The sequence below is a fragment of the Actinomycetota bacterium genome, from assembly GCA_014360655.1.
Taxonomy (GTDB): domain Bacteria; phylum Actinomycetota; class Geothermincolia; order Geothermincolales; family RBG-13-55-18; genus JACIXC01.
The window spans coordinates 57,672-105,636 of sequence record JACIXC010000011.1 but is presented as its reverse complement, the minus strand read 5'-3'; the positions used below and the strand labels follow the sequence as shown (position 1 = coordinate 105,636).

Below are 47,965 nucleotides of genomic sequence, written 5' to 3'. Positions count from 1 at the left end.
GCTCAACGAGATCCTTTGCAGATGGAATTACGTGTACAATTACGTGAGACCACACCAGAGCCTGGGTTATCTCACCCCCATGGAGTTCCTGAAGGCGTGGATGGAGGAGAGCAAGGATAGGGATGGAGTGTTCACCATGTAGTGAACCAGCACAACAAGTTGACAATATTAACAATAGTATGATTTAATAACAATAAATCGCAAGTTCAACAAGCAGGCGCCGGTGATGAGGAGCCCGGAGGCCCGGGTTTCTCATCAGTCATGGTGTTGTGGTTAAATGATACTGCAAGGGGGTCTCGCGGAACGTGAGGCGGGATCATAGAACAGGAAGGCACAGGAGGGCGGGAGAGAACATGCGTCGCTCGCAGTCCGCAGGAGAGAAACGCCGCGGGGTCAGGCCGGCGGCCCGCGGGGCCGTCGCCTTGGCCGCGTTAACCGCTCTCTTGCTTCTCCTGCCCGCTCCCCTTTCCCCCTCCGCCACCCTGCAGGAGAAGCAGGCCGAAGCGGAAAGGGTGCGAAGAGAGATGGAGGCCATGAAGGCGGAATCCCAGCGACTGGCCCAGGAATACAACGCCGCCAAGGACGCTTACGAGCTCATACGGGGCGAGGTGGAGCGCAACAGGGAAGAACTGGAAAAGGCACATCGCGACTACAAGCGTGCCCGCACCATCCTCAACGAGAGGTTGCGATCGATATACAAGTCAGGCGAGGTGAGCTCCATGGAACTGCTCCTGGAATCCACCAGCCTTGACGACTTCCTCACCCGTTATGACTTCTTTTCCTACATCGGGAACCGCGACTTCCAGGTCTACAGCGAGGTGAAGCGGCTGCGCGAGGAGATCAGCGAGAAACAGAGGATGCTCGAGGAGAAGGAGAATCAGCAGATGCAGACCCTCGCCAACGTGAACGCCAAGCGCCAGGCCCTGGAGGCCTCCCTGCAGGAGCAGCAGAAGCTCCTCGACAGCCTGAACAAGGAGATCCTCGAGTTGCTGACCCAGGGGATGTACTACGGCACGCCGCGCAGCACCCCCATCGGGAACTTCGTCTTCCCGGTACAGGGACCGTGTTCCTTCTCCAACGACTGGCACGCGCCCCGCACCGGCCACCTCCACCAGGGCAACGACATCTTCGCCGCCATGGGCACGCCCTGCGTTGCCTGCGTGTCCGGCACGGTTTACCAGGGGGAGGGAAAGAACGCGGGCCTGTACGTGAGGCTGGTCGGCGATGACGGCAACGTATATTACTACATGCACCTGCAGCGCTTCGAGGCCACCGGACACGTGAGCGCCGGAACGGTCATCGGTTACGTGGGAGATACCGGAAACGCCGTCGGCGGCCCTCCCCACCTGCATTTCGAGTTCCACCCCGGCGGCGGGCCCGCCGTCAACCCCTACCCCATACTCCTCGCCGCCTACCGTTGAGGACGGCCGTGAAACACCGACCGCCGCACACCCGGGTGCGACCGGCACCGGGCCAAGGATCCCCCGAATCCTCGTACCTGCATGTTCGCCCGGAGAGGTTCCGGGGGCATCACGTGACCGGCACCAAGCCAAGGATCCCCCTTATCCCGTCGCGCTCGCAACTCCGTCCGCCGGGCCCCTTCCGCATGCCCACGCCGCGACCGTGAGATCCTTCGCGGGAAAGGGGATGATGCCGGGCGCGGGGCCATTTCACGAAAGTCGGTGGGGCGGACGGCGTTCAGCCCTGGAACCAGTGTCGCGGGGGCATGGCCAGCAGGACATCGCGGCGGCGCCGCAGGGCGGGCAGGAAGACGGAGGTGAGGATGAGGCCCAATGCCACGCCTCCCAGGTGAGCGAACCACGCGGTGCCGGCGGAGACGCCGCCCACGGCGGAGGTGACGCCCTCGACGAACTGCAGCGCTATCCAGAACCCGATGACAACGAAGGCTGGTATGGGCACGATGAAGAAGATGAAGAGCGTGTAAATGGTGGCCCTGGGGTAGAGGAGCAGGTATGCCCCCAGGACCCCGGAGATGGCCCCGCTCGCCCCCAGCAGGAAAGTGATGCTCTGCGGATAGACGGCGACGTGGGCGAGGGTCCCGCCCACCCCGCACACCAGGTAAAAGAAGAGGAATGGGACATGGCCCATGACGTCCTCCACGTTGTTGCCGAATATCCATAGGTAGAGCATGTTTCCAAGGATGTGCAGCCACCCGTCGTGGAGGAACATGGAGGTCAGGAGGGGCAGGTAGACCTGCTTGGAGGGGACGGCCGACACGGGGTAACCGAATACCTGCTGCAGCGCCCCCAGGGGCAGCCGGGCGCCGTGCACGATCTCCCAGGGCACAACGGAATAGCGGTAGAAGAAGAGGTCGAGGCGCGTTCCCGTGAGTACGAGCATGTAGAGGAAAACGGCCAGGTTGGCCAGTATGAGCCCCATGGTGACGACTGGTGCACGGCGGGTGGGGTTGCGGTCGTAAAGTGGGATCAATGCCGCCTCCTTCCCGCTCACGCGCGGCGTCCCGCCGCCACTATGAAGCCCCCGGCGGCGCGCCACCCGCGGCGCACGGCCGCCGCCTCGTAGGCCACCGCGATCAGTCCCGCCGTACGGCAGAAGGCGCTCACCAGGCAGTCCCCGTAGGTATCCAGGCAGAGCAACTCGTAGCCGGCATCCGCGAGCTCCCTGCGCACGCGACGCGGCGTGTTGCAGCGGTAATGGACGGGGTAGACCTCATCGCTGCCCCGTCCCGTCAACCTACCGACCAGGCCCATGCGCCACTCCTGGGGCAGCAAGCGCGAGAGGACGAGGTTTGCGGCGTAGGGATAGTAGAGGACGTTGGGGGTCATGATCACCAGGTGACCTCCCGGCCTGAGCACGCGACGCACCTCTCTCAGCAGGCGCCCGGGCTCTTGGATATGCTCGAGGAGGAACTTACAGGCAGCGAGGTCCACGCTCTCGTCCCCCAGGGGGATCCCACCCTCGAGGTCGGCGCGAAGGTAGGCATGGTAGGGCCCGGAGACCTCATCTCGATCGACGCCTATGATCTCGGCGCGGGGAAGGAGAAAGGAGAGGAAGGCCTCACTGCCGCAGCCGAGGTCGAGCACGCGTCCTCCCTCGGGGCAGAGTTCCGAAAGGAGCGCTGCGTACGCCGCATGTCCGTCCGGCGCCCCCGGAACCCACCGCCGGTGCAGTTCGCGCGTCCATTCCCTTGCCGCAACCACGTTCATAGCAGCTCCCCGAGGCTCTCCACCACCAGGTCGGGCTGGGGGCGGTAACCCTCCAGGTCCTCCCTTTTCGAGACGCCGGTGAGCACCAGGCAGGTATCGAGGCCGGCGCGCCATCCCCCCAGAACATCCGTCTCCAGCCGGTCTCCCACCATCAGGGTGCGGTCCGGGCGTCCTCCCGAGACGTGCAGCGCGGCCTGCATCATGTAGAGATTGGGCTTGCCCACCACCAGCGCTTCCCTGCCCGCCGCCTTCTCCAGCGCGGCCAGTATGGCCCCCGCCCCCGGCCACAACCCCTCCGGGGACGGGAAGGTCGCGTCGGCGTTGGTCCCGATGAAGGCAGCGCCCCGGTGCAACGCGAGACACGCGATGCGCAGCTTCTCGTAGGTTAGCTCCGTGTCCCAGCCGACGATGACGTAGTCGGCCGTGCTCCCCTCCTCGCCCGCCAGCAGGCGCAGGCCCGTCCTCCCCACCTCCTCGTACAGACCCTCGCCGCCGATAAGGAAGGCCGACCGTCCCTCCAGGTCGTGGTTCTCCACGAGATACTGCGCCGTCGCCCCCGCCGAGGTGAGGATTTCCTCCTCGCGGGATGGTATGCCCATGGCCTCGAGCTTCTTCCTGTACTCGCCGCGCGTGTACTTCGAGTTGTTGGTGAGAAAGAGTATCGCCTTCCCCATCCCGCGCACCGCGGACACGAAGCGCACCGCGTCCGCTATGGGCTCGTTGTGCAGGTATAGCACGCCGTCCATGTCCATGAGGAGCACGTCGTATCTCGCCAGGGGCGAGGTGCGGCTGCGGGGATTCATGTGCCTGTTCCTCCGCACGCCCCGAGCTCGCGCTGCAGGCGGCGCAGGGTCTCGCCGTACAGCTCCATCTCGGGAGCCATGGCCGCCGCCAGCTTAACCTGCCCTATCGCCTGCTGCAGGCGGCCGGCGCGATGCAGGCACCTTCCCAGCCCGAAACGCGCGTAATGGTTGGTGGGGTCTATCTCCAGGGCCTCCTCGAACTCGCGGCAGGCCTGCTCGTGCCGCCCGCTGTTGTAGTACGCTATGCCCAGTGCTTCCACTATGGATCCCCGCCGCGGCTCCAGGACCTTGGCCCTTTCAAGCAACAGGGCCGCCTGCGCCGCCTTGCGCTGGCCCAGCAGCCGGCGCGCCTCCTGCAGGAGCTCATAGGCGCTCTCTCCCTCGGTCATGCCTCACCCTCCTCCGCCCGCCTTCGCCCCCGCTTCCCTGCGCTCGGAGAGGCGCACAAGCCCGGAGAAGGCCATGAGCACCCCCATGAGGGCCATGAGGTACGCGGCGGCCATGGTCTCCCGCTGCACCAGCACCCCCTCGGGATATATGCCTCTCTGGTTCGCCAGGCGGTAGGCGATGTCGAATATCCTCTGGTTGGACGCGATGTCGGCGTAGAAGAGCACGATTATCAGTAATCCCGCCAGCAACAGCACCACTCCGAAGTCCAGGCCGCGCAACCACCGCTCAAGGCGCCAAGCCGCGGGGATGTAGAGCAGGGCTGCCACTGCCAGTACGATGATCAAATAGGTGAGGACCCCCAGGTCCACCCCCTCGATAGAGACAACGTATGCAGCCGGCCCATCCGCCGCGCCCCAGCTCACCCGCACCCATCCCGCGAAGGACAACGCGAGGATAAGGACGGCCGCCGCGGTCGCCAGCAGCAGCGCGGCATAATCCATCCTGTCCCACTTCCTCTCCCGTTTCGCTATCCAGCCCATGAACCCTTTCGCCACGGCCCTCCCGCCCCCTCCTCTACCGGTCCTCCCCTCCACAGCCTTCAGCGCCGGCCTGCCGTGCGGTCCCCTCCGTGCACTCGCCGACCTGCCCTTTGCGGGCGAGGCGGCCTTCCCGCCCTCTCCCGCCGCCGGCCCGTCAGCCCCCCCTCGCGCCTTCTTGCCGCGCCCGAGACGCGAGAGCATCTCGTAGGTCCTCTCGCTGAAGGTGATGGTGATGGTGAACCTCTTCCCGCTCTTGCCATGTTTTTCCTTGCGCTCCCTCTCCAGCTCCGGCCGCAGGGATACTACCTTCTTCTGGGAAGCCGGGGTGAGCGTGCCGCTGGCCCTTCTTGTCGCCGCTCCGCCGGCGGTGGCGGGCCCCTCGCGCGCCACGCCCCCGACCTCGGCGGTGGAGCCTCCCTCCGCGCCCCCCTCGACGCGGCGCAGCGGGCCCCGCCTTCCCTTCATCTTCGCGTAGCACTGCTCGCAGAAGAGGGTGCCCGGTTCTATCTCCCGTCCGCAGCTCACGCAGTTAGCCATGACGGCCTCCGTGCGACAGAAGACGCTCCCGCGCGCATGATCCGCGCACGCACGATCCCACCTTCCCGCGGGGCCATCACCCGTCCCCCCTCCCGCGGCGGGACACGCCCCGCACGCGATCGCGCACGAAGAGGTAAAGCCCCGGCGCCCGACGGCTTAGCTGCTCCTTGAGCCGGTTTCGCGTTCTCTCCAGGGAACGCGCCAGCCACACCAGGAAGGCATGGGGCAGATGCGGGCTGACGAAAAGCCGGTCCGTCATTCTTTCCAGCGGCGCGGCAACCCTTGCCGGCAGCTTCCCCATGGCGCGGTACAGGCGCACGAAGGGACGGAAATAATAGCGCGCGAAGTAAAGCTGGTCGCGCGGCAGGGTGGGTTGGTCGACGTAGCGGTCCTCGCGGTAGTCGTAAACGGGAGGCACCCATCCCTCCTTCACGGCCGTCTCGAAAAGCGCCGTGTCCGGGTAGGGATAGTAGATGGGGCTCAGGGAATGGTCCGCCCCTATCTCGGCGTTGAGCTTGATGGTGTCCAGGACCCGGGACTTGTCCTCGTAGGGCAGGCCGACCATGTTGTAGGCCACCGTCTTGATGCCCGCCTCGCGGCAGGCGGCAAATGCCGCCACTATCTTCTCCCGCGACATGTGCCGGTTCAGCACCTGGTTGCGGATGAAGTCGTTGCCGCTCTCGACGCCGAAGAACATCTGGTAGCAACCCGCCTCCCGCAGCATGCGCACGATCTCCGGGGTGACCAGGTTGGCGCGGTAATTGCATATGAAGGGCAGGTTTATCTCCCTGCGGTAAAGCGTGGTGAACCTCTCCAGCCAGCCGTCCTTCCAGGGGAGGATGTCGTCGCGGAAGTTCAGGTAGCGTATACCGGGGTAAACCGCGAGGAGCTTTTTCAGGTACTCGATGCTGTATTCCGGGCTGTGGAAGCGCGAGTAACGGTTCTTGTTGGGATAGATGTCGCGCATCTTCTTGTTGGAGCAATAGGTGCAGCTGTAGGGGCAGCCCCGGGAGAGGATTACCACCCCCGTGTTGATGCGGGTGGATAAGAGCCGGGAGAAATCGAAGACGGCGAAGTCCGGCAGGGGCAGGACGTCAATGTCCTCGATGAGGGGCCGCACCGGGTTGCGACGCACCTCCCCGCCATCTTTCACCCAGATGCTCGCGGTGTCGCGGTAATCCTCCCCGGCGTCCATCTTCTTCACCAGCTCGAGCAATGCCTCCTCACCCTCCCCGCGGCAGATCATGTCCACACCTTCCGTGGCGATGACCTCCTCGGGCAGGGTGGTGGGATGATAGCTCCCGCATATCACGGGGACGTCCAGGCAATCCTTGGCCCAGAGCACGTATTCCCTCACCTGGGGATATTCCCTGGTCATGGTGACGAAACCAAGCAGGTCGGGGCCCTCCCGTCGCAGGGTCTTCTGGAAGTCTCCCCTCTCCGCCGGGGAGGTAAGATGGTAGAGCGACACCTCGTGTCCCGCCTCCTTGAGCACGGCGGAAAGGCTCGCCACCCCCTCCATGTACCAGCCGCCCTCCTCCACGCCCAGCATGCGGCCGCTGCCCGGGTCCACGTTGATCTTGTAATCCGGGTAGACGAAAAGTACCTTCAAGTCATCCTTCCTCGCATGACGGTCGGCCCCGCAGGGCCTTGCCTTTCCTCGCTGCCATGCTCACGCGGCGCAGACCTCGCACTCCGCCCGCGGCGCGCCTCGCGCGCTTCGCGCCACGCCACGCGATGCGCGTCCGTGACCCCACGCTTAAAATATTACCCCATCCGCCGTTTCCGGCGCATGAGCGGCCGCCCTGCGCCTTGCCGGATGTTCACAAGAGAGGAAGCCGCGGTGCAACGCCACGACCGGGTTCACCTGCGCGCCGCCCCCCGACCCCGCGCCTCACTTGAAGCGGTAAAGGGAGAACGGCTCGATGTCCAGGCTCGTCTCTCCGTCCAGCACCAGTTCGCTCAGGAGCTTCCCGGTGATGGGAGCCAGGCATATCCCGTCCCCCGCGTGCCCGGTCGCCAGGTAGAAACCCCTCACCCCCTTCACCGTCCCCAGGATGGGCAGTCCGTCAGGAGAGCAGGGCCGCAGGCCGGCGAAGCTGCGTATGACGTCCAGGTCCTCCACCCAGGGCAGGAAGCGCATGGCGTTCCGCGCGATGGCGTTCATGGCCTCGGGAGTGGTGCTGTTGTCGAAACCGACGAACTCGCGCGTGCTCCCCAGGAGGATGTTGCCGCTCGCAGCCTGCTCCGCCGTAAAGCCCAGCCCCAGCCTGGCCGCCTCCTCGTCCTCCGGGAGCAACTCCGGGATGTTTGCCTTCGTGCCCAGGTATTCGGCTCCCGAGACAATGGTCTTGAGGACGGGGTCGCGCTGCTCGGTCACGAGTATCTGCCCCCTCTGGGGGAGCACGGGAACGTCCACGATGATCATCTTCCCTATCTGGTTGGAACCGATCCCCGCCGCGCAGACAACGCGCCGCGAGTGGATGTTTCCCGCCGTGGTGTGCACCTCCCTCACCCGGTTGTTGGTGACCACGATGTTCTCCACCCGGCAGCCCCGCAGTATGGTGGCACCCATCTCCTGCGCCTTCTGCGCCAACCCCAGGGTGAGCGATATTGGGTTCACCTGCGCGTCACCGGGACAGAACGAACCTCCCTTGACCGTCTTTCCCACCTCGGGGAGGTATTCCTTCAACTCCGCGGCGGAGAGCATCTCCACCTCGAGGCCCGCCGACTTCAGCGCCTTGGCCCTCGCGCGCAGCTCCTTCATCTGCTCCTGGGACGTGGCCAGCATGATGCCGCCGCAGGGGTTGTACTCGATGTCAACCTCCAGGTCCTCCGCCAGGGAGGGGAATAGCTGCGCGCTCTCCAGGGCCAGCTTGAGGTGGCTGCCCGGCATCTTGGTCTGCAGGGAAACGAAACCGTCGCACGCCCCGGAGGCCCCGGAAGCGAGGTCTTCCGCCTCGACCACCATGACCTCAGCGCCCTCCTTGCAAAGGAAGTACGCGGTGGCGGCCCCGATGACGCCTCCACCGATGATCACCACCTCGGAACTAAGTATCTCGGACATCTCCTCCCCCTAAACGACTCAATCTTACCGGGCGGAGCGGGGGTCTCGGGCTTCCGAAACCCAGCTCTTCCACCGTGCGCCCGCTCTTTTCCGCCAGCTCCCGGCGCAGCGGCTCCAGGCAGAACCTCCCCTGGCAGTAACCGAGCCCTACGCGTGACGCCCTGCGCAGCGCGGCGAGGGAACGAAATCCGTGACCAGCCGTCTCCTCTACTTCGGAGCGGACTATCTCCTCGCAGCGGCACACTATGCAATCCCCGGCGCCGCGGTAACCCTCCACCTCCTCGGCTTCTTCTATGAAGATTTCTCGGAGCCTCACTCCCCTTACCTTTAGGGCCCACTCTTCCGGGACCTCGAGCGTCACCAGCTTGGTTGCCGCCGTTCCTCCCGCCGCCGTCACCTTCAATATCTTCCCCTTCCCCAGCTCCTTTCCCTCCCCGTCCACCGCCCGGGCCTCCTCTCCGGCTCGCGGCTCCTCTCCCATCTCGTAAGGCACGGTCACTGCCGCCATCCCCCCGCCGGCACGACGGTCGAGCAGAAACACGGCCATCCCGGGGCATACAGCGACGCAGCGCCCGCAACCGTCACAGGCCTCCGGGTCGCTCACTGGTAGTGCACAGATGTCCTCCCCCACCCTGATGGCCCCCTTGCTGCATGCGGTCTCGCAGGGGTTGCAGGGGATCTCCTGGCGGCAGTCGATCACGGCCACCGCCTTGCGCCGCGAGACCTCCCAGGCCCTCGCCCAGTCCCCGTGGCCGCCCGCAAGGCTCTCCCCGCCCTCCCGGGGCCTTCCGCCGTCCGCACCCTTTCCCTTCCCGCTCGACCTTCCCATGTCCACCGTCCCGGTCTTCCTCAGCCGGAGCATAACCTGGCCTTCGCCGCCCTCTTGCTGCGGGCGGAGGGCCCCCCGCGCAAGCCCTCCAGTCGCGCGAGCAGGGCGCTCTTTATCGCCGCTGCCTCCGCTGCATCCAGGACGCCGAGGTCCTCCGCCGCCGAGACGGCGGCGAGCCTGCCTTCGTCCATGGCCACGGAGGCCTCCTCCACCCCCGCGGCGTCCCCGGCCACGTAAACCCCCGGCGCGCTGGTGCGCATGTCCCGGTCATGCCAGGGCAGGAAACCGCCCAGCTCGCCGGCGTAGGAGATGCGACACCCGCGCATGGCCGCCAGTTCCGCCTGTGGGGCGAGGCCCACCGCGAGGCAGAGGGCGTCAACGCGAAAGCGCTTCACGCCCCCGTCGTCCAGGGATTCCACCAGCGCCGCCTCGACTCCCTCGCCGCCCTCCGCCGCCAGGAGGCGGTGGCGCAGGTAGACGGGCACCCCCTCCCGCCGCACGCGCTGCAGGTGCACCTCGTAACCGGAGACCTCCCCCTCCGCCTCAACAACACCCACCACCTCCGCTCCCGCCTGGAGCAACTGGTAGGCCACGATAAGGCCGACGTTCCCCGCCCCCACCATGAGGACCCTTCTTCCCGGCAACACGCCGTGCAGGTTTACCAGGGTCTGCGCGGCCCCCGCCCCCATCACGCCCGGCAGCGTCCATCCCGGGAAGGGAAAGCTCTTCTCGGAGGCGCCGGTCGCGATAACGGTGGCCCGCGGCCTCAGTACGTAAACCCCCTGCGGCCCGTCCACCAGCAGCTCTCCCGTGCGAAAGCAGCCGAGCACCGCCGAGGAAAGCCTGACCTCCACCCCGGCCCTCGCGCAGTCCTCCATCAGCTCGCGCGCTATCTCGAAGCCGCGCTTTCCCGCACCGTGATGGCGGGAACCGAAAAAGCGGTGGATCTGCTTGTGGAGCTGCCCGCCGCCGCGTTCGTTCTCGTCCAGCACCAGCGCCCGCACGCCCGCCTGTGCCGCCTCCAGGGCGGCGCAGAGGCCGGCCGGCCCGGCTCCCACGACCACCATGGGGTGTTCATGCACCGGAAGGGCCATGCCTGCGACCTCCCGGCGTCTCCACCCTCATGCCGTCGCGCACCGGCGTCGTGCAGGTACGCACGTTCTCCACCCCGTCCACGGTCATCACGCACTCCGTGCAGCGGCCGACCATGCAGAAAGGCCCCCTTGCCTCGCCTCTTCGGCGCGAAAAGCGCGTTGTCCTTATGCCCGCGGCGTAAAGGGCCGCGGCCACGGGTTCCCCCGCCCGCGCGGTGACCCTCCTGCCGTCCACGAAGATGGTCACCTCCTCCCCCGCGACCATGTCGCCGAGGACGGGGTGCCGCTTGACCCTGAGGTCCAAGGCAACCTCCCTTTTCCCGTTTACGCTCGCCTACTCGTTCCCGCTCCGCTTCCTGCTGCGGTGCGCGCCTTTCCCCCGCCCGAATCCGCCCCCCCGGAAAGCGCCGCCTCCCCCCGCGCTTTCTGCACACGATGATACAGCAGGCGGCCGTCCTTTTCTCAAGTGCGCGCGGAAGCGGATGCCGTGGATATTCTCTCCGATTTAAAGCGCGGGGTGCGCCGGCGAAAGCGACGCGTCGGCGGAGGGCAGCGCTGCTCAGCCCTTTCGGCCCGCGGTGGAACGGGTCCCCCTTACCCTGTCGGGAGACAGGGAACGGGTGACCAGGTCCACGGCCTCCCTGGTTATCTCGTCGATGTTGCGCTTCAGCGGAGCTTCCATCCAGTAATTGGCCAGGCGCACCAGCTGGCCCACGATGGCATGGGCGGCGATCTCGGGGTTGACCTCGCGGATGGTGCCGTCCCGCACCCCCCGGGCGATGGTCCTTCTCAGGTCCTCGGCGATGGTCACCGTCATCTGCGAGAGCTTCTTCTCGAAGGAGGGCTCCCCCAGCACCGCCCCCTCGAGGTAGAGGTTGTAGATCTCCCTGTTTTCCACGATGAGCTTGAAGGCCACGGGGATGGCTATCCTGATACGCTCCAGCATGTCGTCCACGGAGGCTATCCTCTCGGCCACCCTGGACCGGAAGATGTTGACGCCTTCCTCCGCGAGGTCGAGGAGCAACTCCTCTTTCCCGGAATAGAGCTCGTAGAAGTCGGCGGCCGACACCTTTGCGGCCGCGATGATATCCCTCTCGGTGGTGTTGTGATACCCCTGGCGCGAGAAGAGGCGGATCCCCGCGGCCATGATCTTCTCCCTGGTCTCCGCCTTCTTCGCCCTGCCCGAGCGGGCGGCCCCCTGCGGCTTCTCCGCCGGGGCCTCGCTGTCCATCTGCCTCCAGATCTCGATCTTAGCCGCCATGATCTCCTTGATCTTCTCCAGGGGGAGGTGCTTCTGCAGCTGCAGTCTCCTTATGTAGTTGATCATCTGGATGTAGGAGGGGTCGTAATAGGCCATGTTGCGGTGGGTCTTCATCGGCGGCGGCAGGAGCCCTATGCGCACGTAGTAGTTGATGGCCGAAGTTGATACGCCGGTCGCGCGTGCCACCTGGGATACCTTCATCAGGTTCCGCGTGTCCGGCTCCCCGCGTTTCGCGCTTGGCGCTTTCTTCTTCCCGGATACCTTCTTTTTCGCCGGCATATGTTAAGTATAGATTATCATTTCAAAAAGGCAAGCCTCCCCCGCCGGATCTGCCGTCGCTTTGCACGGACCGCCTCCCCGAAAACCGAACCTCCCGCGGACGGCGACACTCCGAGCGCAGGAACCTCTTCCCGGTGCGACCCCCGTAACGGCGGTTCGCATCAGGAAAACGCCGACTCGTGGTCGTATATCACGAGGCCGGAGGGGAGCTTGGGATAGAAATAGGAGCTCTTGTGGGGCATCCTCTCTCCCGCCGAGGCGATCTCCCAGATGTCCTCCATGCGCGTGGGGCGCACCAGGAACGCGACGGAGGCCTTGGCCGAGGACACCTGGTCGAGGGCCTCGCTTTCCCAGGGGGTGAAGGAGAGCTCGCCGTTCTCCGCCAGCCTCTCCGGCTGCAACCCCATGACCTCCTTGAGGACGAGCGCGTGGAGGATGGATATGTCGAGCTCCTTCCACCTCCGGCTCTCCTTGCCCTCTATCTCCCGTGCGGGAACCACCCCCCTGCGCAGCACAAGGCGCATGATCTCCCTGCCGGTGACCATGATAAAGCGCGCCCTTCCCTCCCGCTGCAGGTCCGCCGCGAGCGATCCCCGCCTTTCGGCCGCGTTCCCCTGCACGACCTGGAGCTCGAAGTACCTTTCCAGCCTGCGGTATGTCTCCTCCAGGGGAAGGTGGAGCTTCTTCAGGACGCGGTGCACGGGAAGGATCACCAGGCCGGGGTCTTGCGAGCGCACCAGGGTCGCCGAGACGAACTTGCAGGGGTGGCCGGGATCCCTGATCGTGGGATCCTCCTTGCTGAACGCCAGCGCGGTCTCATAGCGGTGATGCCCGTCCGCTATGATGAGGTTCCCGGCCCGCAACGCTCCCGCTATCCTCACTATCTCCCCGGTATCCTCCACCCGCCACATCCGGTGTTCCACTCCCTCGTCGTCGACGAACTCGACGAAGGGGGGGCGGGTGGTGACGTCGTCGAGCGCCTGCCGGACATCCTCCTCGCCGTCGCGGAAGACCATGAAGACCTGGCTGAAATTGGCGCGGCATGACCTCAACAGGTAAAGTCTCTGCGAGCGCGTGCGGGGAAAGGTCATCTCGTGCGGGAGTACCCCGCGGGGCCCCAGCTCCATGCACCTGAGGGCGCCGATGATGCCCGTGCGGGTGATCCTTCCCTGGGGCGAGGCGAAGGTCTGGCAATGCAGGTAAAGGCAGGGCGCCTCGTCGCGCAACAGCACCTCGCCCCTTTTCCAGGCGCGGTAGACGGCCGCCGAGGTGTTCCAGAACGCCTTCTCCTCCTCGTCCCGGGGAAGTATGAGGCGGACGATGTTGTAAGGCGAGCGTTCCTGCAGCTTTTGTTTCTTCGCCTCGTCGATGATGTCGTAGGGAGGTGCGATGACCCGCGAGATATCGCCCACCACTTCCCTGTTGTAGAACAAGCCCCTGAAGGGCCTCAGTATGGCCAAGCCTTCACTCCCACAATTTACCATATTCTGCGTCGCTGACCCGGCTTTATCTGCAACATTATAACCAAAGCGCCCATCCTTGTATACGCGATGCAAGTTTTCTCACCCCGTTCCGTTACCTCTTCGGACGGTTATGCGGCCGGATGCCGCCCTCCCGCGCCGTGGCCTTTTCAACAACATTTCGCCGGCAACAGCGCCGACACCTTCCCGCGGAAGACACGTTGAGCCACGTTACCGGTCCTCAGCCGGGAAGGGGTGCGGTGAATTGAAAAAAGTTGCGCCGTTTTTCCTCTTTCCTATTGAACCCGCGGGTGCGTTGTAATAAAAATATGTTTGCCGATCTTTGCAGTTTCCATCCCGCAAGGCACAAGTCAGTCCAACCGATGCCGGGGAGCTCGAGATGATCTTCAACGCCGAACAGGCGGCATGTATCTGCGGTTGCACGGTGCGGCAGGTCCGCTACTGGAGCCGGACCGGCATCATACAGCCCTTCCGCGCGAGCGGGGACGAGCGCGGCGGCGAGGGGTACGACTTCCGCAACCTCGTCGAGCTGAGGACCGTGGCCCGCATGCTCGCGAGGGGCATCAGCCTCCAGAAGATCCGCAAGACCCTTGCATACCTGCGCGAGAGCACGGATTACTCCCGCCCTCTCTCCGAGTGCAAGCTGGTCACCGACGGCTCCACCATCTTCGAGATCTGCGACGGTCCCGAGAGGCTCCTCGACACCCTGCGCCGGGGGCAGGTGGCCTTCTGCATAGCCCTGGACGACATCAGCGAGGAGGTCTCCACGCGCGTGGTGGAACTGACACGCGAGCGGCAGGACTTCCTGCAGAGGTTGCAGGCCTGAACGTTAACGGGCCTGGACCGGGCTCGCGCCGACAAGGCCGGCAAGATCACCCGTCGCCGACGGCCGTCATCACCGAGGCTCGTGCCCGTGCGTGCGCAAGCGTTCGGGTTGCCCGCGCCTGGTTTTGCCTCTATATTGTTGTTTACGTCCAGTGACCAGACCCGTGACACAACGGGAAGATGGATAAGAGGCGAGGGACGGCGGTCATTTCCTCCGAGGTGGGACGATGGTCTTCGCGCAACCGGACCTGGTGCTCCTGCATCCGCCCAGCGTCTACGACTTCCGCACCATCACCACCGTGCCCAGTCCCTTGAGCGACCTGTCGCCCTCCACCACCGCGTTCGAGAATTACCCCATCGGTTTCGCCTTCCTGGGTGAATACCTGGAGCGCAACGGCATAAACACCAGGATCGTCAACCTCGCCCAGCGCATGCTCGAGGACGACGGCTTCGACGTGCCCCGTTTCCTGTCCCGCCTGCGACCGCGGGCTTTCGGCGTCGACTTTCACTGGCTGACGCACGCCCAGGGGGTCATCGAGGTCTCGCGCTTGCTGAAGGAGGCGCACCCCGACATACCCGTCATCCTGGGTGGGTACACGGCCTCCTTTTACCATCACGAGCTCATGCAGTACCCGCAGGTAGACTTCGTCATCAGGGGTGATTCCGCGGAGGAGCCGCTGCGCAGGCTCATGGAGTCGCTCATGCACGGCGGCTCCCTCGACGACATACCCAACCTCACCTACAGGGACAGCCGCGGCGAGGTGGTGGAAAACCCTCTCACCTACGTACCGGCGAATCTCGAATACCTCGGTGACGGCTACCGTTACATGATACGCTCCGCCCTAAAGTACCGTGACCGGAAGAGCCTCGGCTTCTTCTGGAACTGGTGGCGATATCCCATGACCATGGTGTTGACCTGCAGGGGATGTTCGTACGATTGCGTTTTCTGCGGCGGTTCCGAGAGCGCGCATGCCCGCCTCTGCGGACGCGGGCAGGTCGCCTTCCGACCCCCGGAAAAAGTGGCCTCCGACGTGGGCTTCATCTGCAAGTTCACCACCGCCCCCATCTTTCTCGTGGGCGACCTCCTGCAGGGAGGGCGGGAATACGCCATGGAGACCATAGAGCTGCTCAGCCAGTTGAACCCCAGGAACCAGCTCGTCTTCGAGCTCTTCGCCCCCGCACCGCGTGAATACTTCGACCGCGTGGCCTCGAGCTTCGACAACTTCAACTTCCAGATCTCGCCCGCCACCCACGACGAAACCCTGCGCGAGGCCATTGGCAAGCCATACGGGAACGAGGAGCTGGAGCGCAACATCGCCTGGGTGATCGAGTCGGGGTGCGGCAAGTGCGACCTATTCTTCATGATCGGCCTTCCCGGACAGAGCAGGGATTCCGTCATGGAGACGGTGGAGTACTGCGCGTACCTGTTGCGCCAGTTCGGGCCCCGCCTCAACCCATCCATAGGCCCCGTGGCCCCTTTCATCGACCCCGGCTGCACCCTGCATCGGGAAGCGCAGCGCTATGGCCTGCGCATCATCCATAGGAGCATCGACGATTACGCGCGGGCGTCCCTATCGCCGCACTGGCGGGACATGCTGGGATACGAAACGGATTTGCTGAGCCGCCAGGACATCGTCGACGTCACCTACGAGGCGCTGATCGCGCTCAACGCCATCAAGGGCAAGAACGGGATCATCTCTGCGCAGCGCGCTTCGCTGAACGACCGGCGGCTGCGGGACACCGTGTCCCTTCTCAAGCTGGTCGACGACATCCTGGCCTTGCCCGATCCCATGCTGCAGCTCGGCGAGCTGGCGAAGGTGCGCGAAGAGGCCCTCAAGCTGCAGCGCCAGCTCTACATGCCCAAGGAGGAGTTGACGTGGCCTCTCATGGGGAGCCGCTTCAAGCGCCTCAACCTGCTGCGCATCATGGCGGGCTGGATCTGAGGATGGCTGTTCGAAACGCCTTCTGCCCGCGGGGCATGGATCAGGGAGAGAAATCCTCCTCCACCAGCTGGTCCGCTTTCTCCCTCAGCTGCTTGAAGTCCCTCTTCACGCGGCTGCTCTCCGGCAGCAGCTTGTCCGTGGCGTTGAAGCCCCATCCCTCGTAGCGTATGGCGATGCGGGGACTGAAAACCCGCTTGGCTTCCGCCCCGCACTCCTCGCATTCCGCGACCCTCTCCGCGTCCATGGGCTGCAGCAGATCGAAGCGGTGGCCGCATGCCGGGCACTTGTATTCGTAAATGGGCAATCCTTTCACCTCCAGGTGGATATTATAGCAGGTCTTTCGGCTTCCCTCGCCAGACCTCGATCAGCGGCAGCAAGGCGGGCTCGAGAAGCCGTGCGCTCGCGCCACGGCACAGAGAGCGTCCGCCGGCGGTGAGGCTTATGCGCGCGGCTCCGCAGGACGCGCCGCGCCCTCGCGGTGAAGTATGGTGGATGGCGCAAAATCTCTGTAGAATCGCCTTATACGATATCCGGCAATGCGCGGGAGGAGGGAGAAGATGCCATCGTACGAGACGTTGTGCGTAGAGAAAAGGGAGGGAGTGGCGATCCTGACCCTGAACCGTCCCGAGGTCCACAACGCCATGAACTCCACCATGTTCCTTGAGCTCGCCGCCGCCGCCAACGAGCTGCAGCACGATGCCGAGGTGAGGGCGGTTGTGATCACCGGCGCCGGCAAGTCCTTCTCCAGCGGACTGGACCTGGGCAGCTTCGCGGGACTGGGCCAGTTGACCGCCCTGCAGATACACACCTTTCTCAAGGACGTGCAGGGGACCTACCTGGCCTACGAGATGATGGACAAGCCGGTCATCGCCGCCGTGAACGGACTGGCCTTCGGGGGAGCCCTGGAGCTGGTCCTGGCCTGCGATATCCGCGTGGCTTCCGACGACGCCAGGTTCAACCTCATGGAGATCAAGTTCGGTATCATACCCGACCTGGGCGCCTGCAAGCGACTGGCCCGCCTGGTCGGGTTGGGTCACGCCAAGGAGATCATCTTCACGGGCAAGACCATAGACGCCGCGGAAGCTCATCGCCTGGGCATGGTGGAGCACGTCTGCCCGCGCGAGCAGGTGATGGATGAGGCCATGAAGCTGGCCGCGGAGCTCGCCGCGGGGCCCGTCCTGGGCATCGCCCTGGCCAAACAGGTCATCAACCGCTGCTGGGATTCCGATCCGGAGACCGCGCTGGAGTTCGAAGCCATCGCCCAGACCCTGTGCCTGGTTTCCGCGGACCACCGGGAGGCCGTGCAGGCGCTCCTGGAGAACAGGAAGCCCCAGTTCAAGGGCGGTTGAGGCCGAGGGGCTTACTCCTCGTTCATCGGTCGCCGGGCGCTGAGGCAAGGAGTTCGCAAACCCGATAGTCTTCCGCCAGGACCACGTTCTTGTCGATCACCCTTCAGCCGGTGCCCTGCGGTTCCGGGAGGGGGGGTATGCGACCGTTCCCTTCCCTACCCTTCTTTCAGTCGCTCAAGCTCACGCCGGGCCAGGAACCCTGCCTCCCCGTCGGGATCCAGCTGGGCGGCCTTGGCCAGCGCGAAGCGCGCTTCCTCGTCGCTTCCCAGGCTCGCCAGGCAGGCCCCCAGGATATAGTAGGCCCACGGATCCCCGGGCTGCAGCCTTATGTAAAGGTCGATCAGGCCGCGGGCTTCCTCGTACCTGCCCTCCCTGGCCAGCAACCTCCCGAGGGAGATGCAGGCCAGGGGGTATTCCTCGCCGCTTTTGAGCGCCCGGCGGTAAAGCTTCTCCGCCTCTTCGTTCCGGCCGCGCGTCGCGTACGCCGCCGCCAGGTTGCAGAGGGCTTCCCGGTGGGCGGGGCACAGGGAGAGGGCGCGCTCCCACACCTTTACCGCCTCCTCCCACATCCCCATGTGCAGGGTGGTGACGCCGAGCAGGTTCAGTATATCCGGCTCCGCCTCGCTCCCCTTGAGGCGGGACTGCGCCTGCAGGAGCACGCGCATGGCCTCCCCGTTGCGCCCCTCCCCCAACAACAACTGCGCCAGGTTGATATACGCGAGGGCGAAGTGGGGATCGGCGGCTATCGCCTTGCGATAGAACCCGATCTTCCAATCTCTCTCACCCACCATGCGCAGGGCGTAAACGAAGTAGAGGAGCGCGCGATGGTTGTGGGTCATGCCCTCGCCGATGCGCTCCGGCCGCAATGCGCCGCGCTCCATCCCCAGCATCTCCGAGACGGCGAGGACCGACTCCTCCGCCAGGTCCTCGAGGGCCGGGACGTCGACGCTTAGGTGGCCCGACCTCACGTCACCGCGCAGGCCCCGGAAGAGGGAGGAGAAGCGCCGCGGCGGATCCTCGGCGTCGGTGCGCGCGAAAAGCAGGTTGACCTCCACCGCCTCGACGACGGGACGGTTCTCCGGCTTGAATGCCAGCTCCCCCCAGACGGCCGCCTCCGCGCCGGCCCGAGCGGCGGCTTCCCTGACCTCGTCGGGCGAAAGCGTCCCCGCCAGCGACAACACCTCTCCACCGCGGGGAGAAGGGGCCAGGTCAACGACCTCCAGCCCGGCTACCCTGCTCAGCCCGTTGAGAAGGTAAAGGGCGATCATGTTCTCGACCGCCGCCGGCACCCTTCCCACGGCATTGGTGGCGAAAGGGAAGAGGGCTATCCTGAATGGCCCGCAATGCGCATCCGGCGTGGCGCGCGTCTCGCAGCCGTTATCGTTTTTCCCGTCACTCCTGGGGTTCATCGGTATGCCGTTCCTTCACCCTTGTTCCCGAAGACCTTTCCGCTCGACACTTACAATATAATCGAAAAACCGGGTCGTGCGCGCCGTTGACGGCCCACCCTGCGCGCGCCGCTTCCCTGCCGCAACGACCAAGCAGCCGCGAACGCGGCGGGCTGCGCATGGGCCGAGCCGGAAGACCGCTCAGGGCTGCAGTTTGTTTATCCCGCAGAAGGTCCCGTAATATATCGCGCCGTCAGGGCCTATTTCCGTAGCAGCATAGAAACTGTTGTGGAAGATGCTGTAGCCGATGACGTAATGGAAACGCGAGACGCCCGTCTCCCAGTCCACGGCCTCCAGCGTCCACGCCCCGCGGCGTTGCCCGATGCAGTAGATCATGCCGGTCTCCGCGCTCATAGTGGGGATGGCGTTGGGCAGGCTTATGGAAGGGTTACACCAGGCGGACTCGAGCCTGCGCGCTTCCGGGTCCCAAACGAATTTCTCTATACCGTAAGGGGCGATACCCGGGAGGTTGGAGAGCAGCATGGAGAAGGGCTGCAGGTTGGGAGGGAGCGAGCTGAGTATGTCCAGACCCAGGCGGTTGTTGACCACCACGGCGCCGTAACCACGCACCAGCACGGACTGCTCGGAATAGGACACCTTCGCCTCCGGGTCTCCGAAGGTCACCGGCACCTCGGCGGCGATGCGGGGGTCTTTGCCGGTCGCGATGGGCTCCCACCCGGCCGGGATCTCGTCCCTCCACATGAGCACCAGGCGCATGACGTCCTGCCCATCGGTTATGACCACGAAACGGTCGCCGTCCCCCGTCCCCATGAGGGTGGGGGTGCTCCCCGAGCCCTTGCCCAGGCGGCCGCCCTGCTGACCGGACCCGGCCTCGTAGGCGGCTTTCCATGCCCCGCTCGCCGGGTCGAGGGTGAGCCCGCTTCCCGTCCACTGCACGCGGTACATGTACTTGTCGGTCACCACGTAGATGCCGCCCTTCTCGCAGGCGGCGATGGAATTGGAGACGTGCTCCAGTTCATCCAAGGGCGTGGAGGGATCGGCGCTCGCGTTGAGAGACAGAAAACGCGCTGAGGCCGGGGAGAGCGAGCGGTCGATCACTCCCACCGTTCCCAGGTCGGTCACGAAGGCGACCATGCCGTCGTAGGTCATGGTCATGCCCACGATGCTCTCCGCCCCGGGACGCAGCAGGAAGGCGTCGGGTATGATGTACCTGCCCTTGAGGGCTATGGGAGAACCGCGGTCTCCAGGGATGGAATCGGAGAAGGCGTCGATGCCGCATCCGGCCCAGCTGGGGACGAAGAGGTTCCCGTCCCGGTCCAATACGTTGTAGGCGCCGCTGATGGAAGGATGGAAGTTCAGGGGGGCTCCCTCCCTCACTGCCGGTATGTAGCGGTCGATGACCGTGAAGGTCCCGGGATCGAGCTTGAACACCTCGCCCAAAATACCCGTGGTGGAGCACCAGATAACCCTCTTGCCGTCCGCATAGGGAGAGGAGAAGGCGGCGGTGATGGGTATATCCAGGGGAACGACCTCGTGGGAGAGCCTTATGGTGCCCGCATCCCGGGGACCCGTGAGAGGCGAGGAAGCCTGGCAGTAGGAGTTGCGGTGGCTCTCCGGCCAGGGCGAGTCCGCGAGGTAAGGGTTAACGGGCGGTTCCTCGTCCGCCGGCGCGGCCTTCTTCTCCCGGTAACAATGCAGGCCGTACCCCTTCCTGGTGACCACGGGCAGGCCGATGAGCCCACCCCAGAACACCGGCACCACCAGGGCTCCGTCGGCGAGGGTGATGTTGTTCAGGCAGGGGTTCTCCAGGGGCTGGGAGAAGCTCTCGTGGGAAGCGGCATCCAGGCTGACCAGAACGTTGAGCGCCTTTCCACCGGCTCCTTCCTCCATCCCGGCGAAGTAGAAACGGCCGCTGCCCGCCGAGTAGGCGACGCCGCAGGTCGCCTTCCAGTCCTCCAGGTAGCGCCTTTCCGCGTGGTCGCCCCGGTCCTCAAGCACCGCTATGTACATGGGAGGCAGGTCCGAGTACGTGGCGAGTTCCTCGAGGCCGGCCGGGATCATGTACATGCCTATCAGACCCTCGGGGGTAACCGCCACGGAAGCATAGATGACGTAGTCCCGCCATTGGTAGTCCCGCCACCCCTCGATCTCCGTGAACGTGTAGCGCCACAGCTCAGCACCGGTTGCGAGGTCTATGGCGATGAGGCCGGCGTGCCCGTCGCCGACATAGACGCGCCCGTCCGCGATGGTGGGGCTGGTCTGGGATTCCCCGGCTATGTCCTCGCAGGTCCAGATGACGTCCCATTTCCCCGCGGCGAGGTCCGGCTTGACCGCCCAGGCCACCCCGTCCTCGATGTTCGAGGTATGGTTGCCCACCAGTATCACCGTGCCATCCGGAGCGATGCCCGGGGTGTTCGTGTTCACCAGGCCCGAGGGCCGGTAAGGGGGCAGAAGGTCGCGCCCCCTGGCAGCGTCCTTGAGATACACGGAGCCCCGGTTGGTGCCCAAAAGGATGGATTTTCCGTCCGGATACAGGTGCGGGCTGATGGCCACCTCGGCGAAGCCCAACGATGAAGTCCAGCGCTTGTTGCCATCGGGGTCGTAGGCGATGACCTTGCCCAGGCAGCTCACCACGATGCTGAGGTCTCCGCGCGGGTCGCGGATGAGTAGCGGAGCCCCCGCCATGCCCGCCAGGGCTATCTCGGCCCTTTCCCACAGCACCCTTCCCGTCTCCGCGTCCAGGGCGTAAAGCCGCGACTGCAGCAGGCCGGAGTTCAGCATGTCGGAGAGCTTGACGCCCCCGCTCAGGGAGGAGGCGAGTGGGTCCAGGAGCCTCGCGAGCGGCGCCAGCCACATGGCGGGCTGGGAGTGGAAGTTCTGCTGGGTGGCGGTGACGTAGATGCGACCGTCGTCACCTACTGTCGGTGAGGAGAGGACGGAGGCGTCCTTGAGGGCCGACCACTTCAGCTCGAACTCGGCCGGCGCGGCTTTGCCCTCGGGGAGGACGTCCGAGTTGGCCGAGTCATGGTGGATACAGGGCCAGTCGCCTGCTTCCTTGAAGGGACCAAGATCGCCCCGCGCAGACGCGGTGCTCGCCGCCGGTACAGCCGGCGGCGACGGCATGGGAAGCATGAAGACAAGCAGCGCCGCGAGCGGCAGGACGACGATGCGGGCCTTGTTGCGCAGGTCGGTGCACCGGCGGGCACACCCTTCCCCTCGTGAACGGTACCGGAACATCACGTTCTCCCCCCTCCCATGAATGCATATACCGGCTCTAAAGGACCTCCCTCACGCGATATCCGCCTGCTCCTCGCTCACCAGCATTTTTTCAACGGCACGAGAAACAGGGCACACGAGCATAATGAATGGAGAAGGTGCCCTCTTTCGCTTCCCTTGCTTGGCGGCCTGCCATCTTTTTCTGCCCAGCTTTCCTTCAGAAATCTGCCGGCGGGTCGATTTTACCAGAGAACGGACCGGTGTAAGCAAAAAATCTCTGTTTCCTTCCCTGTCTGTCTATTCCGCGATGTTCCTTTTCCGTTTCACGTCACCGCTTAGGCTTTCCTGTGCATACCCCATTAACACGTATCGGGGATACTTCGTATTGGGTATGGGATAATAACAGAGATGCAGGTTTAGGCTGCCAGGTAAATGTGCGCATTCCACGGGAGGTGATCTTATGCAGCGGAATGTTGGCACGCTCGATCGTGCGGGAAGGGCTGCGCTCGGCCTCCTTCTCCTCGGCTTTGCATGGAGAAAAGGGGGGAAATCCGGGATCATGGCGGCTCACGCCTCGGGCATGCTCATGTCCTCGGCCTTGTCCGGTTACTGTCCCCTTTACAAGCTCGCCAACATAAATACCGTGGGCAAACCCGTCTAACCGAAAAAACCGGACACGAACGGGTCTTTACCCCGGGTTGCCGTTGAGTCCCGAGGCCGGAAGAAGCACATATACGCAACCACCAAGCCCGAGGAACTACGGGGTCGGTCGCAGCGAGGACGCCTTTCCCAAGTCCTCGGATCTACGAGAAAGGAACGCGGCGCCGAGCGAGACCGTTACCCTGAGGCCCCGGGCCGGAAGAAGCACATATACGCAACCACCAAGCCCGAGGAACTACGGGGTCGGCCGCAGCGAGGACGCCTTTCCCAGGGCCTCGGATCTACGAGAAAGGAACGCGGCGCCGAGCGAGACCGTTACCCTGAGGCCCCGGGCCGGAAGAAAACCACATCAAGGCTCACTATAAAAAAGGTGCCGGGTGTCGCCATGGGCGTGGGCGATAAACGGAGCCTGAGCCCGGGGAGTTGCGGAAAAGGTGAGGGCCGGGTCCGAAAACCCGGCCCTGGAAAGATGTTCCGGCGGCGACCTACTCTCCCACACGGTCTCCCGAGCAGTACCATCGGCGCTGGAGGGCTTAACTTCCGTGTTCGGAATGGGAACGGGTGATCCCCTCCGCCATGGCCACCGTGAACACTTTATTCTCGTGTCAAGAAACCGAGCTGCAACCGCAGCGCACCTTCAAAACTGCACAGCGATCTCCAAGGTTTGGAACCAAGCCCTCGACCTATTAGTACCGGTCAGCTCCACGCGTTGCCGCGCTTCCACATCCGGCCTATCAACCTCGTGTTCTGCGAGGGGTCTTACCCGGTTTCCCGGTGGGAGAACTGATCTTGGGGTCGGCTTCCCGCTTAGATGCTTTCAGCGGTTATCCGATCCGGACGTGGCCAACCAGCCGTGCCCCTGGCGGGACAACTGGCACACCAGAGGTCCGTTCACCCCGGTCCTCTCGTACTGGGGGCAACTCCCCTCAATTCTCCTGCGCCTGCAGCGGATAGGGACCGAACTGTCTCACGACGTTCTAAACCCAGCTCGCGTACCGCTTTAATGGGCGAACAGCCCAACCCTTGGGACCTACTCCAGCCCCAGGATGCGATGAGCCGACATCGAGGTGCCAAACCTCCCCGTCGATGTGGACTCTTGGGGGAGATAAGCCTGTTATCCCCGGAGTACCTTTTATCCGTTGAGCGACGGCTCTCCCACTTGATGCCGCCGGATCACTAGGCCCTGCTTTCGCACCTGCTCGACTTGTGGGTCTCGCAGTCAAGCTCCCTTCTGCCCTTACACTCTACAGCTGATTGCCGACCAGCTTGAGGGAACCTTTGGGCGCCTCCGTTACCTTTTAGGAGGCGACCGCCCCAGTCAAACTGCCCACCTGACACTGTCCCGCAACCGGATAACGGCTGCCGGTTAGAGCCCCAGCACACCAAGAGTGGTATCCCAAGGACGGCTCCACGGGAACTGGCGTCCCCGCTTCACAGCCTCCCACCTATCCTGCACATGATGAACCAGAACCCAATATCAGGCTGCAGTAAAGGTTCACGGGGTCTTTCCGTCCTGCTGCAGGTAGCCCGCATCTTCACGGGCAGTGCAATTTCGCCGAGTCCCTCGTTGAGACAGCGCCCAAGTCGTTACGCCATTCGTGCAGGTCGGAACTTACCCGACAAGGAATTTCGCTACCTTAGGACCGTTATAGTTCACCTTTTCCCCGCGTCGCCACGAGGGGTGGACCATATCTTCACCCTGGTTTCATTCCAGGGGCCCGGCGTATGGCCTCTGAGGATTCCCGGAATCGAATCTGGCGAGGATCTCCTCCTCCCGGTATCTCCGCTTGCCGCCGTCGTTCATATCCTTTCGGACCTTCAGGATTTCCCGAACGCCCTCCTCGGTCAGATGACGACCCTCGGCGACGATGCGGGCTATCTTCTTGAACTTGCTGAAATCCCGCTTCTTCTTCGCCGATCTGAAGCGGTAGGTCTCGAAGAAAGGGATCACGTGCTCCAGTATGGCATTAAGGTTATTGACCTCGTAATACCATACCCCGTCTGATCGCCGTCTCATGGTGCCGCACTGGAGATATCTCTTGTACTGCGTGAGTATCACCTTGTCCCTCTGTGAGATGTTGAAGCAAAGAGATATTTTCCATGGCTGGCGGTAATCCCTGCGCGGCCTGAAGCTGACGTTGAAGCTCCCTTCGCCGTCAGCGAAGCCTGCCAGGTACCAGCCTACCTCGGGCGGCACCTTCTTGGGATCATAGCCCAACGTTCACCTTCCTTTCCTGAGACCCTCGCCTTCCGGGCCTTTCCTGCTGATCGTCCGCACTCCTGGGATTGTCACTGCCTCCGGGGGTTGGAGGCTAGTACCCGGAGATACTCGGAGTTTCCAGCATATAGCCGGGTTTGTCCCATCCGGTTACCCGGATGGGGCCGCAACTCTCTTACGGCCGCCGTTCACCGGGGCTTAGGTTCGGAGCTTCGCGCGCCGGCCGAAGCCGGCCGCTGACCCTTCCCCTTAACCTTCCGGCACCGGGCAGGCGTCAGCCCCTATACGTCGTCTTACGACTTAGCAGAGACCTGTGTTTTTAGTAAACAGTCGCTTGGGCCTGGTCACTGCGGCCCCCTCGCGCTCAGGGAGCGAGTCCCGTCACGCTAGCGGGGCGCCCCTTCTCCCGAAGTTACGGGGCCAATTTGCCGAGTTCCTTAACGAGGGTTCACTCGATCGCCTTAGTATTCTCTACTCGCCCACCTGTGTCGGTTTGGGGTACGGGCACCAGACGGCTCGCTAGGGGCTTTTCTCGGCGGCATGGATTCAGCGACTTCCCCTATAAGCGGGTCGGCATCACGCCTCAGGCTTTTATGCCGCCAAGCATTTGACTCGGCGGCACCCTACACGCTTGCCCGCGGTCGACCATCGCCGCGGTTCGCCTATCCTTCCGCGTCCCCCCATCGCTCAGGCGCCGGCTGGTGGTACCGGAATATAAACCGGTTGTCCATCGACTACGCCTCTCGGCCTCGCCTTAGGTCCCGACTAACCCTGGGCGGATTAACCTTCCCCAGGAACCCTTGGGCTTTCGGCGGACGGGTTTCTCACCCGTCTCTCGCTACTCATGCCGGCATTCTCTCTTCCCTGCGGTCCATCGATTAATCCCATGCGGGAAGCCCTTACGGGTCGACTTCGCTCCCCAGGGAATGCTCCCCTACCCACCGCGTCCCGAAGGGCGCGATGCCGCAGCTTCGGTACCGGGCTTGAGCCCCGCTACATTTTCGGCGCGAAACCACTTGACCAGTGAGCTATTACGCACTCTTTAAATGATGGCTGCTTCTAAGCCAACATCCTGGCTGTCTGGGCGGTCTCACATCCTTTCCCACTTAGCCCGAATTTGGGGACCTTAGCTGGCGGTCTGGGCTGTTTCCCTCTCGACCATGGAGCTTATCCCCCACGGTCTGACTCCCGGGCTCTGGAGCCATGGCATTCGGAGTTTGACTGGGTTTGGTAACCGGTGAAGGCCCCTAGTCCAATCAGTGCTCTACCACCATGGCTGAACACCCGAGGCTAGCCCAAAAGCTATTTCGGGGAGAACCAGCTATCTCCGAGTTTGATTGGCCTTTCACCCCTACCCACAGGTCATCCCCTCCGTTTTCAACCGAAGTGGGTTCGGTCCTCCACGAGGTCTTACCCTCGCTTCAACCTGCCCATGGGTAGATCACTCGGCTTCGGGTTTACGGCACGCAACTGAACGCCCTGTTCAGACTCGCTTTCGCTACGGCTCCGGGTTAACCCTTAACCTCGCTGCGTACCGGTAACTCGCCGGCTCATTCTACAAAAAGCACGCCATCACGGCACGAGGCCGCTCTGACGGTTTGTAGGCATACGGTTTCAGGTTCTATTTCACTCCCCTCCCGGGGTGCTTTTCACCTTTCCCTCACGGTACTAGTCCACTATCGGTCGCCAGGGAGTATTTAGCCTTGCGGGGTGGTGCCCGCTGATTCCGACGGGATTTCCCCGGTCCCGCCGTACTCAGGAACACCGCCGGGAGGTCCGCCCCTTTCGCCTACGGGGCTGTCACCCTCTGTGGCGGGACTTTCCAGAACCCTTCGACTAGAGACGGACTTTGTGACTCCCCGGTGCCTCCGCAGCGGCACCTGGCGGGTCCTACAACCCCCGACGGACAACGCCTGCGGGCTTATGCATCCGCCGGGTTTGGGCTCTTCCCTTTTCGCTCGCCGCTACTCGGGGAATCGCGGTTGCTTTCTTTTCCTCGGGGTACTTAGATGTTTCAGTTCCCCCGCTTGCCTCCGCACGCCCTATGTGTTCAGGCGTGGGTACCGGCGCATTACCACCGGTGGGTTCCCCCATTCGGAGATCTCCGGATCAAAGCCTGTTCGGCGGCTCCCCGAAGCTTATCGCAGCCTACCACGTCCTTCCTCGGCTCCTGGCGCCTAGGCATCCACCGTATGCCCTTAGTAGCTTGGTTAAAACAACCTCTTCGATCACTGTGCAGTTTTCAAGGTACGACCTGCAGTTGCTTGGGCGCACCGGAACGGCGCGCCCAAAGTCGAATCCTATAATAATTATACGCCTGCGGTCAATAGGTTTTCCAGGATTGTCCCGTCAGCCTCCGCTGTACCGCCTCGCTCACTTGCTCTGGTTGACCTTCAAGAAGCCGCCCGCGATGGGCACCAGGGATATGATGATCATGATGATCCATATCGCCCAGTTCATCTTGACGTAATCCCAGTCACCGGGACGGATGACGAAGGCCAGCAGCGTGAAGAAGGTCCCCGCTATCGCCCAGATCAGATAAATGGGGCCCAGGGGAAGCTCCAGGCTCACGAAGTTGGCCATCTCGTTGACCACGAAGAAGCCGGCGAACAGGAAGAGCAACAGGTAGATGATCATGGGCCAGTTCTGGTAGCCACCCCTGCCGGAAGCCCCGATGCCGAACCCGAAGATCTCCACCTTGTACCAGTGGAGAAAGCTGAAGATGAGGGCCAGCAGGGCTCCCCCCGCCACAACGATGTCCGGTATGGGCAGCTTCGAGGTATCCAGCTGCACGCTGGGACGTCCCATGGGCGCCTGCGGCGGCTGTCCCGGCGGCGGCGGTGGGGGCTGCATTCCTCCCGGTGGAGGTCCTGGCGGTTGCTGTACCATCTCGCGCTCCTTTCTCCTCTTAAATATTTGCCTTACCCATCCTTGACCGACTCTGCCTGTCGATGCTCGTCTCCGAAAGCGCCAACTCGCCATGCGGGCCGTTAAGCCTCCGCAACGGAGCCTATTATATCATTCCCCGCGGCAGCCCCCTCGTATCCGGAAACGCTACCCGCTGCGCGATCTGGCGGATGTAAGGGATCCGCACTTTTCCCATGAAAAATTCGGCGCCCGGTACGATATTCCTTCAAAACTAAACAGCGCCAGGGGAGAGAGGGATACGGTTTTGTTTTCGTGCCTCGGGGCACACCCGTACAGGCACTCCCTAGAAAGGAGGTGATCCAGCCGCACCTTCCGGTACGGCTACCTTGTTACGACTTCACCCCAATCGCCGACCCCACCTTCGACGGCTGCCTCCCTTGCGGGTTAGCCCACCGGCTTCGGGTGTTGCCGACTTTCGTGGTGTGACGGGCGGTGTGTACAAGGCCCGGGAACGTATTCACCGCGGCATTGCTGATCCGCGATTACTAGCGACTCCGACTTCATGGAGGCGAGTTGCAGCCTCCAATCCGAACTTAGACCGGCTTTTTGGGATTCGCTCCGCCTCGCGGCATCGCAGCCCTCTGTACCGGCCATTGTAGCACGTGTGCAGCCCAGGACATAAGGGGCATGATGACTTGACGTCATCCCCACCTTCCTCCGGTTTGACACCGGCAGTCTCGCATGAGTTCCCGGCATTACCCGCTGGCAACATGCGATAAGGGTTGCGCTCGTTGCGGGACTTAACCCAACATCTCACGACACGAGCTGACGACAGCCATGCACCACCTGTGCACCCGTCCCGCAGGAGGGCCGTGTTTCCACGGCTTTCGGGTGCATGTCAAGCCCTGGTAAGGTTCTTCGCGTTGCGTCGAATTAAGCCACATGCTCCGCCGCTTGTGCGGGCCCCCGTCAATTCCTTTGAGTTTTAACCTTGCGGCCGTACTCCCCAGGCGGGGCACTTAATGCGTTAGCTTCGGCACGGAGGGAGTTGGTAACCCCCCACACCTAGTGCCCATCGTTTACGGCTGGGACTACCAGGGTATCTAATCCTGTTCGCTCCCCCAGCTTTCGCTCCTCAGCGTCAGTCGTGGCCCAGGAGGCCGCCTTCGCCACCGGTGTTCCTCCCGATATCTGCGCATTTCACCGCTACACCGGGAATTCCACCTCCCTCTACCAGACTCTAGCCCGCCAGTATCGAGTGCAATTCCTCGGTTGAGCCGAGGGCTTTCACACCCGACTTAACAGGCCGCCTACGAGCTCTTTACGCCCAGTAATTCCGGACAACGCTAGCCCCCTACGTCTTACCGCGGCTGCTGGCACGTAGTTAGCCGGGGCTTCCTACCGAGGTACCGTCACGGACAAGTCCGCTTCGTCCCTCCTGACAGGACTTTACAACCCGAAGGCCTTCATCGTCCACGCGGCGTCGCTGCGTCAGGCTTTCGCCCATTGCGCAATATTCCTCACTGCTGCCTCCCGTAGGAGTCTGGGCCGTATCTCAGTCCCAGTGTGGCCGGACACCCTCTCAGGCCGGCTACCCATCGTCGCCTTGGTGGGCCGTTACCCCACCAACAAGCTAATGGGCCGCGGGCCCATCCCGAAGCGGAAGCCGAAGCGACCTTTCTTCCCCCCGCCATGCGGTGGGAGGAAGGTATCCGGTATTAGCCCCGGTTTCCCGGGGTTATCCCAGTCTTCGGGGTAGGTTACCCACGTGTTACTCACCCGTTCGCCGCTAACCCTTCTCCTCTCCGAGGAGTGGAAAAGGGTCCGCTCGACTTGCATGTGTTAGGCACGCCGCCAGCGTTCGTCCTGAGCCAGGATCAAACTCTCCGACCAAAATGCAGTCCTTGCGGACTTACATGCGTCGAAGTCCGTATCCGGGCTCCTTACCGGCCGCGATCCGTCCGAGGACGGACCGGATCGGAATTTCCTGGAGCTCTCTCTCCACCTGTAACGCTGTTTAGTTTTCAAGGAACCCGTACCTTGCGCCGAACGCAACAAGGCTACAAGGTAGCATGTACGTGCTTGACTGTCAATGAAGCGGCACTAAAAATACCGCTTTCGAAGCGGTATCCGGCTCCTGCTACCCCGATCTTTTCATAAGCGTCCGGATAACCGCCTCCTTCTTTCAATCGGGTTATAACCCGGCGGACTGTACCGCATTTTCATGTTATCACCGCGGCGGGGACGTGTCAAACCGCCCGGCGCGCCCGTCCAGCCGTCTTTTTCACGGACCGCCGTCCCTCTTGCCCGCCCTCAACCTGCGGAAATGGCGCTTTCCCTTCTGGAGGACGAGGCCCTCGACGTCCTCGGCCGCCACCGCGAAATCCTGGTCGCGGACGACGCTCCCCCCCACCTTTATGCCGCCCTGCGCGATGAGGCGCTTTCCCTCGCTGGTGGAGGAAGCCAGGCCCGCGAGGACGAGCAGCCGCGGCAGCCAGATGCTCCCTTCCTCCATTTCCCCCGCGGCGATCTCCACCTCCGGGACCTCCTCGGGCAGCTCCCTCTCCACGAAGACGCGGTCGAAGGCGGCCTCCGCCGCCTCGGCCGCCTCCTCCCCCCAGTAGAGGCGCACCACCTCGCGGGCCAGCCGCCTCTTCGCCCGGGCAGGATGTAGCCTCCCCTGCGCCAGGTCGCGCTCGATGGCGTCCACCTCCGCCGGCTCCAGGTCGGTGGTGAGGCGGAAGTAGTCGGGCATGAGGATATCGTCCAGCGACATGAGCTTGCCGAACATCTCCTCGGGCGGGTCGGTGAGCCCCACGTGGTTGCCCAGGCTCTTGGACATCTTCTTCTCGCCGTCCAGCCCCACCAGGATGGGCAGGGTGAGCACGCTCTGGGGCTCCTGCCCCAGGGCCCTCTGCAGCTCCCTTCCCGCCAGCAGGTTGAAGATCTGGTCCGTGCCGCCTATCTCCACGTCCGCTTCCAGGGCCACGGAGTCGTAGGCCTGCATCACCGGGTAGAGGAATTCGTGTAGCCCTATGGAGAGGTTCTCGGCGTAACGCCGGGCGAAGTCGTCCCTTTCCAGGAGGCGGGCCACGGTGAAGTGCGAGGTCAGGCGGAGCAGCTCCTCGAAGGTCAGGGGGGCCAGCCAGCGGCTGTTGTACTCGAGGACGGTGCGCCCGCGGTCCAGGATACGGAAGGCCTGCTCCGCGTAGGTCTCCGCGTTGTCCCTCACCTCCTCCGCGGAGAGCTGGGGCCGGGTGACGTCTCGGGCGGAGGGGTCCCCCACGCGCGCGGTGAAGTCCCCGATGAGGAGGATGGCGGTGTGCCCCAGGTCCTGGAACTGGCGCAGCTTGCGCAGCGGCACGGCGTGCCCCAGGTGGAGGTCCGGGCGCGTGGGGTCCACCCCGAACTTGATGCGCAGCGGGCGGTTCTCGGCGATGGACCGCTCCACCTTGGCGCGCAGGTCCCCCTCGGGGAGGCAGTCCACCGCCCCCGAGAGGATGACCTCCATCTGGTAATCCAGGTCCTTCACCAGCGACATTGATTGCTCCCCCTCCATACAGGACATAGGATAGCAGCACATACCTTGCCTTGGGTAGGGGCCGGCGGGATTGCGCGGGGTTATAACACGCGCGCGAGGTAAAACCATCCCCGTCGCACTGCGAACGGCGATTCACGGTCCTCGTCGCATCGCCGGCGGCGGTTAAGAAGGCCGGGCCCGCGCCCGGGCGCGCAAGTCCGGCCTCCACATGCAAGATCCCTCTATGCTTAGGCTCCCAACGGGTTGCCCCTGGCTCTTAACCCTTATACCTCGGACTCCGCGTAGCCGCTATGGCCTGCGGGAGGCGAGGCGCTGTTACATCCGGCACCTCACCCCCCTGCCCCCGACCTCATGCGCAGGTCATATGTTTCATCGCTCCCCGGCACCTTCATCGCTCACCGGCGCCGTCGAAGTCGGGCACGTCACCGTTAAATAAGCCCCTGCGCCTCCGATAGAGCCTTTATTGTTTCCCAGCGCCGTCGGAGTCCGGCATACTCGCACCCGTGGAGACATCCTTCCTCCTGCTCCTGAACTCGGACAGGGTGGCTCGCATCTCCTTCCCGAGGATCGCCAGAAGCAGCAGGGCGGAGCCCATGATGATGGTGATAAAGACGAGCTTGTTTCGTATGAAGTTATAGACGTAGCCCAGGTAAGGGATATGGAAGACGACCTTGTGTACGGTGTTACCGCTTATGGAAAACTCGTCGGGATCCGGTTCCTCATTGGCGTCTCCCTTGGTACGGAACATCAACGTGCCGCCCTCATCGGCGACACTTATCACCCGGTGGGTCACCTTCACGCCTTCAAGGCTGTTGAAGGCTATTATATCCCCGACTTTTATGCTCTCCACGGGGACCGATTTGCATACGGTGATCCCCCCCACCTTCAAGGCCGGCTCCATGGACCCGGAAAGCACCGTGTAGGCCTGCATCCCGAACAACGGGGCGATCATCAGGAAGCTCGTAAGGAGGAGGATGCCGAACAGGGTAATGGTGGCCATCCATCCCAGGACCTTGGCCAGCTTCCGGGCGCGTTTGTTGTGCACGATCCCGAGTAAGCCTGCCGCCGACCCGCCCGTTTGATCGATTGTCATGTTCGTCATGTCGTTCTCCCATCCACCTCATCGGGCTCGCCAGGCATGCGGGCGAGCAATCTTGCGCGCTTCCCCAGGAGGGTCATCCCATTGACGGCAAGAAACACGGGTTTTTCCCGGACCATTAATCCCTTCCGCCCGTCACCAGCTTCCAATCTCCTACAACCCTCCTTGGGCTGGAAACACCATGAATGATCGAGCCCCCAGCCCGAACAAATTGCGTCCGGGCTGGGGACAAGACAATGTGCTTGCGACCCTCTCAGTCCTTGAACTGCTGCAGCGAGAAGGTCAGGGACAGCTCGACGGAGTCCGTCATCGCCTGGCTGTCCGTGGCGGAGGGAGCCCACCACCAGCAATCGACGATAAGATCGTAATCATGACCGGCAAGCATCTCGTCGATATCAATGCATGCAGGCATGTCCTTCAACAATCCCTTGTAGAGTATCTTGTCGTTGGATGAATCGTCGATCCACAGCATTATCCCGAGATGCTCTCCCAGTTCACCAACGCTGGGGGTTATATCTCCCGCCTCTGACTCCGGCTCTACCAGATCGTTCTCGTATTCGTCGACCTTGATTTTCAGGTCGAGATAGCCATTTACGCACCCAATGTTAGTAAGCGTGTACTTGACAGGATGGCAGCAGGTGCAGTCGCCGGGCTTCACGCAATTGTATTCGTGCACGACTACACTATCCCCGCCGTTCACCTTCAGGTCCAGCTTGCCGGCCTTGATCTTGGTCAAGGCTCCTTCGGTGTCCTGGAACTGCGCGTGCACTCCCAGTCCCACCATGGCGGTCACCAGGGCGATGGCCACCCCGAGCAACAGCACCTTCTTCATTTTTCCCTCCTTTTCAGGGCTCGCTACAATCCCCATGAGTCGAGCATCGATCGTCGTATCTACAACCTCTTCCGGCGCCGAGATCCATGTTGTGGGTGTCCTTCGCCATCACCTCCTTTCGTCGCGTATTCGGCGCCGCGATGCGAGGTAGCGTCCGGCCCCAACGATTTCCCGGCAAGGGACTCACCGGCTCTCCCTCTTGCTGAGCTCCCCTTCGCCCTAACATGTGATCCCCTACTCGCTACATGGCAGGCTGGTCCCACTCCCGCCGCTTTCATGCCTGCCATCGGACCCTATTAAGGAAAGCGGGTACACGAAAAGCCTAGCCGGGCTCACAACATACCTACAGCACCCATGCATTTGCCGCGTAACGCGTACCCGCTTTCCGTTTCCTCCTTCCGCTCAGATCACCTTCACGTAGCCCACGTTATAGATAACCTGGCCCTGGTAGTCGGTGATCTCCAGCTTGTAGATCCCCGGAGCCATCCCCGCCAGGTTGAACCTGCACCGCATCTGGGTCTCGCTAAGGATCTCGCATGAGACGCTCCAGGCCACGGAACCGGCCTGCGTCATCCTGGCCCGCAACCCCGCGTAGAAGGTCCCTCCCTCGATGAGGAGATCGACGGAGAGCGCCGCGCTCACCGTGGACGGCGTCACCCTGAACGCCCCGATGCCTCCCGGCGCCGGGCCTTTATCGCGTACCCCGTCGGCTCCTCCCTGCTCCCCGGGGCTTTCCGGGGCGGGCCCGCCCGGTGCCGCTCCGTCGCCGATCCCGCCGGGCGCCGCCGGCATGTCCGCGTTCCCCGCGCCCGGGGTCCCGGAACCGCTTTCGCCTCCCCCGCCCCCCGTCCCCGTGGGTGACGGGCTCTTCCCCGGTTCCTTTTGCGCGAGAACGGTGATGCAGGCGGGGAGGGTGGCTTCCAGCCCCTCCATGGTCTTCACGGTCAGGTTGAAGGTCCCCGTGCCCGCTCCCCTCAGGTCGAAGGTGCAGGCGTGGCGTCCGCCATCCAGACCCTTCACCTGGAGGCACTCGACCGCCACCCCCTCTTTCCACAGCGACAGCGCAAACCCCGTACCCAGGTTGGCGCCCTCCACGATCACCTCCGACACCGCATCCGCGGGGAGCACCGCGGGCTCCACGGAAAGCAGGGACGGAACGGGCGCATTCACGTCCCCCGCGCTTTCCGGGCGGTCGATCCTTATAACCGCCACCACCGTCTCCGTGTCGCTCCACAAGGCCATGGTGGGCGCCAGGCTTTCCGTGCTCAAAAGCGATGCCATGACGGAAAACCACAGAGCCATGGAAACATACACAAGCAACCGCCCTGTCGGGATCGGTTTTCCCCGCGCTGGGTCTCCGGGGGACACCCATCCGGGTTCTCCCAGGAGCGCATCTTCCGCTTCTCGCTTTTTTAGCAGGCTCCTTAAAGGCAACTTCATGGCAACCCCTTCCCTTGGCGGCCGACTTGTATTAAAATTAAATATGGGTGCACTAAAGGCCTAGCCGGGCTCACAGTGTGCCTAGGGGCAGTGGCAGCTGCCCCTTCATATTAAACTAGTTTAAATAATCGCTTTCCTTCCGAGACCATTAATACGCGCCTACTCACTCACCCCTTTGCCGTAATGCCTCCCTTTCCACGAAAAAACCGGCCAACCGCGTATCCGATCAGGCCGGTTTCACCACTAGCTCCTCCCGGTTCAGGTGACCAGACTTCAAACCGGGGATCATCGCTTCCCAAGTTCTTACGAACAGGATACGTAAACACGCGCTGCTTTCGTAAGATACCCATTAAGTGAGAGTTTAAACCTCTTATTGCACCCCTTTTCTTCCCCATAAATGTCCTAGCTTATAAATTCATACATTGTATACCATTTCATCCTGGGATTATCAAGCATAGCAAGCATATTTGCGCCGTGCCAGCGGCTAAAGAAACGCCTGAAAAAATGAAGGAGGCATGGGAATATCGAGGAAATATCTTGCAGGAATCTAATGGCCAAGATGATGCGTCCAAGAAAATATGGGTTATGTATTGTCGAAGGACGCCGTTCAAGACGAAACAGGCTTCTACACGGGATCAGCGTACGGTCGCCCGCACGGGATCAACAGCTTCCGCTGCGGGATCCGTGCAGGTTGCTATAATAGAGACGGTCGATACAGAGTCTGAAAGCGGGGTGCTACGAGCGCCATGCGGGTACTGCTGCGTATAGGCCTGATCTTCTTCCTCTGCCTGTGCCTCATTGTGGGGGGCTTCTTCCTGTGGTTCTATACCGGCATCGGCCTCCCCGCGCTGGAGAAGCTGGGGAGGCACCGCATGGACCAGACCTCGCAGATCATCGCCGCCGACGGCACCGTCATCGCCGAGCTGCACGGCGAGCAACACCGCGAGATGGTCTCGCTCGACGAGGTCTGCGCCGATCTCCAGCACGCGGTCATCGCCATCGAGGACGAGCGTTTCTACCAGCACGGCGGGGTGGACTGGAAAGCGATACTGCGCGCCTTCTGGACCAACGTGGTGCAGGGAAAGGTGGTGCAGGGCGCTTCCACCATCACGCAGCAGTACGTCAAGAACACGCTCACCGGCAAGGAGAGGACCTACTGGAGGAAGATCGAGGAGGCGAGCCTGGCCAACCAGCTGGAGCGCAGGTACTCCAAGGACAAGATCCTCGAGATGTACCTGAACGACGTCTATTTCGGACAGGGTTGCTACGGGGTGAAGACAGCCTCCCAGACCTTCTTCGGAAAGCAGCCGTCGGAACTCTCCCTGGAGGAGGCCGCGCTTCTGGCGGCGGTGATCAGGATCCCCAATTACTACTCCCCCTATCTCAACCCCGAGGCGGCCAGGAAGAGGCGCGACCTGGTGCTGGACAAGATGGAGGAACAGGGCTACATCACCAGGACACAGGCGGCGGAGGCCAAGGCAAAGCCGGTGGAGGTCAAGCCCCTCCCCGAGGAAGCCCCCAGCCAGGTGGCCCCCTACTTCGTGGAATACGTGAAGAAGTACCTCTACAACGTCTTCGCGGCGGACCAGGACCTGCGGGCCCGTTTCGGCGACCTCTCCCCGGACGACATCATATTCCGCGGGGGACTGCGGGTTTACACGACCATCGACCTCGACATGCAGCGGTACGCCGAGGAGGCCATCGCCAGCACCCTCAACAAGCCGGGGGACCCCAGCGCCGCCCTCTGCGCCGTCGATCCCCGCACGGGAGAGATCAAGGCCATGGTGGGGGGCAAGGACTTCACCAAGCTGCAGTACAACATCGCCGCACAGGGCGGCCGCCAGCCCGGTTCGGCCTTCAAGGTCTTCGTCCTCACCACGGCCATCAGCAACGGCATCTCGCCCTACAAGACCTACGATTCCTCCCCCACCACCCTGGAGTTCTCCGACGGGACCAAGTGGAAGGTGGAGAACTGCGAGGGCTCGAGCTACGGGTCCATCAACGTCTACACCGCGACCGTGCGCTCGGTGAACGTGGTCTTCGCGCGGCTCATCCGCGACGTGGGGCCCCAGAGGGTGGTGCAGATGGCCAAGGCCATGGGCATCACCTCGCAGATCGACCCCTACCCCTCCATCGCCCTGGGAGCCCTGACCAACGGGGTGAACCCCCTGGAGATGGCGAGCGCCTTCGGCACGCTGGCCTGCAACGGCGTGCATTACGAGCCCATCTGCGTGAGGAAGGTCACGGACGCCGACGGCAACGTTATCCTGGAAAACATTCCCAAGGGGAAGCGGGTGGTGCGCGAGGACGTGGCGGCCGTGGTGAACTCCATCCTCCAGGACGCCGTGCGGCACGGCACGGGCAGGTCGGCCCGCATCGACCGTCCTCAGGCGGGCAAGACGGGCACCACCGACAATTACGCCGATGCCTGGTTCTGCGGGTACACCCCCGACCTCTCGGCCGCGGTATGGGTGGGCTATCCCCAGGGGCTGGTGCCCATGCGCAACGTGCACGGCATAACCGTGTACGGCGGGACCTTCCCCGCCCAGATATGGAAGAAGTTCGCCGAGAAGGCCCTCAAGGACGTGCCGCCCAGCGATTTCCCCAAGGCCGAGTACGGGGCCGAGGAAGAGGAGGAGGAGACGGTCACCGTCACCATATGCACGGAGAGCGGCCTCCTCGCCACCCCCTACTGCCCCCACACGGAGAGGAAGGCCTTCCGCCGCGGCGAGGAGCCCACCGAGCGGTGCAACCTCCATGACCAGCAGAGGGAGGCGTCCGTTCCCGACGTTACGGGGATGGAGGAGGCCGCCGCCTCCTCCGCCCTCAAGGACGCGGGCTTCAGCGTGTCCGTGAACTACGTGAACTCCAGCCTCGTGCCCAAGGGCATGGTGGTCGGGCAATCTCCCCCGGGAGGCACGGTGATGTCTCGCGGGAGCACCGTCGTCATCACCGTCAGCAAGGGACCGTCCGCGGACGTGACGGTGCCCAACGTGGTGGGCATGAGCGAGGCGGCCGCGAAACAGAAGCTCTCCTCGGCCGGTTTCACGTACCAGGTATATTCCAGAGCGACGCCTGACCCGGCCCTGGTGGGGATGGTCATCAGCCAGTTCCCGGGGGGCGGCAGCACGGCCTCCCCCGGCGCGACGGTGATCATCGAGGTCGGCGCCAGCCCCTGACCGCCCCGACGCGTCGACGACCCGCGCTGAAAGCCCGTCACCGCCGCTCCCGTTGCGGTGGGATCCGGGCAGTGAGCCCGGCCACGTGCCACCCCGCTCAGGTGTTCTTGTCCTCCAGCAGCCTCCGGAAGGCGTCGGTGCGCCTCACCTTGTCCAGGCAGGCATCCCTTGCAGCGTCCGCCTTGAGGGAGGGGTCGAGCTCAAGCGCGCGCTTGAGGTAGCGCAGCGATGCGTCCCTGTCGCCCCGCAGGGCGAGAAGGCAGGCGAGGTTGTAATAGGGCCAGGAATACTGGGGGTCGACATCGATGGCCCGGCGGAAGAGCTCCTCGGCCTCCTCCAGCCTCCCCTGCTCCATGAGGGCGGCGCCCTTATTGCTCAGGGCGTACTTGTTGCCGGGGTTTATCGACAGGCACCTGTCGAGGTATTCCAGCTCCTTGTCAAGCTTGCCCATGCAACCGAGGGCATAGCCCTTTTCAAGGTATGCGTTGTCGTTCTCCGGGTCCAGCTTGATGACCTGGTCGAAATAGGCGGCAGCCTTCTCGTAATCCCCCCGGTCCAGGTGGATGGAGCCCAGGCTGGACAGCGCCTCCACGTTCTCCAGGTCCAGCATGAGGATCTCGCCGTAGACCTCCACCGCCTTCTCGTCGTCGAGCATCTCCTCGTAGATGCCCGCCAGCTCGAAGAGCACGTCGGTGAGCTTGTCCTTCTCCCCCTTGTAAAGGCTGATGGCCACCTCCAGGTCCTCTATGGCCTCCGCGTATTCCCCCTTCTCCGCCAGCAGGCGGGCCCGGTTATAGTAGGGATAGCCGAAGTTGGGGTCCAGCTCGATGGCGCGCTCGTAAGCCTGCATCGCCTTGTCGTCCTCGCCCAGCTCGTGGTAGGCGATGCCCAGCTCGTTCAGGAGATCGGGGTTGTCGGGGTCGCGCTTCAGAGCCTCCCGGTAATAGTGGGCCGCCCAGAAGAAATCGCCCCTCTCCATGGTCACCAGCGCCAGGCCGTCGTAAGCGCGGGGGTCCTCGGGGTCCAGCTCGTGGACCCTCTGGAAGCGCAGGGCCGCCTCGTCCAGTTCGCCCTTCTCGTACAGGGCGATGCCCAGGTGGTACTGACCCTCCACGTCGTCCGGATAGTAATCGAGGTAGCGGCGGAAACGCTCGATGGCCTCCTCGACCCTGTTCTCCGCCAGCAGCCTCTCTCCCTGCTCCAGCAGCCTGTATCCTTCGCTCACTTGCCTGCGCCTCCAGTCAAGACCCGCCCTCCCCGGGGCGCCCTTTCCTTCATTCTACATCCATGCATAATCGTTGGCGTCGATATTTTCAAGCAGTTTAGGCGCCGCCTCTACGGGATTCATCCGCGACCCTGCTTCTTGCGCGCGCGAGACACCCTCACCAGGCCGGAAACGGGGATGATGTGCACCCCCCTCTCCTCCAGGCGGTCGAGGATGAGGTTCATGCCCAGGGAATCCGAGACCACGTGTCCCGCGATGATGACGTTGAGCTTCTGCTTCTCGGCCTCCTCGCGGTGTTTCTCGGAGTAGTGCATGGCCACCACCGTGCCCACGCCCGCCGTGGCAAGCTTTTCCAGCACCTCCTGGGGCCCCTCCGTGCCGCCGGTCATGTCCACCATGATCTTCCCCGCGCGGTTTTCCCTCTTGCCCACGATCACCGTCGGGCCCGCCTGGAGGCGCGCCGCCGCCTGGTATTCCGGTATCTCGAGGAGCAGGTCCACGACATCCCCCACCGTGCGCGGCTTCTTGCGCGCAAAGTAATCGTTGAGGTAGGCGTACACCTGGTTGTCGGCAACGGTGTGCATGCTCATGAAGGGTATGCCCAGGAGGCGCGCCGCGTCGAGGGCGCGCTCGTGGTTGCGGGGGAGGAAGGCGCGGTATATCTCCTGCATCCTCTTTCCGATGAGGGCCTCGCCCACGTTTATGGGCACCCCGTGGCGATACCATTCGTCCGCCTGCAGGGCCATCACCTTGTCCAGGTTCACCAGTCCCTTGCCCTCGGGATGATGGCTGATGATGAGGTCCACCCGCTCCCCCTTCTCGCGCAGGCGGTCGGCGAGGAGCACCTCGGGGACCTCCATGTCGATGCCCACCAGGGCCGCCTTCACCTCCACGTCCTCGTCCCCCACCAGTATGCGGGAGTCGGCGAAGGGGTTTTCCAGGCTCTCGAGGTCGAAATATCGCTTCTCCTTCTCCGACAACTTCTCGTATTTCTCCCTGTTGGCGGCGAGGATGCGCTTTATCTCCTCCTTGCCGCGGGGATCCTTCTCCATGCCCATCTTCACGGCCAGCTTCTGAATCTCACCCAGTTTCAACGTCAACCTCCTTACGCGAATCCTCTTGCGGCCCTTGCCGCCCCAGCCGCTTCCCTGCCTGGTTTTTCCGGTCCACCCGTTTGCCTTCCCGCCATGAAATAGGCGGCCGCCCCCCGCAGCGGCTCCCGGGTCGCGGCGGGACGTCCCCGCCGCTCACCTCACGTGAACAGCGCCCCCTGGTCGAGCTCCTCCCCCTCATCCTCGCGGGCGAGCACGCGGCGGATGCGCGAGGCGATGTCATCCAGGTCCAAGCCGGTCTCCTCCCTTATGCTGCGGCGCAGGATGGGGCCCACCTTCTCCATCTCGTGCAGGATCCTCTCCAGCAGGTCGAGGGCCACCGAGGCCTCCGCCTCCTCCCGCGACATGACCAGGTCACGGAGTATGGTCCCCTCCGCGCGGGAAGCGATCACCGGCTCGCTGCGGCCTTCCACGTACACGTAGGTGCGTCTCGCCGGGCCGCGGTCCTCGCCTATGGGCTCCAGGCCCACGATCTTGTCCGAGCGGTAGTACTTTCCGTATCCCAAGGGAATGATCTCGTTCTTCCTGATCTCCATGTCGACCCCCTCTCCAGAAAGCCGGTCCGTCCTCGTCCCATGCGCCCGAACAGTACTTCGTCCCCCCTCAGGATATCACTACTCGGCAAGCAGCACGGCTGCGGTATCGTAGGCCGTGACTTCGGCTGCCGCCTGCATCACGCTGGTGGTCATGAAGCGCACGTTGAGGATGGTATTGGCTCCCATGGCGGTAGCCTGCTGGACCATGCGCTGTATCGCCTCGTCCCGCGCCTCCTGCATCATCTCCGTGTATCCCCTCAACTCCCCGCCCACTATCTGTTTCAGTCCGGCGGCGATGTCCTTCCCCACGTGCTTGGCCCTTATGGTCTGCCCCATGCACAACCCGAGGACCCGTTCCGCCCGGTAACCCGGCACGTGATCCATTTTGGTTAGAAACATGGCGCATCCCTTCTCGCGCTACCCATCACCCGGACAAGCATTCAGCTCAAGCACATATCAAATCGACGCCGGCCCGGGGCTCAAGAGCGCTCCCTCCCCCGCCACAGCCAGGCCAGGAGCTCCTGCGTATCCATGGTGTTGAGCAGGTGTTCCCTGCCCAGCCAACCCCTTCGGGCCGTGGCCACTCCGTAGAGCATGAAGCCCAGGTGCTCGCGGCGGTGGGCGTCCGTGCCCAGGGCGATCATGACCCCGAGCCTCCTCGCCTCCATGAGGTTCTCGTCGCACAGGTCCAGGCGGTCCGGGAAGGCGTTGAGCTCGAGCGCGGTCCCCGTCTCCGCCGCCTCCCGCATCACCGCCGCCAGGTCCACCTCGTAGGGGGCTCGCTGCCCGATAAGCCTTCCCGTGGGGTGGGCGATGATCTTCACGTGCGGGTTGCGCACCGCCGCGAGGATGCGCCGCGTGACCTGCTCCCGCGACTGCCGGAAACCGCCGTGCACCGATGCGATCACCACGTCCAGCCGCGAAAGGACCTCATCGTCGTAATCGAGCTCGCCCTCGTTGCCGATGTTCAGCTCGCTGCCGGAGAGGAGGGTGACCGGCGAATCGCCCCTTGCGTTCAATTCCCTTATCTCCTCGACCTGTCGCAGCAGCCTCTCCCTCTCCAGCCCGTTGGCCACCCTCAGGTTTCGCGCGTGATCGGTTATGGCCAGGTAGCGGTAGCCGAGGGCCTCCGCCGCAGCGCGCATCTCCTCGAGGCTCGCGATGCCGTCGCTGGCCTCGCTGTGCGCGTGGAGGTCGCCCCTGATGTCCGTGAGCTCCACCAGGTCAGGCAGCGTGCCCTGCAGCGCCGCTTCCACCTCTCCCCTGTTCTCGCGCAGCTCGGGGGGCGGGCAGGCCATGCCCAGCGCCCGGTAGACCTCCTCTTCCGTCTTCCCTGCCAGCCTGCGCCCGTCCTTGACGCGGAAGACCCCGTACTCGTTTATCTTCTTGCCCGCCTTCTTGGCGATCTCCCGCACCTTCACGTTGTGCTCCTTGGAGCCGGTGAAGTACTGCAGGGCCGCCCCGTATTCCTCCGGGAGCACCACGCGCAGGTCGACCTGGAGGCCGTCCGACGTCTGCACGGAGCTCTTGGTATCCCCCCGCAGGAGGACCCTCTCCACCCCGGGAAGGGTGCAGAAGGCCTCCATGACCGGCGCGGTATCCCGCGCACCGGCCAGGATGTCGATGTCCCCGATGGTCTCCTTCATGCGCCGCAGGCTTCCCGCCGCGCTCAGGGCGATCCCGGAAATGCGTTCCCGCAGCTGCGAGATGATCTCCTCCTGTATGCGATGGGCCTGGTGGAGCGGGAGGCGGCCGGTGGTGGTGCGCAGGTGTCGTATGCCCTCGAGGATATTCTGCTCGGCCTTGGGCCCCATGCCGTACAACTCGGCCAGCCGGTGGGCTTCCGCCGCCTCCTCCAGCTCCTCGATGGTGCGCACCCCCAGCTCGTCGTAGACCAGCTTAGCGCGCTTGGGTCCCAGGTTGGGCACCTGGAGGAGGGAGATGAGCTCAACGGGTATCTCCTCCTTGAGCTCCTCCAGCTTCGAGATGGTCCCCGTGCGCTTGAACTCGAGGATCTTCTTGGCGATCCCTTCGCCTATGCCCTTGTACCTGCGCAGCTCCTTCACGTCGTCGAGCTGCAGGAGCTCCTCCCCGTGCTCGCGCACCACCTCCGCGGCGCGGTGGTACGCGTTCACCTTGAAGCGGACCTCCCCCTTGATATCGGAGAGCTCCGCCATCTCCTCGAAGGCCTTCACCAGCTCGTCGACTTTTCCCATGTCCGTCAAGCGCTACGTCTTTCCCCCGCCCGATATCCCAATCTTTACCAGCACATGCTCAGGCCCTTCCTGCCGACCCGGCCTTATCCACCATCGCTCCGCCGCCCCAATTAGTATATACCGTTTACCTGCCATGAAATATGCCTTCCGATGGACTTTCCGCGCATCCCTCCCGCCAGTCTCCTCCGCAAGACCCCGATAAACTGACCCGCACGCCGGGACCGTGTGTGGGCGGAAGGCAACTGCCTGCCCCGCTTTTCCGCGACCCACCCGTCCCGGGGAGCAAAGGGGTCGGCCATAGCGAGGAGGCCTTTGCCGGGAGCCCGGAAGCACGTGGATGGAACGCGTTGTCGAGGGAAACGTTACCCCGAGGCCCCGGGCTGGAAGAAGGACGGACACGTACCCAACAAAGGCCGGGAACGACCGGGTCGGTCGCAGCGAGGACGCCTTTCCCAAGGTCTCGGATTTATGAGAAAGGCACGCGGTGTCGAGCGAGACCGTTACCCGGCGGCCCGGCCGCCGGAAGAAGGGGCCGGAAGCAGGATAAATGCGCAAACGGCCGGCATCGGCCGCAAGGGACGCTCAGCGGCGGTGCCGCCTCTTCTCAAGACGACGGCGGGCCTCCGCCAGGGCCTCCTCAACGCGCGGCGGCGCGGTGCCGCCGGGAACGTCCCTGGCGCTCACGCACGCTTCGAGGGCAAGACGCCGGTACACGTCCTCCCCGATGCTATCTTCCAGTTCCTGGTAATCCTCCAGGGGAAGCTCCTCCAGGCTCACGCCCTTCCGCAGGCAGACCCTCACAGCCCTGCCGGCGATCTCGTGGGCGCGCAGGAAGGGGATACCCTTGCCCACGAGGTAATCCGCGAGGTCCGTGGCGTTCAGGTACCCCTCGCGCGCCGCCTCCGCCATCCTCTCCCTGTCGAAGGCGGCCGTGCGCATGGCGCCTGTCATGACCTCCAGCATGGAGCGCAGCTGGTCGGCGGCGTCGAAGACCGCTTCCTTGTCCTCCTGCAGGTCGCGGTTGTAGGCAAGGGGCTGCCCCTTGAGCATGACGAGGAGGGAGACGAGGTGTGCGACCATCCTCCCCGCCTTCCCACGCACCAGTTCCGCCACGTCCGGGTTCGCCTTCTGGGGCATGAGGGAGGAGCCCGTGGCATAGGCCTCGTCCAGGACGAGGAAGGCGAAGCGCGGGTTGGCCCAGAGCACCATCTCCTCGGCAAGCCGGCTGAGGTGCACGGCGATGAGAGCGCCCGCGTAGAGGAAATCGGCGACGAAATCGCGGTCGCTCACGGCGTCCATGGAATTGGCGGTCACGTCGCAGAAACCCGCTTCCTCGGCCAGCAACGCGCGGTCGATGGCGAAGGTCACCCCGGCAAGGGCCCCGCTTCCCAGCGGGCAGCGGTCCATGCGCGAGCGGGACTGCTCCAGCCTTTCAAGGTCCCTCCCGAACATCTCGCAGTAGGCCAGCAGGTGATGGGAGAGCAGCACAGGCTGCGCCGGTTGCAGGTGCGTGTATCCGGGCATGACCGCGCCGAGGTTCTCCTCCGCCTTGTCCAGGAGACACGACATGAGGTCCACGAGCCGCCGGCAGAGCGCGTCGCTCTCGTCCATGAGGTAGAGGCGCAGGTCCGCCGCCACCTGGTCATTGCGACTCCGCCCGGTACGCAGCTTGGCCCCCGTCTCGCCCAGCCTCTCCACCAGTACCCTCTCCACCGCGGTGTGCACGTCCTCGTCATCCCGGAAGGGGAAGGTGCCCTCCTCCAGCTCCTTCCTCATGCGCCGCAGGGCGTCAACCACGACCTCGCACTCCTCGCGAGAGAGCACGCCGCATTCCCGCAGGGCCAGGGCGTGCGCCTCGCTGACCCTCAGGTCGTAGGGCGCGAGCCTACGGTCGAAAGAAAGCGAGGAGGTGAACTCGTGCACCATTCCCTCGGTCTCCTTCTCGAACCTTCCTCCCCAGAGTTTCATCGGCTCTCACTCCTTGCCCGACAGACTCGAGCGGCACGCGGGAACCGCCTCCGTAAGCCCCGCTCTTCCCTCCATTCGCCGCAAAGCGGCACGCACGCTCATTCCCGGCCGCCCTCCCCGGCGCCGCTACCGCCCTCGCCCTGCTTTCTCCCCCACACCTTCAGGGGCAGGCCCCACAATTCGATGAAACCCTCGCTCGCGCGGTGGCTGAAGGCGTCGGCGCGGTCGTATGTGGCAAGGGAATAATCGTACAGCGAGCAGGGCGAGCTCCTCCCCACCACCGTGCAGCTCCCCTTGAAGAGCTTCACCCTCACCTCGCCCGAGACCACTCCCTGGGTGGCCTCCACCGCTGCCGCAAGGGCGGAACGCAGGGGATCGTGCCAGAGCCCGAAATAGACCAGCTCCGCGAACTTCCCCTCCAGCAACGGCTTGAAATGCATGGTCTCCCGGGTAAGGGTCAGGGCCTCGAGGGCGCGGTGGGCCTCGATGAGGATGGACGCCGCCGGCGCCTCGTATATCTCGCGCGACTTGATGCCCACCAGCCGGTTCTCGACCATGTCGATCCTGCCCACCCCGTGCTCGCCGCCCAGGCGGTTGAGGCGCTGTATGAGCTCCACCAGCCCCAGCTCCTCCCCGTCCAAGGCCACCGGCCTCCCGCCCGCGAAAGAGATCTCGACGTAGCGCGGCTCATCCGGGGCCTGCGCGGGGGATACCGTCCACGCGAAGGCGTCCTCGGGGGGTTCCACGGTGGGGTCCTCGAGTATGCCCGCCTCACAACTGCGCCCCCACAAGTTCTCGTCCACGGAGTAGGGGCTCTCCATGGTCACAGGAACGGGTATGCCGCGCTCGCGCGCGTACTCGATCTCCTCCTCGCGGGACATGTTCCATTCCCGCAGGGGGGCGATGATGCGCAGGTCCGGCCCCAGCGCCATCACCGTGAGGTCGAAGCGCACCTGGTCGTTTCCCTTTCCCGTGCATCCGTGGGCCACCGCCGTGGCTCCCCGTTTTCGCGCTTCCTCCACAAGCGCCGCCGCTATGAGTGGACGGGCGAGCGAGGTCGCCAGGGGGTACTTCCCCTCGTAGAGGGCGTTGGCCTTCAGCGCCGGGAGCACGTAATCCTCGGCGAACGCTCCGCGCAGGTCCAGGTTCACGGCGTCCACGGCTCCGATCTCGAGCGCTTTCCGCCTGACCTCCTCCAGGTCTCCCGGCTGCCCGAGGTCGGCGGCCAGGGCCACCACCTCCATGCCGTACCTTTCCTGCAGCCACCTGATGGCCACCGAGGTGTCCAATCCTCCCGAGTAGGCCAGTATCACCGTTTCCTTCATGATCCCTTCGCCTCGCTTGAAGTCCTCGCCGCCCGGTGCCGCACACCGTGGCCCCTCTTTCCAACGCGAGCAAATGACTCGCCGCTCCGGAAGGAGCTCGCTCGCCCCGCTCACGATATGACGCGACTCATTATCAAAGGATAACAGCCCGCCGCCTCGCTGCCTACGCCGCGCCGCCGACCCGGCACGCGCGGAGCCGTGCGGGGCCTCACGCCCTTCATCTACCGGCGACGGCCGCTCACAGCCCGCCCTGCCCGCGCAGTTCCCGCGCCATGTCCGCCGCCCGGAAGCCCTCCCTCACCACCACCAGGATGGTGTCGTCGCCGGCCACCGTCCCCGCCACCTGCGGAAGGCGCGCCCGGTCCAGGATAACCGCCATGGCATGCGCGTTCCCGGGAGCGGTGCGCAACACCACCAGGTTGCCGCTGGCCTCGACTGAGAGGACGAACTCGCGCAGGCCACGCGCCAGCTCGCGCTCGTCCGCTGGCGCCTCTCCCGCCTCGGGCAGGGCGTACCTACCCCCGGGAAGGCGCACGGCACCCATCTCCTTCAGGTCCCTTGACACGGTGGACTGGTCGACCACCACGCCCCTCCTGGAAAGCAACTCCACCAACTCGGCCTGGCTGGAGGGGCTGTTGCTCTCGATCAGCTCCCGGATCAGCTCTCTCCTGCGCTTCCTGTCCAAGTTCTCCCCTCATTCCCCGACAAGGAGATGGAGCAGGGCCGCCTGTGCGTGCATGCGGTTCTCAGCCTGGTCCCAGACCAGGGAACGCGGCCCGTCGATGACCTCGTCGGTGATCTCCTCTCCCCTGTGCGCGGGAAGGCAGTGCATGACCACCGCCTCCGGTGCCGCCCGCTCCAACAACTCCGCGTTGAGCTGGTAGGGACGCAGGCTCGCCTCCTTGCCCGGCTCCCTGTCCTGCCCCATGGAGAACCACACGTCCGTGTAGAGGACGTGGGCGCCGCTCACCGCCTCCTCCGGGTCCTCCACCACCCGCACCGCGTCCTCGCCCCCCAGGGCGCGGGCCCGTGCCAGCACGGCGGCGTCGGGGGCGTGGCCGGCCGGACAGGCGGCGATATAGTACATCCCCGCCAGGGCGCAACCCAGGGCCAGGGAATTGGCGACGTTGTTCCCGTCCCCCAGGTAGGTCAGGCGCAGACCCCGCAGGTCGCCGAAATGCTCCTTCACCGTGAGGAGGTCTGCCAGGATCTGGCAGGGATGCTCCAGGTCGGTCAGGGCGTTGATCACCGGCACCGTCGCCGCCTCCGCCAGCTCCTCCACCTCCCGGTGGGCGAAGGTACGCAGGGTTATGGCGTGCACGTAGCGCGAGAGAACCTTTCCCGTGTCGCCGATGGTCTCACCCCTTCCCAGCTGCAGCTCGGAAGCGTTGAGCGTCAACGGGTGTCCTCCCAGGTGGTGCACCGCGGCCTCGAAGGACACCCGCGTGCGCGTCGAGGGCTTCTGGAACACGAGGGCCACCATCTTCCCCCGCAGGCCGCGCACCACGTTCCCCTCGCGCAGGGAGCGTTTGAAGG

At 64.1% G+C, this 47,965-nt stretch carries 36 protein-coding genes, 3 rRNA genes and 1 riboswitch (1 of these 40 running past the window's edge); of the genes, 7 read left to right on the top strand and 32 right to left on the bottom strand.

The annotated features are described in order from the left end of the window. Both H5T73_08975 and H5T73_08970 read left to right on the top strand, forming a co-directional pair. A partial coding sequence (locus H5T73_08975; GenBank protein MBC7247896.1) for a transposase occupies positions 1–142 on the top strand: 142 nt, incomplete at its 5' end. 280 nt (positions 143–422) lie between these two features. After that, on the top strand, positions 423–1,421 hold the full coding sequence (locus H5T73_08970; protein MBC7247895.1) for a peptidoglycan DD-metalloendopeptidase family protein: 999 nt from the start codon (positions 423–425) through the stop codon (positions 1,419–1,421). Positions 1,422–1,698: 277 nt separating this feature from the next. Here H5T73_08970 and H5T73_08965 read toward each other — a convergent pair whose 3' ends face one another. The 12 genes from H5T73_08965 to H5T73_08910 form a co-directional block, all read right to left on the bottom strand. Further along, positions 1,699–2,451 (bottom strand): rhomboid family intramembrane serine protease, encoded by a 753-nt coding sequence (locus H5T73_08965; GenBank protein ID MBC7247894.1) that lies wholly within the window; start codon positions 2,449–2,451, stop codon positions 1,699–1,701. Between the two features lie 17 nt (positions 2,452–2,468). Then, on the bottom strand, positions 2,469–3,188 hold the full coding sequence (locus H5T73_08960; GenBank protein MBC7247893.1) for a class I SAM-dependent methyltransferase: 720 nt from the start codon (positions 3,186–3,188) through the stop codon (positions 2,469–2,471). Continuing rightward, positions 3,185–3,991 (bottom strand): HAD-IIA family hydrolase, encoded by an 807-nt coding sequence (locus tag H5T73_08955; GenBank protein MBC7247892.1) that lies wholly within the window; start codon positions 3,989–3,991, stop codon positions 3,185–3,187. Before H5T73_08955 ends, H5T73_08960 begins: the two co-directional genes overlap by 4 nt. Continuing rightward, entirely contained in the window at positions 3,988–4,380 is a 393-nt protein-coding gene (locus tag H5T73_08950; protein ID MBC7247891.1) for a tetratricopeptide repeat protein, read from the bottom strand. Before H5T73_08950 ends, H5T73_08955 begins: the two co-directional genes overlap by 4 nt. A gap of 3 nt (positions 4,381–4,383) precedes the next feature. Continuing rightward, positions 4,384–5,457 carry a zinc ribbon domain-containing protein gene (locus H5T73_08945; GenBank protein MBC7247890.1) on the bottom strand — a complete coding sequence of 358 codons (1,074 nt, stop codon included), beginning with the start codon at positions 5,455–5,457 and terminating at the stop codon, positions 4,384–4,386. Positions 5,458–5,533: 76 nt separating this feature from the next. Next, a complete protein-coding gene (locus tag H5T73_08940) occupies positions 5,534–7,069 on the bottom strand; it encodes a B12-binding domain-containing radical SAM protein (GenBank protein ID MBC7247889.1) in 1,536 nt (511 codons plus the stop codon). A gap of 282 nt (positions 7,070–7,351) precedes the next feature. Continuing rightward, on the bottom strand, positions 7,352–8,524 hold the full coding sequence (locus tag H5T73_08935; GenBank protein ID MBC7247888.1) for an FAD-binding oxidoreductase: 1,173 nt from the start codon (positions 8,522–8,524) through the stop codon (positions 7,352–7,354). Further along, entirely contained in the window at positions 8,508–9,386 is an 879-nt protein-coding gene (locus H5T73_08930) for a (2Fe-2S)-binding protein (GenBank protein ID MBC7247887.1), read from the bottom strand. The genes H5T73_08935 and H5T73_08930 overlap by 17 nt, the downstream gene beginning before the upstream one ends. After that, positions 9,374–10,420 (bottom strand): FAD-dependent oxidoreductase, encoded by a 1,047-nt coding sequence (locus H5T73_08925; protein MBC7247886.1) that lies wholly within the window; start codon positions 10,418–10,420, stop codon positions 9,374–9,376. Before H5T73_08925 ends, H5T73_08930 begins: the two co-directional genes overlap by 13 nt. 7 nt (positions 10,421–10,427) lie before the next feature. Next, complete coding sequence (locus H5T73_08920; GenBank protein ID MBC7247885.1) at positions 10,428–10,712, bottom strand: (2Fe-2S)-binding protein; 285 nt, start codon at positions 10,710–10,712, stop codon at positions 10,428–10,430. A gap of 294 nt (positions 10,713–11,006) precedes the next feature. Further along, positions 11,007–11,909 (bottom strand): MerR family transcriptional regulator, encoded by a 903-nt coding sequence (locus H5T73_08915; protein ID MBC7247884.1) that lies wholly within the window; start codon positions 11,907–11,909, stop codon positions 11,007–11,009. A gap of 239 nt (positions 11,910–12,148) precedes the next feature. Then, on the bottom strand, positions 12,149–13,447 hold the full coding sequence (locus H5T73_08910) for a DUF1015 domain-containing protein (protein MBC7247883.1): 1,299 nt from the start codon (positions 13,445–13,447) through the stop codon (positions 12,149–12,151). A gap of 400 nt (positions 13,448–13,847) precedes the next feature. On the opposite strand from H5T73_08910, the gene H5T73_08905 reads away from it, so the two are divergent. Beyond that, positions 13,848–14,294 carry a MerR family transcriptional regulator gene (locus H5T73_08905; protein MBC7247882.1) on the top strand — a complete coding sequence of 149 codons (447 nt, stop codon included), beginning with the start codon at positions 13,848–13,850 and terminating at the stop codon, positions 14,292–14,294. A 226-nt stretch (positions 14,295–14,520) separates the two neighbouring features. Further along, positions 14,521–16,236: a TIGR04190 family B12-binding domain/radical SAM domain protein gene (locus H5T73_08900; GenBank protein MBC7247881.1), complete on the top strand. Its 1,716-nt coding sequence runs from the start codon at positions 14,521–14,523 to the stop codon at positions 16,234–16,236. 40 nt (positions 16,237–16,276) lie between these two features. Here H5T73_08900 and H5T73_08895 read toward each other — a convergent pair whose 3' ends face one another. Continuing rightward, positions 16,277–16,540 (bottom strand): FmdB family transcriptional regulator, encoded by a 264-nt coding sequence (locus tag H5T73_08895; GenBank protein ID MBC7247880.1) that lies wholly within the window; start codon positions 16,538–16,540, stop codon positions 16,277–16,279. 253 nt (positions 16,541–16,793) lie between these two features. Between H5T73_08895 and H5T73_08890 the strand changes: the two genes are divergently transcribed. Beyond that, the gene (locus H5T73_08890; GenBank protein ID MBC7247879.1) at positions 16,794–17,585 is read left to right on the top strand and encodes an enoyl-CoA hydratase/isomerase family protein; all 792 of its coding nucleotides are present in this window, start codon (positions 16,794–16,796) and stop codon (positions 17,583–17,585) included. A 155-nt stretch (positions 17,586–17,740) separates the two neighbouring features. Here the strand turns inward: H5T73_08890 and H5T73_08885 are convergent, their stop codons facing one another. After that, positions 17,741–18,994, bottom strand: coding sequence for a tetratricopeptide repeat protein (locus H5T73_08885; protein ID MBC7247878.1), 1,254 nt, complete (start codon positions 18,992–18,994; stop codon positions 17,741–17,743). Positions 18,995–19,174: 180 nt separating this feature from the next. Continuing rightward, positions 19,175–22,231, bottom strand: a complete 3,057-nt coding sequence (locus H5T73_08880; GenBank protein ID MBC7247877.1) for a PQQ-like beta-propeller repeat protein — start codon at positions 22,229–22,231, stop codon at positions 19,175–19,177. Between the two features lie 439 nt (positions 22,232–22,670). Between H5T73_08880 and H5T73_08875 the strand changes: the two genes are divergently transcribed. Further along, entirely contained in the window at positions 22,671–22,871 is a 201-nt protein-coding gene (locus tag H5T73_08875; protein ID MBC7247876.1) for a DUF2892 domain-containing protein, read from the top strand. A gap of 471 nt (positions 22,872–23,342) precedes the next feature. On the opposite strand, the gene rrf is transcribed toward H5T73_08875, so the two are convergent. The 8 genes from rrf to H5T73_08835 form a co-directional block, all read right to left on the bottom strand. Then, positions 23,343–23,458, bottom strand: a 5S ribosomal RNA gene (rrf, locus tag H5T73_08870). A gap of 78 nt (positions 23,459–23,536) precedes the next feature. After that, positions 23,537–27,298 (bottom strand): 23S ribosomal RNA (locus tag H5T73_08865). A 163-nt stretch (positions 27,299–27,461) separates the two neighbouring features. Next, positions 27,462–27,896 carry a hypothetical protein gene (locus tag H5T73_08860; GenBank protein MBC7247875.1) on the bottom strand — a complete coding sequence of 145 codons (435 nt, stop codon included), beginning with the start codon at positions 27,894–27,896 and terminating at the stop codon, positions 27,462–27,464. 399 nt (positions 27,897–28,295) lie between these two features. Continuing rightward, positions 28,296–29,847, bottom strand: a 16S ribosomal RNA gene (locus tag H5T73_08855). Together the 16S, 23S and 5S rRNA genes form the textbook arrangement of a ribosomal RNA operon. 393 nt (positions 29,848–30,240) lie before the next feature. Further along, complete coding sequence (locus H5T73_08850; protein ID MBC7247874.1) at positions 30,241–31,488, bottom strand: tyrosine--tRNA ligase; 1,248 nt, start codon at positions 31,486–31,488, stop codon at positions 30,241–30,243. Between the two features lie 469 nt (positions 31,489–31,957). Next, positions 31,958–32,542, bottom strand: coding sequence for a signal peptidase I (locus H5T73_08845; GenBank protein ID MBC7247873.1), 585 nt, complete (start codon positions 32,540–32,542; stop codon positions 31,958–31,960). A 307-nt stretch (positions 32,543–32,849) separates the two neighbouring features. Further along, positions 32,850–33,428 carry a hypothetical protein gene (locus H5T73_08840; GenBank protein ID MBC7247872.1) on the bottom strand — a complete coding sequence of 193 codons (579 nt, stop codon included), beginning with the start codon at positions 33,426–33,428 and terminating at the stop codon, positions 32,850–32,852. A gap of 402 nt (positions 33,429–33,830) precedes the next feature. Continuing rightward, the gene (locus tag H5T73_08835) at positions 33,831–34,697 is read right to left on the bottom strand and encodes a hypothetical protein (protein ID MBC7247871.1); all 867 of its coding nucleotides are present in this window, start codon (positions 34,695–34,697) and stop codon (positions 33,831–33,833) included. A gap of 393 nt (positions 34,698–35,090) precedes the next feature. Then, a riboswitch (cyclic di-GMP riboswitch) is annotated at positions 35,091–35,173 on the bottom strand. Between the two features lie 441 nt (positions 35,174–35,614). Between H5T73_08835 and H5T73_08830 the strand changes: the two genes are divergently transcribed. Further along, a complete protein-coding gene (locus H5T73_08830) occupies positions 35,615–38,047 on the top strand; it encodes a PBP1A family penicillin-binding protein (protein MBC7247870.1) in 2,433 nt (810 codons plus the stop codon). A 97-nt stretch (positions 38,048–38,144) separates the two neighbouring features. On the opposite strand, the gene H5T73_08825 is transcribed toward H5T73_08830, so the two are convergent. The 9 genes from H5T73_08825 to argF form a co-directional block, all read right to left on the bottom strand. Beyond that, on the bottom strand, positions 38,145–39,272 hold the full coding sequence (locus tag H5T73_08825; protein ID MBC7247869.1) for a tetratricopeptide repeat protein: 1,128 nt from the start codon (positions 39,270–39,272) through the stop codon (positions 38,145–38,147). 119 nt (positions 39,273–39,391) lie between these two features. Beyond that, positions 39,392–40,366 (bottom strand): NGG1p interacting factor NIF3, encoded by a 975-nt coding sequence (locus tag H5T73_08820; GenBank protein ID MBC7247868.1) that lies wholly within the window; start codon positions 40,364–40,366, stop codon positions 39,392–39,394. 158 nt (positions 40,367–40,524) lie between these two features. Further along, a complete protein-coding gene (locus H5T73_08815) occupies positions 40,525–40,920 on the bottom strand; it encodes a hypothetical protein (GenBank protein MBC7247867.1) in 396 nt (131 codons plus the stop codon). Between the two features lie 78 nt (positions 40,921–40,998). Beyond that, positions 40,999–41,319, bottom strand: coding sequence for a YbjQ family protein (locus H5T73_08810; protein ID MBC7247866.1), 321 nt, complete (start codon positions 41,317–41,319; stop codon positions 40,999–41,001). Positions 41,320–41,399: 80 nt separating this feature from the next. Continuing rightward, positions 41,400–43,136, bottom strand: coding sequence for a DNA polymerase/3'-5' exonuclease PolX (polX, locus tag H5T73_08805; GenBank protein ID MBC7247865.1), 1,737 nt, complete (start codon positions 43,134–43,136; stop codon positions 41,400–41,402). Positions 43,137–43,718: 582 nt separating this feature from the next. Beyond that, the gene (gene argH / locus H5T73_08800; protein MBC7247864.1) at positions 43,719–45,104 is read right to left on the bottom strand and encodes an argininosuccinate lyase; all 1,386 of its coding nucleotides are present in this window, start codon (positions 45,102–45,104) and stop codon (positions 43,719–43,721) included. Positions 45,105–45,202: 98 nt separating this feature from the next. After that, a complete protein-coding gene (locus tag H5T73_08795) occupies positions 45,203–46,432 on the bottom strand; it encodes an argininosuccinate synthase (GenBank protein MBC7247863.1) in 1,230 nt (409 codons plus the stop codon). A 235-nt stretch (positions 46,433–46,667) separates the two neighbouring features. Beyond that, positions 46,668–47,114, bottom strand: coding sequence for an arginine repressor (argR, locus tag H5T73_08790; protein ID MBC7247862.1), 447 nt, complete (start codon positions 47,112–47,114; stop codon positions 46,668–46,670). Positions 47,115–47,123: 9 nt separating this feature from the next. Beyond that, positions 47,124–47,965 carry the 3' portion of an ornithine carbamoyltransferase gene (gene argF / locus H5T73_08785; GenBank protein MBC7247861.1) on the bottom strand. It continues 91 nt past the right edge of the window, so 842 of the gene's 933 nt are visible here — the last part of the coding sequence; the start codon falls outside the window, past its right edge; it ends in the stop codon at positions 47,124–47,126.

Bases quoted from the DNA above. Each gene is read 5' to 3' on its own strand.
- H5T73_08915 (MBC7247884.1), bottom strand. From the start codon at position 11,909: ATGAAGGTATCCCAGGTGGCACGCGCGACCGGCGTATCAACTTCGGCC.
- H5T73_08810 (MBC7247866.1), bottom strand. From the start codon at position 41,319: ATGTTTCTAACCAAAATGGATCACGTGCCGGGTTACCGGGCGGAACGG.
- H5T73_08815 (MBC7247867.1), bottom strand. From the start codon at position 40,920: ATGGAGATCAGGAAGAACGAGATCATTCCCTTGGGATACGGAAAGTAC.
- H5T73_08880 (MBC7247877.1), bottom strand. From the start codon at position 22,231: ATGTTCCGGTACCGTTCACGAGGGGAAGGGTGTGCCCGCCGGTGCACC.
- H5T73_08960 (MBC7247893.1), bottom strand. From the start codon at position 3,188: ATGAACGTGGTTGCGGCAAGGGAATGGACGCGCGAACTGCACCGGCGG.
- H5T73_08860 (MBC7247875.1), bottom strand. From the start codon at position 27,896: ATGGGACGTCCCAGCGTGCAGCTGGATACCTCGAAGCTGCCCATACCG.
- H5T73_08830 (MBC7247870.1), top strand. From the start codon at position 35,615: ATGCGGGTACTGCTGCGTATAGGCCTGATCTTCTTCCTCTGCCTGTGC.
- H5T73_08925 (MBC7247886.1), bottom strand. From the start codon at position 10,420: ATGGTGGTCGTGGGAGCCGGGCCGGCCGGCCTCTGCGCCGCCCTGGAG.
- H5T73_08935 (MBC7247888.1), bottom strand. From the start codon at position 8,524: ATGTCCGAGATACTTAGTTCCGAGGTGGTGATCATCGGTGGAGGCGTC.
- H5T73_08930 (MBC7247887.1), bottom strand. From the start codon at position 9,386: ATGCTCCGGCTGAGGAAGACCGGGACGGTGGACATGGGAAGGTCGAGC.
- H5T73_08900 (MBC7247881.1), top strand. From the start codon at position 14,521: ATGGTCTTCGCGCAACCGGACCTGGTGCTCCTGCATCCGCCCAGCGTC.
- argH (MBC7247864.1), bottom strand. From the start codon at position 45,104: ATGAAACTCTGGGGAGGAAGGTTCGAGAAGGAGACCGAGGGAATGGTG.
- H5T73_08840 (MBC7247872.1), bottom strand. From the start codon at position 33,428: ATGAAGAAGGTGCTGTTGCTCGGGGTGGCCATCGCCCTGGTGACCGCC.
- H5T73_08885 (MBC7247878.1), bottom strand. From the start codon at position 18,994: ATGAACCCCAGGAGTGACGGGAAAAACGATAACGGCTGCGAGACGCGC.
- polX (MBC7247865.1), bottom strand. From the start codon at position 43,136: ATGGGAAAAGTCGACGAGCTGGTGAAGGCCTTCGAGGAGATGGCGGAG.
- H5T73_08905 (MBC7247882.1), top strand. From the start codon at position 13,848: ATGATCTTCAACGCCGAACAGGCGGCATGTATCTGCGGTTGCACGGTG.
- H5T73_08945 (MBC7247890.1), bottom strand. From the start codon at position 5,457: ATGGCTAACTGCGTGAGCTGCGGACGGGAGATAGAACCGGGCACCCTC.
- H5T73_08955 (MBC7247892.1), bottom strand. From the start codon at position 3,991: ATGAATCCCCGCAGCCGCACCTCGCCCCTGGCGAGATACGACGTGCTC.
- H5T73_08920 (MBC7247885.1), bottom strand. From the start codon at position 10,712: ATGGTCGCGGGGGAGGAGGTGACCATCTTCGTGGACGGCAGGAGGGTC.
- H5T73_08875 (MBC7247876.1), top strand. From the start codon at position 22,671: ATGCAGCGGAATGTTGGCACGCTCGATCGTGCGGGAAGGGCTGCGCTC.
- H5T73_08890 (MBC7247879.1), top strand. From the start codon at position 16,794: ATGCCATCGTACGAGACGTTGTGCGTAGAGAAAAGGGAGGGAGTGGCG.
- H5T73_08950 (MBC7247891.1), bottom strand. From the start codon at position 4,380: ATGACCGAGGGAGAGAGCGCCTATGAGCTCCTGCAGGAGGCGCGCCGG.